At 57.0% G+C, this 46,295-nt stretch carries 42 protein-coding genes and 1 pseudogene; 22 read left to right on the top strand and 21 right to left on the bottom strand.

The genetic code is table 11. From position 1 onward, the window contains the following. A pseudogene (locus tag AB5Y97_RS15495) lies at nucleotides 1–547 on the top strand (IS3-like element ISAeme20 family transposase); the annotation flags it as partial. A 20-nt stretch (nucleotides 548–567) separates the two neighbouring features. Here the strand turns inward: AB5Y97_RS15495 and AB5Y97_RS15500 are convergent. The 5 genes from AB5Y97_RS15500 to potA all read right to left on the bottom strand — a co-directional run bounded on the left by AB5Y97_RS15500 (nucleotide 568) and on the right by potA (nucleotide 6,226). Next, nucleotides 568–1,821 (bottom strand): Vps62-related protein, encoded by a 1,254-nt coding sequence (locus tag AB5Y97_RS15500; RefSeq protein ID WP_368158383.1) that lies wholly within the window; start codon nucleotides 1,819–1,821, stop codon nucleotides 568–570. Between the two features lie 505 nt (nucleotides 1,822–2,326). Continuing rightward, a complete protein-coding gene (locus AB5Y97_RS15505) occupies nucleotides 2,327–3,400 on the bottom strand; it encodes an extracellular solute-binding protein (protein ID WP_201946531.1) in 1,074 nt (357 codons plus the stop codon). Between the two features lie 81 nt (nucleotides 3,401–3,481). After that, nucleotides 3,482–4,252 carry a spermidine/putrescine ABC transporter permease PotC gene (potC, locus tag AB5Y97_RS15510; protein ID WP_005336644.1) on the bottom strand — a complete coding sequence of 257 codons (771 nt, stop codon included), beginning with the start codon at nucleotides 4,250–4,252 and terminating at the stop codon, nucleotides 3,482–3,484. Further along, nucleotides 4,249–5,136: a spermidine/putrescine ABC transporter permease PotB gene (potB, locus tag AB5Y97_RS15515; protein ID WP_368158386.1), complete on the bottom strand. Its 888-nt coding sequence runs from the start codon at nucleotides 5,134–5,136 to the stop codon at nucleotides 4,249–4,251. Before potB ends, potC begins: the two co-directional genes overlap by 4 nt. Then, nucleotides 5,123–6,226: a spermidine/putrescine ABC transporter ATP-binding protein PotA gene (gene potA, locus AB5Y97_RS15520; RefSeq protein ID WP_005351940.1), complete on the bottom strand. Its 1,104-nt coding sequence runs from the start codon at nucleotides 6,224–6,226 to the stop codon at nucleotides 5,123–5,125. The genes potB and potA overlap by 14 nt, the downstream gene beginning before the upstream one ends. Nucleotides 6,227–6,427: 201 nt before the next feature. Between potA and AB5Y97_RS15525 the strand changes: the two genes are divergently transcribed. Both AB5Y97_RS15525 and AB5Y97_RS15530 read left to right on the top strand, forming a co-directional pair. Continuing rightward, a complete protein-coding gene (locus AB5Y97_RS15525) occupies nucleotides 6,428–7,165 on the top strand; it encodes a hypothetical protein (RefSeq protein WP_005351939.1) in 738 nt (245 codons plus the stop codon). A gap of 16 nt (nucleotides 7,166–7,181) precedes the next feature. Beyond that, nucleotides 7,182–7,868 (top strand): DUF2987 domain-containing protein, encoded by a 687-nt coding sequence (locus tag AB5Y97_RS15530; RefSeq protein WP_201946526.1) that lies wholly within the window; start codon nucleotides 7,182–7,184, stop codon nucleotides 7,866–7,868. Between the two features lie 103 nt (nucleotides 7,869–7,971). On the opposite strand, the gene ttcA is transcribed toward AB5Y97_RS15530, so the two are convergent. The 11 genes from ttcA to ccoN all read right to left on the bottom strand — a co-directional run bounded on the left by ttcA (nucleotide 7,972) and on the right by ccoN (nucleotide 18,215). Then, on the bottom strand, nucleotides 7,972–8,880 hold the full coding sequence (gene ttcA, locus AB5Y97_RS15535) for a tRNA 2-thiocytidine(32) synthetase TtcA (protein ID WP_005336634.1): 909 nt from the start codon (nucleotides 8,878–8,880) through the stop codon (nucleotides 7,972–7,974). A gap of 74 nt (nucleotides 8,881–8,954) precedes the next feature. Beyond that, a complete protein-coding gene (gene uspE / locus AB5Y97_RS15540) occupies nucleotides 8,955–9,902 on the bottom strand; it encodes a universal stress protein UspE (RefSeq protein WP_005345417.1) in 948 nt (315 codons plus the stop codon). Between the two features lie 151 nt (nucleotides 9,903–10,053). Beyond that, complete coding sequence (locus AB5Y97_RS15545) at nucleotides 10,054–10,809, bottom strand: FNR family transcription factor (protein WP_005336632.1); 756 nt, start codon at nucleotides 10,807–10,809, stop codon at nucleotides 10,054–10,056. Nucleotides 10,810–10,877: 68 nt separating this feature from the next. After that, nucleotides 10,878–11,564 carry a sulfite exporter TauE/SafE family protein gene (locus tag AB5Y97_RS15550; RefSeq protein WP_201946525.1) on the bottom strand — a complete coding sequence of 229 codons (687 nt, stop codon included), beginning with the start codon at nucleotides 11,562–11,564 and terminating at the stop codon, nucleotides 10,878–10,880. Continuing rightward, complete coding sequence (ccoS, locus tag AB5Y97_RS15555) at nucleotides 11,548–11,736, bottom strand: cbb3-type cytochrome oxidase assembly protein CcoS (protein ID WP_201946523.1); 189 nt, start codon at nucleotides 11,734–11,736, stop codon at nucleotides 11,548–11,550. Before ccoS ends, AB5Y97_RS15550 begins: the two co-directional genes overlap by 17 nt. Before the next feature lie 138 nt (nucleotides 11,737–11,874). Further along, nucleotides 11,875–14,259 carry a heavy metal translocating P-type ATPase gene (locus AB5Y97_RS15560; RefSeq protein WP_201946522.1) on the bottom strand — a complete coding sequence of 795 codons (2,385 nt, stop codon included), beginning with the start codon at nucleotides 14,257–14,259 and terminating at the stop codon, nucleotides 11,875–11,877. A gap of 86 nt (nucleotides 14,260–14,345) precedes the next feature. Continuing rightward, nucleotides 14,346–14,846, bottom strand: coding sequence for a FixH family protein (locus AB5Y97_RS15565; protein WP_043820362.1), 501 nt, complete (start codon nucleotides 14,844–14,846; stop codon nucleotides 14,346–14,348). 140 nt (nucleotides 14,847–14,986) lie between these two features. Then, nucleotides 14,987–15,970 (bottom strand): cytochrome-c oxidase, cbb3-type subunit III, encoded by a 984-nt coding sequence (gene ccoP / locus AB5Y97_RS15570; RefSeq protein WP_201946520.1) that lies wholly within the window; start codon nucleotides 15,968–15,970, stop codon nucleotides 14,987–14,989. After that, entirely contained in the window at nucleotides 15,970–16,149 is a 180-nt protein-coding gene (locus AB5Y97_RS15575) for a CcoQ/FixQ family Cbb3-type cytochrome c oxidase assembly chaperone (protein ID WP_005336620.1), read from the bottom strand. The genes ccoP and AB5Y97_RS15575 overlap by 1 nt, the downstream gene beginning before the upstream one ends. Nucleotides 16,150–16,159: 10 nt before the next feature. Further along, nucleotides 16,160–16,774, bottom strand: coding sequence for a cytochrome-c oxidase, cbb3-type subunit II (ccoO, locus tag AB5Y97_RS15580; RefSeq protein ID WP_005336618.1), 615 nt, complete (start codon nucleotides 16,772–16,774; stop codon nucleotides 16,160–16,162). Between the two features lie 16 nt (nucleotides 16,775–16,790). Then, nucleotides 16,791–18,215: a cytochrome-c oxidase, cbb3-type subunit I gene (gene ccoN, locus AB5Y97_RS15585; RefSeq protein ID WP_005336616.1), complete on the bottom strand. Its 1,425-nt coding sequence runs from the start codon at nucleotides 18,213–18,215 to the stop codon at nucleotides 16,791–16,793. 281 nt (nucleotides 18,216–18,496) lie between these two features. Between ccoN and AB5Y97_RS15590 the strand changes: the two genes are divergently transcribed. From AB5Y97_RS15590 to AB5Y97_RS15630, 9 genes are all read left to right on the top strand, one after another. Next, on the top strand, nucleotides 18,497–18,958 hold the full coding sequence (locus AB5Y97_RS15590; protein ID WP_201946592.1) for a hypothetical protein: 462 nt from the start codon (nucleotides 18,497–18,499) through the stop codon (nucleotides 18,956–18,958). 93 nt (nucleotides 18,959–19,051) lie between these two features. Continuing rightward, nucleotides 19,052–19,510 carry a GAF domain-containing protein gene (locus tag AB5Y97_RS15595; RefSeq protein ID WP_100653748.1) on the top strand — a complete coding sequence of 153 codons (459 nt, stop codon included), beginning with the start codon at nucleotides 19,052–19,054 and terminating at the stop codon, nucleotides 19,508–19,510. A gap of 102 nt (nucleotides 19,511–19,612) precedes the next feature. Further along, nucleotides 19,613–20,251 (top strand): RNA chaperone ProQ, encoded by a 639-nt coding sequence (proQ, locus tag AB5Y97_RS15600; protein ID WP_005351923.1) that lies wholly within the window; start codon nucleotides 19,613–19,615, stop codon nucleotides 20,249–20,251. An 8-nt stretch (nucleotides 20,252–20,259) separates the two neighbouring features. Continuing rightward, nucleotides 20,260–22,275: a carboxy terminal-processing peptidase gene (gene prc, locus AB5Y97_RS15605; protein WP_005336608.1), complete on the top strand. Its 2,016-nt coding sequence runs from the start codon at nucleotides 20,260–20,262 to the stop codon at nucleotides 22,273–22,275. A gap of 144 nt (nucleotides 22,276–22,419) precedes the next feature. Further along, the gene (gene pepN / locus AB5Y97_RS15610; protein ID WP_368158391.1) at nucleotides 22,420–25,044 is read left to right on the top strand and encodes an aminopeptidase N; all 2,625 of its coding nucleotides are present in this window, start codon (nucleotides 22,420–22,422) and stop codon (nucleotides 25,042–25,044) included. Between the two features lie 70 nt (nucleotides 25,045–25,114). Then, nucleotides 25,115–25,336: a DUF2835 family protein gene (locus tag AB5Y97_RS15615; protein WP_201946516.1), complete on the top strand. Its 222-nt coding sequence runs from the start codon at nucleotides 25,115–25,117 to the stop codon at nucleotides 25,334–25,336. A gap of 278 nt (nucleotides 25,337–25,614) precedes the next feature. Beyond that, a complete protein-coding gene (locus AB5Y97_RS15620) occupies nucleotides 25,615–30,453 on the top strand; it encodes an NAD-glutamate dehydrogenase (RefSeq protein WP_201946514.1) in 4,839 nt (1,612 codons plus the stop codon). Nucleotides 30,454–30,530: 77 nt separating this feature from the next. Further along, entirely contained in the window at nucleotides 30,531–31,541 is a 1,011-nt protein-coding gene (pyrD, locus tag AB5Y97_RS15625) for a quinone-dependent dihydroorotate dehydrogenase (protein WP_005336601.1), read from the top strand. Between the two features lie 90 nt (nucleotides 31,542–31,631). Beyond that, nucleotides 31,632–32,168, top strand: a complete 537-nt coding sequence (locus AB5Y97_RS15630; protein WP_005345444.1) for a cell division protein ZapC — start codon at nucleotides 31,632–31,634, stop codon at nucleotides 32,166–32,168. Here the strand turns inward: AB5Y97_RS15630 and AB5Y97_RS15635 are convergent. Continuing rightward, complete coding sequence (locus AB5Y97_RS15635) at nucleotides 32,156–32,392, bottom strand: hypothetical protein (protein ID WP_234920540.1); 237 nt, start codon at nucleotides 32,390–32,392, stop codon at nucleotides 32,156–32,158. The genes AB5Y97_RS15630 and AB5Y97_RS15635 overlap by 13 nt on opposite strands. 156 nt (nucleotides 32,393–32,548) lie before the next feature. On the opposite strand from AB5Y97_RS15635, the gene AB5Y97_RS15640 reads away from it, so the two are divergent. The 6 genes from AB5Y97_RS15640 to rmf all read left to right on the top strand — a co-directional run bounded on the left by AB5Y97_RS15640 (nucleotide 32,549) and on the right by rmf (nucleotide 37,810). Next, on the top strand, nucleotides 32,549–32,812 hold the full coding sequence (locus AB5Y97_RS15640) for a type B 50S ribosomal protein L31 (RefSeq protein ID WP_005336598.1): 264 nt from the start codon (nucleotides 32,549–32,551) through the stop codon (nucleotides 32,810–32,812). After that, on the top strand, nucleotides 32,813–32,938 hold the full coding sequence (gene ykgO, locus AB5Y97_RS15645) for a type B 50S ribosomal protein L36 (RefSeq protein ID WP_005336596.1): 126 nt from the start codon (nucleotides 32,813–32,815) through the stop codon (nucleotides 32,936–32,938). A gap of 139 nt (nucleotides 32,939–33,077) precedes the next feature. Beyond that, nucleotides 33,078–35,255, top strand: a complete 2,178-nt coding sequence (gene rlmKL, locus AB5Y97_RS15650; RefSeq protein WP_201946510.1) for a bifunctional 23S rRNA (guanine(2069)-N(7))-methyltransferase RlmK/23S rRNA (guanine(2445)-N(2))-methyltransferase RlmL — start codon at nucleotides 33,078–33,080, stop codon at nucleotides 35,253–35,255. Beyond that, on the top strand, nucleotides 35,255–35,485 hold the full coding sequence (locus AB5Y97_RS15655) for a glutaredoxin family protein (protein ID WP_047435069.1): 231 nt from the start codon (nucleotides 35,255–35,257) through the stop codon (nucleotides 35,483–35,485). Before rlmKL ends, AB5Y97_RS15655 begins: the two co-directional genes overlap by 1 nt. A 73-nt stretch (nucleotides 35,486–35,558) precedes the next feature. Next, a complete protein-coding gene (locus tag AB5Y97_RS15660; RefSeq protein ID WP_201946509.1) occupies nucleotides 35,559–37,472 on the top strand; it encodes an ABC transporter ATP-binding protein in 1,914 nt (637 codons plus the stop codon). Between the two features lie 161 nt (nucleotides 37,473–37,633). Then, the gene (rmf, locus tag AB5Y97_RS15665) at nucleotides 37,634–37,810 is read left to right on the top strand and encodes a ribosome modulation factor (protein ID WP_010674759.1); all 177 of its coding nucleotides are present in this window, start codon (nucleotides 37,634–37,636) and stop codon (nucleotides 37,808–37,810) included. An 84-nt stretch (nucleotides 37,811–37,894) separates the two neighbouring features. Here rmf and fabA read toward each other — a convergent pair whose 3' ends face one another. The 3 genes from fabA to AB5Y97_RS15680 all read right to left on the bottom strand — a co-directional run bounded on the left by fabA (nucleotide 37,895) and on the right by AB5Y97_RS15680 (nucleotide 40,951). Next, nucleotides 37,895–38,434 carry a 3-hydroxyacyl-[acyl-carrier-protein] dehydratase FabA gene (gene fabA / locus AB5Y97_RS15670; RefSeq protein ID WP_196783564.1) on the bottom strand — a complete coding sequence of 180 codons (540 nt, stop codon included), beginning with the start codon at nucleotides 38,432–38,434 and terminating at the stop codon, nucleotides 37,895–37,897. A gap of 98 nt (nucleotides 38,435–38,532) precedes the next feature. Continuing rightward, a complete protein-coding gene (locus tag AB5Y97_RS15675; RefSeq protein WP_139741226.1) occupies nucleotides 38,533–40,509 on the bottom strand; it encodes a Lon protease family protein in 1,977 nt (658 codons plus the stop codon). 79 nt (nucleotides 40,510–40,588) lie between these two features. Beyond that, nucleotides 40,589–40,951: a helix-turn-helix domain-containing protein gene (locus AB5Y97_RS15680; protein ID WP_368158395.1), complete on the bottom strand. Its 363-nt coding sequence runs from the start codon at nucleotides 40,949–40,951 to the stop codon at nucleotides 40,589–40,591. 133 nt (nucleotides 40,952–41,084) lie between these two features. Here AB5Y97_RS15680 and AB5Y97_RS15685 point away from each other — a divergent pair, with 133 nt between their 5' ends. The 4 genes from AB5Y97_RS15685 to AB5Y97_RS15700 all read left to right on the top strand — a co-directional run bounded on the left by AB5Y97_RS15685 (nucleotide 41,085) and on the right by AB5Y97_RS15700 (nucleotide 44,936). Beyond that, a complete protein-coding gene (locus tag AB5Y97_RS15685; protein ID WP_368158397.1) occupies nucleotides 41,085–41,621 on the top strand; it encodes a hypothetical protein in 537 nt (178 codons plus the stop codon). Nucleotides 41,622–41,805: 184 nt separating this feature from the next. After that, nucleotides 41,806–44,037, top strand: a complete 2,232-nt coding sequence (locus AB5Y97_RS15690; RefSeq protein WP_368158399.1) for a replication endonuclease — start codon at nucleotides 41,806–41,808, stop codon at nucleotides 44,035–44,037. Between the two features lie 46 nt (nucleotides 44,038–44,083). Beyond that, a complete protein-coding gene (locus AB5Y97_RS15695; RefSeq protein ID WP_335861422.1) occupies nucleotides 44,084–44,401 on the top strand; it encodes a hypothetical protein in 318 nt (105 codons plus the stop codon). 286 nt (nucleotides 44,402–44,687) lie between these two features. After that, nucleotides 44,688–44,936 carry a hypothetical protein gene (locus AB5Y97_RS15700; RefSeq protein WP_167567170.1) on the top strand — a complete coding sequence of 83 codons (249 nt, stop codon included), beginning with the start codon at nucleotides 44,688–44,690 and terminating at the stop codon, nucleotides 44,934–44,936. Nucleotides 44,937–44,994: 58 nt separating this feature from the next. On the opposite strand, the gene AB5Y97_RS15705 is transcribed toward AB5Y97_RS15700, so the two are convergent. After that, nucleotides 44,995–46,197, bottom strand: coding sequence for an ISL3-like element ISAeme19 family transposase (locus tag AB5Y97_RS15705; RefSeq protein WP_368157222.1), 1,203 nt, complete (start codon nucleotides 46,195–46,197; stop codon nucleotides 44,995–44,997). Nucleotides 46,198–46,295 lie beyond the last annotated feature (98 nt).

Consider the following 46,295-nt stretch of genomic DNA (forward strand, 5'->3'; position numbering starts at 1 on the left):
GCCCGTGGCGGAGAATCTCCTTGGTCAGGTCTTTGCGCCGACGAAGCCCAACGAAGTCTGGACCGGTGATATCACCTATATTGCCACCGACGAAGGCTGGCTTTATCTGGCTGGTCTCAAGGATGTGTTTACCTGTGAGATAGTGGGTTATGCGATGGGAGAGCGAATGACCACCGGGTTGGTCAGTCAGGCGCTGTTTCGGGCTGTGCAGCAGAAGAGGCCACCCGTTGGGCTTATTCATCACACAGACCGGGGCAGTCAGTACTGTGCCAAGGCTTACCGGGCTCTCCAGGTACAATTTGGCATGCAGACCTCCATGTCACGCAAGGGGAACTGCTTCGACAATGCCCCGATAGAAAGCTTCTGGGGGTCTCTTAAAAATGAACTGGTTCACCACCATAGATTCGAGACGAGAGCGGAGGCCAAGGCAGCGATTCAGGAATACATAGAGATTTTTTACAACCGCCAGCGTCGGCATTCACGACTTGGCAATGTCAGCCCGGCGGAGTTTAACAAGAGGTATTGGAGAACTGCTCAGGCTGCTTGATCCGGGACTGTCCGATCTTGTCAGGACACCTCATAACCAGTATCGATCGTTTCGAAAGACAATGGTGCTCCAACCGGAGAGCGATCCGCACGCCGTACTTGCAAACTGTTCGACTCAATCCACAGCGCTGCTGCGTGGTTTGGCGCTGCGATAAGGGTTGCCTCGTCGGTCTCCGAGCGAAACTGGGTCACAGATTGTGTTGTTGAGTATCCCAGCTCGATGCTGAGTGAAACACTTGCTTTCGTACTGAAACCACCTGCATCTATACCGCTTTCATAACCGACGGTAATACCCGTATTGATGGAGAACGTCTGGCTGCTTTCTTTTGACACACCTGTTGTGATGGATGTTGATGCGGATTGCTCGGTTTGCGTCGTGTTGTCGATAAACAGTACCAATGAGTAGTCGACGCTGCGTTCAACTGTGTAGAACGGAGAGTTCCTCACTCGCCATTCCACGTTTTTTGTGTCATCACGTACAGCTGTAAATGGCACGGTGACGATTCGATCAATTTTGGGATTGGTGTGTGTTGGCGGCTTGGTTCGACCCGTGAGTATGGGTTTATCGATGGAGTGGGTTACTACTTCGGTTGGCAATGGCAGTCGGAGATTATAAGCGACGGAAGCGCTGTCAGGCTTTTGGTGACTGTCGCGACCAACGAAACTGTTGACGGCAAAAATTCCATCTGGCGTATCCAGAAAAGACTTACTAGCGTCGATTTGCCAGACGCCAAAATCACGATCTGCCCCCGAGCCGGTGTCATCCCAGATCAAATTGCCAATTTTTCCATCGCAAACGAGCTCTTCGGCCACACACACTACTTGAAGCCCTGTAGGGGCGTTGTATCCAGTGACAAAGATATCGCCCAGTGCGACATAGCCTGCAGGCGGAACTGGCCGCCAGCACGAACCATCAGCTTTGGCACCGCTGCCACGATCTGTCCAAATTAAGTCAAACCTAATCGGCTGTGCCAAGGCGGGCTTTTGATTCGGTTTGGACACGTTTTTCACGCACAATGACGCGAACTTTCCGTTGGGATTATCGTAATTGTTCACTCCGATGCTACCCAGTGCATAAAAACCTGCTGGCGGGATCGGGTGATAAAATCCGATGTCATGGTCAGCACCACTGCCGCGATCATTCCAGCGATATTCATACTCGGTGGTAAAGGCCAGCTCTAGATCGCCGAACTGCATTACACGAGCAACCATCGTATCAGTTTTGGAAATGGCTTCAGTATTGAACGTTGTTTCAGCAATGACGTTTGTTTCCATATTCAAAGTCCTTTTGTTGGATAGTGTGCTCGAGATCTGAATTGGTCGACTCATATGAGATTGAGTACAGGTATCAATGTCAGCGAGCAACAGGAGCAAGCCAAACTGCTTCTATCTCTGGTTGTGAGAAACTGCGTATCACCACGTCTACCTGATGCTGCGTCATCAATGGCCGATATGTGCAATTTGTATGGGCGCATATCGTTCACTAGGTCTTTAAACACAGCTGTCAGAGTGTAAGTCCTGATATATATGGTCATACCTGACAGTTCTGACAGTTCTGACAGTTCTGACAGTTCTGACAGTTTTGACAGGTCGGGATAGGAAACTCTTTAAGTTCGTTGGACCTTAGTTGTGCTCGGGGATGGGGTCAGGTGAAGGTGGATCACAGATCCGTGTAGTTAAAGTCTGCTTCTTGGATGGTGAGAGTATGCGCACCAAGATGTAAAAGGGGGCGATGGCCCCCTTCATTCATTAACCCCGTCAGGGCTGATTAACCGCCGACTTAACCGGCCTTGGCCACCATGGCTTTCAGCTGCAGGAAGTACTGCTCGTAGAGGCGGGAGGCATCACCCACATCGGACTGGAATTCGCCCTTGCGCTTGATCTCGTCGCTCGGGAAGACCATGGGGTTGTTGCGAAACGCCGGGGTGAGCAGGGGAATGGCATCCTTGACCGGAGTGGGGTAGCCAATCGCCTCGGCCACCTTGGCGGCAACATCGGGGCGCATCAGGAAGTTGATCAGGGCGTGGGCCTCTTTCACATGCTTGGCCTTGGCCGGGATGGCGAGGTTATCCATCCAGAGTACCGCCCCTTCTTCGGGGTAGGTCATCTGGATAGAGGGGTATTCGCGCTGGGCGCCGTAGGCCGAGCCGTTCCACAGCATGCCGATATTGACCTCACCGGCGATAAAGGGGTCGGCCGGGTTGTCGGAGTTGAACGCCTTGACGTTGGGCATCAGCTTTTTCAGGTATTCGAACGCTTCGGCAATTTGCGCCTTGTCCTGGGTGTTGGGGCTGTAGCCCAGCTGCACCAGCGCGATATGGAACACCTCGCGGGCATCGTCCATCAGCAGCAGGCTCTCTTTCCACTCTGGCGCCCAGAGCTGTTTCCAGCTGGTAACCGGTTGCTCGATGATATCAGTGTTGGTGCCGATCCCGGTTGCGCCCCAGATATAGGGGATGGAGTAGCGGTTGTCCGGGTCGTACTCGTGGTTGAGCAGGGTAGGGTCGAGGTGCTTGAAGTTGGGCAGCTGGGCGCGATCCAGCGGCTGCAACATCCCCTCTTTGGCCATTTTCGAGATGAAGTAGGTGCTGGGCACCACCACGTCATAGCCGTCGCCATGGGTTTTCAGCTTGGCGTAGAGGGTCTCGTTGGATTCGTAGGTGGAGTAGATCACCTTGATGCCGGTCTCTTGCTGGAACTGCTCCAGCAGGCCGTCCGGCACATATTCCGACCAGTTGTAGAAGTAGACCACCTTGTCATCGGCCGCGTGAGCGCTCTGGCTCAGCAGCGGGGTGGTGAGGGTGAGGGTGAGGGCGGCTGCCAGCAGGGCGCCGGCCTTGTGTTGGATTGTCATCAACAACTCCTTGGGGTTATGGGGCCTTGCGGCCCACCGTGACAGAGTTCGCCAAAGATGGCGGGGACGAAACGGGCAGGGTCAACCCTGCCGTTTGCGCAGTAACAGTTGCGCCAGCAGCACCATCCCGAGGGAGGCGACCAGCATCAGGGTGGCCAGGGCGTTGACCTCGGGGGAGACCCCCACCTTGACCATGGAGTAGATCTTGAGCGGCAGGATCTCGTAGGCCGGGCCGGTAACAAAGGAGCTCACCACCACGTCGTCCAGCGACAGGGTAAAGGAGAGCAGCCAGCCCGCCATCACCGCCGGCAGGGCCAGCGGCAGTATGATGCGGCGCAGGATGATCCACTCGCCAGCCCCCAGATCCCGCGCGGCCTCCAGCATTCGCACATCAAAACCGCACAGCCGCGAGTAGACGGTGATCACTACGAACGGCAGGCAGAAGGTGATGTGGGCGATCAGCAGCGACCAGAAGCCCAGCGCAATACCGGTCACCACAAACAGGGTCAGCAGGGAGATGGCCATCACGATATCGGGGGACATCATCACCACGAACAGCATGCCGCTCACGTACTGTTTGCCGCGAAAGCGGTAGCGAAACAGCGCTACGGCGGTGAGGGTGCCGATCAGGGTCGCTGCGGTGGCGGTGAGGGCGGCGATGGTAAGGGAGTGCTGGGCCGCCTGCATCAGGCTGGCGCTGGCAAACAGCTTCTCATACCAGCCCAGGGTAAAGCCGCGCCAGTCGATGCCATATTTCGACAGGTTGAAGGAGTTGGCGATCAGCACCCCGATGGGTACATAGAGATAGCCAAACACCAGCAGCAGGAACAGAGCTTTCAGTGCGCGCATCATGCCAGCTCCCCCTTCTTGCTGAGCAGCTTGCCTGCCCGCCAGTAGCAGTAGACCAACAGCGCCATCAGCACCGTCAACATCACGCTGATGGCCGCGCCAAAGGGCCAGTCACGGCTGTTGAGGAACTGGGTCTTGATCAGGTTGCCGATAAGCAGATTTTTGGCTCCCCCCAGCAGATCGGAGACATAGAACATCCCCATGGCGGGCAGGAACACCAGCAGACAACCGGCGATGATGCCGGGCAGGGTGAGGGGCAGGATGAGCCGCACCAGCCGCTGCCAGCCGTTGGCGCCGAGATCTCGCGCCGCCTCCAGCAAACGGCCATCCAGCTTCTCGATGCTGGAGTAGAGCGGCAGCACCATAAAGGGGAGCAGCACGTAGACCAGCCCGATGATGACGGCCACCTCGGTATACATCATCTGCAGCGGTCGCTCGATAAGCCCCAGATCCAGCAGCCAGCCGTTGATCAGCCCCCGAGTGCCGAGCAGCACTTTCAGCGCATAGGTGCGGATCAGGGAGTTGGTCCAGAACGGCACCACCACCAGAAACAGCAGCAGCGGGCGGATACGCGCTGGCAGATGGGCCAGCAGCCAGGCAAAGGGGTAACCCACCAGCAAGCAGATGCTTGTAGCGAGCAGCGCCAGCCAGAGGGAGTGGAGCAGCACCTCGAAATAGAGCGGGTCTAGCAGGCGGCCATAGTTGCTCAGGGTAAAGAGCGGCGCGATAAGCTCGGACTCATCACGGGTCAGGAAGCTGACGCCGATGATCATCAGGTTGGGCAGGAAGACAAACAGCGTCAGCCAGCCGAGGATCAGCGCGATGGCCGTGTTGCGAAAGCCGTTGTGGGCAAAGCTGTGCGCTACCCGCAGATTAGTGAGGCTCATAGGGCAGCACCACCTCCCAGCTGTCGACCCAGTGGATCGCCACCTCCTGACCGAGACGGTAGTCAAAGTCGGGGTCATCCTCGTCGAAGAACTCGGAGATAAGCAGCTGTTTGCCACTTTCGAGCTCGATCACCGAATCCAGCGTCGCCCCCTTGTAGTTGCGCTCGCGGATATTGCCCCTCAGCGCGCCGCTCTGATCGTCATCCTGATCGAGAATGCGCAGATCTTCCGGGCGCAGCAGCACCAGTACCTTGTCGTCTGGCTGGAATGGCAGTGTGGTATGAAGCAGGCATTCGCGCCCCTCTACCTCGGCCTGCCAGATACCGGGTTCGCGCTGGCTGATCAGCTTGCCATCCATCACGTTGATCTCGCCGATAAAGCGGGCCACGAACAGGTTGGCTGGCGACTCGTAGATATCGCGCGGGGTGCCGCGTTGGATGATCTTGCCGCCCTCCATTACCAGGATGCGATCAGACATGGTGAGTGCCTCTTCCTGATCATGGGTAACGAAGACAAAGGTGATGCCAAGGCGACGCTGCAGCGCCTTGAGCTCGCTCTGCATCTGTTTGCGCAGCTTGTAGTCGAGCGCCGAGAGGGATTCGTCGAGCAGCAGCAGGCGGGGCTTGTTGACCACGGCGCGGGCGATAGCGACCCGTTGTTGCTGGCCGCCGGAGAGTTGATCCGGGCGGCGGTTGGCCAGCTCGGTGAGCTGCACCATGGCGAGGGTCTCCTCGACCCGCTGGCGGATCTCGCTGGCCGGTACTTTCTGCATCTCGAGGCCAAAGGCGACGTTTTCAAACACCGTCATATGAGGGAAGAGCGCATAGCTCTGGAACACGGTGTTGATGTGCCTGTGTTCGGCGGGGATATGGGTGATCTCGTCACCGGCCAGATGGATGGTGCCACCATCGACCGATTCGAGCCCGGCCAGCAGGCGCAGCAGGGTGGTCTTGCCACAGCCGGAGGGGCCCAGCAGGGTAAGAAATTCACCGTCATAGATTTCAAGGTCAAGGTCACTCAGGATCACCTTGCCATCGTATTTTTTGCTGATCTTGTTCAGCGCGACAATTACCTGTGGATTGTTCATCATCCGCCAGTCTCACCCCAGCCAGTGGCCATCGTGTTGAAAGAGGGCCGCATTCTATGCAGCCGACACATGAAATTAAAGGCTTTTTGGCCCGAATTAGCCGCAAGTGCGCAGGAAAAACGGCTACGAATAGCAGACCAAATCGCTATAATGTGCCACCTGATTTGGTCGTTTTCGATATTGGATAGTCAATTGAGTAATAAAATGCGTATTGGCGGCTCCCTTGAGCAGTCTCTGAACCAGGGCTACCGCCTTGATCTGAAAGGGGTCATCCAGGAGGGATGGCAACAGACCCGCCGTACCGGATTTGGCCTGCTGCTGGCGATTGTCGGGGTGACGGCGATTTGGATCCTGCTTAGCAATGTGCTGCTGTTGCCCTATCTGGGGGATGACAGCCAGATGAATGTGGCCATGGTGCTGAGCTTGCTGATGACGGTGGTGATGGCCCCCATGACCAGCTCCCTCGATATGCTGGGGTTGCAGCAGTCGGTCGGGGTGCGCGCCCGCGCCAACCAGGTGTTCGACTTCTTCCGCCACTTTGTGCGCCTCGGCATGCTGAGCCTGCTTGGCAGTCTGCTCACCAGCCTGTTTGGCCCGCTATTCGATCTGCTGGGATTGCCCGCCGTACTCTCTTTCATCCCCTCGGCCCTGATCGGCATGGGGCTGCTCTTTACCGTACCTCTGGTGCTGGAGCGCGGCCTGACGCCGCCCCAGGCCATTCTGGTCTCTCTCAAGCTCTTTGCGCGCGGTTGGCCCAGCATTGTGTTGTTCCACGGCGTGATGACCGCGCTCTTCTTCCTGGCTCTGATCCCCATGGGGTTGGGGCTTATCTGGGTGGCACCGCTCTATTTCAACTGCAAGGGGATCCTCTATCGGGATCTCTGCGGGGTGGGGGTAGAGGTTAACGAGGTGACAGAAGGCCCCAACCATTTCAATGCATGATGCAAAAGGATGTTGAATGACCCGTCGATATGGAGTGACCAAGGCTGTGCGCCAGAGCCTGCTGGCCACGCTCTTGCTGCCAGGGCTGGCGCTGGCTGAGCCGATGCTGGATCTGCAATACAGCACCTTCTACAGCCAGATGAAGACCTTTGCCAAAGGGGAGTTTGGTCACGCCAGACTGGGGTTTTATCTGACCGATCCGCAAAATGGCCAGCGCTGTGGCCTCACCTTTGCCCGGGTTGCAACCGACAGTAAGGAGGTCGTGGGCGAGGTAACGGTCGATAGCGAACTGCGCCTGCCTTTTGATGAGGATCTCAACCTCGACAAGGGGATCGTGACCGTTGGCCTGAAAGAAGAGCACGCCACTTGCGATATGACGGTACAGGTGATGGCCGATGCGCCGAACGTGCCCGAGCTGCCCTTGGCCGAGCTGGCGGCCCGTCAGCAGCAGATGCAGTCGTTGCTCGACAAGATGGCGGGCATGGTCGGCAAGCACTTCCTGCCGAAGATGGAAGGGGTACGCATTACCCTGGTGCAGCAGAGCGGCACCGCTTATCTGATTGATGGTGCCCGTCAGGAGGCGCTGCCCTGGCAGGAAGGCCACCTGCTGCTGAGCAATGAGCAACTGGCCGCGTTCGCCACCGGGCAACTGCGCCTGCAGGGTGATGTGCTGCGACTGACCCCTTGGCTGCATAAAGGGTGAGATCGGTCGCGCTGTCACCGCAGTGACAGGCCAATCCAGAAAGCAAAAAGGAGCGATGATCGCTCCTTTTTTATTGATTGGCGTTTACTACTGTGAGCGCGGCTTAGCGCACTTCAATCACATCCAGCATGTCCATCTCATCGATATCCAGCAGCGGCGCCTTTGGCATCTCGGGCGGATCAAACGCCTTGTCGCCGCCATCAATGATGCCGGAGTCGCGGTTGATGCTCTTGAAGTCAAACAGCTTGTGGTCGAGCAGGTGGCTCGGGATCACGTCCTGAATGGCGGTGAACATGGTCTCGATACGACCGGGGAAGCGGCGATCCCAATCCTGCATCATCTGCTTGATGGCCTGACGCTGCAGGTTCTCCTGCGAGCCGCACAGGTTGCACGGAATGATGGGGAAGGCTTTGACATCTGCGTAGCGGATCAGATCCTTCTCTTTGCAGTAGGCCAGCGGGCGGATCACCACGTTCTTGCCATCGTCGCTCACCAGCTTGGGCGGCATGGACTTGAGCTTGCCACCGTAGAACATGTTGAGGAACAGGGTCTCGAGGATGTCATCGCGGTGGTGGCCAAGGGCAATCTTGGTGCAACCCAGCTCCTGGGCGGTGCGGTAGAGAATACCGCGACGCAGCCGTGAGCAGAGGGAGCAGGTGGTTTTGCCTTCCGGTACCTTCTCCTTGACGATGGAGTAGGTATCTTCCTCGACGATCTTGTACTCGATACCGAGGGAGTCCAGATACTCGGGCAGCACATGCTCGGGGAAGCCGGGCTGCTTCTGATCCAGGTTGACGGCAACCAGATCGAAATGGATGGGGGCGCTGGCTTTGAGGCTCATCAGTATGTCGAGCATACCGAAGCTGTCCTTGCCGCCGGAGAGGCAGACCATGACCTTGTCGCCCTCTTCAATCATGTTGAAGTCGGCAATGGCCTGACCCACGTTGCGCCGCAGGCGCTTCTGCAGTTTGTTAAAACTGTATTTTTCTTTGGCGTTCAGCTCTTCTAGCATGCTCGTAAAACCCGGGACACAAATAAGCGCGTTATTATAGCCATGTCCCGGGGGAGGGCAAGGTGCCAGGCACCTTATGATTGATTGCGACGACTGTCGACCGGGCAGCTGTAGTCCGCCGGTTTGAGGATCAGGATGTCGCAGGAGAGGCGGTCAATCACATGTTCGGCAGTATTGCCGAGCAGAGCAGCAGAAAGCCCGGTACGGCCGACGCAGCCCATGATCATCAGGGTCGCCTTGAGCTCTTCGGCCATATCCGGCAACACCTCTTCCGGTAGCCCCTCTGCTACCCGGGTCCAGAGATGACCGATCCCGAATTTGTCGGCATGGCTGAGCAGCAGGCTTTCGTGGTGTTTGCGGATCGCTTCGTTGTAGGCGTTGGGGTCAAACTCCGGCAGCTCGATGGCCACGTTGACCGGGGTGCCCGGGTAGGTGTTGACCAGATAGAGGTTGGAGCCCAGCAGCTCGGCGATGTCGCTCCCCTCCTGGGTGATCCGTTCGTTGAGCAGTTTCTGATCCGGATCGTCGCTTGAGCAGTTGATGGCGGCGATGATGTTGCCGCCCCGTTGCCAGTGACCCTCCTTGACCAGCAGCACCGGACAGGGGCATTTGCGCAGCAGGTGCCAGTCGGTGGGGGTAAAGATGAAGGTTTGCAGGAAGCTGTGATGGTGTGTGGCTTTGACCACCAGATCGTGGCGCTGCTCCAGCACCTCCTGAATGACGCACTCGAAGGGACGATTGTGCCAGACCACCTTCACTTCGCACTCTATCCCCTGTGCCCGATAGGGGGTCAGGATCTCGTCCAGCCACTCACGTCGCTGTGAAATGACGCCATCACGCATCTCTTGCCGCTCGTCCACCGAGAGCATGGCAGTCATTTCATACGAGAAGTCATAGATGGTGAGCAGCAGGGTCAGATGGGCGTTTTCGTCCAGCTCGGCGACTTTGACTGCCCGTTCGAGGGCGATTTGACGCTCCTCTTCTGGATTGATAACCACCAGAATATTCTGATATTTGACCATCTTCTCCTCCTTGGAAAAGTCCAATGACAGCAGAATCTTAGCCATTACAGCTTAGCGCAGGAGGAGGGTATGGGGAACGTACCGGATCACATTCCAGAGGAAAGGATCCGGCAGGGAAAGCAGGAGAAAAGCGGGAGGGTAAGCGGAAAAATCAGCCGCAGGGCGGGCGAGTTGCACCGGCCATCATGCCAAGGGCGACTTGATCCAGCACGGTAATGTATTTGCCTTTGACGCTGATGAGACCGGACTTCTGGAAGCGGCCAAGCAGACGACTGATGGTCTCGACGGTCAGTCCCAGATAGTTGCCAATGTCACCACGGGTCATGGAGAGACGGAACTCCTTGGCGGAGAAACCGCGCTCGGAGAAGCGTACCGACAGATTGTGCAGGAAGGCGGCGAGGCGCTCTTCGGCATTCTTCTTGGAGAGCAGCAGGATCATCTCCTGATCGCCCATGATTTCGTTGCTCATCAGACGCATGATCTGCTGGCGCAGCTTGGGCATCTTGCCGGAGAGATCATCCAGCACTTCAAAGGGGATCTCGCACACCATGGCGGTTTCCAGCGCCTGGGCGAAGGAGGGGTGTGCTTGTTTGTGGATGGCATCAAAACCGACCAGATCGCCAGCGAGGTGGAACGCGGTGATCTGCTCATCCCCTTGCTCGGTGATGGTGTAAGACTTGATGGTCCCGGAACGGATGGCATAGAGCGATTTGAACTCATCGCCAGCCTTGAACAGCTCTTCACCCTTCTGGATCGGCTTCTTGCGCTCGATGATGCTGTCCAGCTGATCAAGCTCGTTGTCGTTCAGAGTGAAGGGAATACAGAGCTGACTGATGCTGCAATCCTGGCAATGAATTGCACAGCCACCGCTCTGGATACGTCTGCCAGGTTTCTTTTCCGGGATCATAGGCTCATACGAATAATTGATTTATATCAAACAAGTTTACCATCAACTCATCCGTTTTGGATAGGGTTTCAAAAGGAAGCAATGCCAATCCAGAAGGTATGCACCCCGAACAAAATGAGCAGCAGGGCACCGCCAAGGCGCAAACTGCGCAGGGTGAGCCAGTATCTCAGGCGATCGGCAAGCCCGCCCAACGCGAACAGGGTGGGCAGGGTGCCGAGACCAAAAAAGAGCATGATCAGCGCCCCGCCACTGGCCGAACCGGCCGCCGCGCTCCAGGTCAGCATGGAGTAGACCAGCCCGCAGGGCAGCCAGCCCCACACCATGCCAAAGGGCAATGCCTGCAGCGGTGAGGTGAAGGGGATAAATTTGCCCGCCAGCGGTTTGATACGGGGCCAAAGTCTGGCGCCGAGCCGCTCCAGCAGCAAGATCCCTTGCCACCAGCCCGCCAGATAAAGGCCAAGCGCAATCATCAATAACGCCGCCACTAGGCGTAAGCTGGCAATAGCGTGTTTGCCTGCGCCCAGCTCGCTGGTGGTGGCGAGCAGGCCGCCCACCAGTGCACCTGCAATGACATAGCTCAGGATCCGGCCGAGGTTGTAGTTGAGCAGATAACCGAGCCGCCCCCAGAAGTGCTGCTTGTTGGCGGGGATTGCCATTGAGAGCGCGGCGGAGACGCCACCGCACATGCCGATGCAGTGGGCAGAGCCTGCCAGTCCGACCAGCAGGGCGCCGGCCAGATCAAGATTGTGGGTCATGGTCAGCAGGCTTTGCGGGTTTGTGGGTGGGTTGCTCTTCGTCAAACAGGATGTTGGAACCCTGCCGGTCGAGATCTTCAAACTGCTCGGAGCGAATGGCCCAGAAGAAGACGACCCCGGCGATGATCACAAACAGGATGGCGATGGGGATCAGGACAAAAATTATATTCATGATAGGTACCTTGGCGTTCTTCCTTGGCAAGCGTCCCCTATGGTAACCCTGTTCGGGCAGGGGGCCAGCCGCTATCAATTAGAAATGTGGCCTGCATCGGAGGCAGGCCACATTTTCAGCTATTTTCCGCCACCAGCCTCATCGGTTGAGGCGCATGGAGTTGGTTACCACGATGAGCGAGCTGAGCGACATGCCCGCCGCCGCCAGATAGGGGGGCAGCCAGCCGCAGGCCGCCAGCGGCAGCACCAGCAGGTTGTAACCGATGGACCAGGCGAAGTTCTCGATGATGATCTTGCGGGTACGCATTGCCAGCACTCTGGCCTCGAGCAGTCGGCTCAGGTCATCTGCCAGCAGGATGGCATCGGCGCTGTTTTTCGCCAGATCGGTGCCACCGGCCATGGCGAACGAGGCGTGCGCTCCGGCCAGTACCGGCGCGTCGTTGATGCCATCGCCCACCATGATGCTGATATCCCCCCGGGCTTCCCGGGCCTTGAGGTAGGCCAGCTTGCCATCGGGCGAGACCCCCTTGACCAGCTCATCCACGCCCAGCTCGCGGGCAATCTCGTCTGCTTGCAGAGAGCTGTCGCCAGTCAGCACGGTAGTTTGCAGACCTGCCGCCTTGAATGCCGCGATCAGCGCCTTGGCATCGGGGCGCAGGGTATCTTCCAGATTGAAGCGGGCCAAGACCTGCTGCTCGTCGGCCAGATAGATAGCCAGACCGCGGCCATGCTCTTGCGCCGGATCCAGCCCAAGCCAGCGGGCACTGCCGATGCGGTAGCGTACGCCATCCACCAGCGCCGTGATGCCGTGACCGATGACCGGGGTGAACTCGCGAACGGATGGCAACACGGCGATGCTGTCGGCGGGCAGTCGGAAGGCGCGTGCAATGGGGTGTTCGGATTGCGCCTCCATGGCCCGGGCGATGGCGAGGCAGCGCGCCTCATCAAGGTCGGCCAACGCCTGAGTCTGCGTCAGACTGATCTCCCCTGTGGTCAGGGTGCCAGTCTTGTCCATCACGATCCGGTTGGCCTTGGTCAGCACGTCCAGCACATGACCACGGCGCAGCAGAATGCCGTTGCGGGTCAGATTGGCGGTGGCCGAGGTCAGCGCCGTCGGGGTGGCCAGCGACAGGGCACAGGGGCAGGTGGCAACCAGCACGGCGAGAGTGACCCAGAACGCCTGATCTGGTTGATGGAAGTGCCAGAAGGTCCAGACGGCGGCGGCAATGACCAGCAGCACCAGAATAAAGTGGCGCGACAGCTGATCCGCCATCTGGGCGATGGCCGGTTTATCATCGAGGGCGTGATCCTGCAGCCGCATGATCTGGGCGATCCGCGACTCTTCAATACGGTGGCTGACCCGGATCTGCAGCGGGGCATCCGTGTTGATGGTGCCGGCATAGACCTGATCGCCGGGCTGTTTGAGCAGGGGCAGCTGTTCACCGGTCAGCATGGATTCGTTGAGGCTGGCTTGTCCTTCGACAATGATGCCGTCCGCCGGCAAGGTGGCGCCAGCCAGCACCCGTACCCGATCGCCGACCTGCAAGGTCTTGGCCGCTACCTCATGTTCCCCTTCCTCATCGATGCGGGTCGCCATGATGGGCACCAGTCGCGCCAGATTGGAGCTCGATTCAGACGCCTTGCGCCGGGCCCGCAACTCGAGAAAGCGCCCCAGCAGCAGGAAGAAGACGAACATGGTGATGGAGTCGTAATAGACCTCACCGGTATTGAAGACAGTGGCCCACATGGAGGCGATAAAAGCCCCGATCAGCGCTAGCGACACCGACACATCCATCGACAGGTGACCCTGTTTCAGGCTGCGCCAGGCACCCACATAAAAGGGCTGGGCCGAGTAGATCATGATGGGGGTGGAGAGCAGCAGGCTTATCCACTTGAAGTAGACCATGAACTCATCTTCAACGCTGATGAAGAGATCCATGTAGAGGGCCACGGCGCACATCATCACCTGCATCGAGCCCAGCCCTGCCAGTGCCAGCCGGAACATATAGCTGCGCACCTCTTTGGCGTAGAGCGCCTCCTGTTGATGGGTCTGGAACGGGTAGGCGCGATAGCCGATCTGGGCAAATCCCTTGAGAATGTCACTCAGGGAGAGCTGGTCTGGATCCCACTTGATACGGGCCCGGTGGGTGGTGGTGTTGACGTTGATGTAGCGCAGGCCGCCAAGGGTCATCAGGTGACGTTCGATAAGCCAGGCACAGGCGGCACAGGTGAGCCCTTCAACTGTCAGTTGGATTTCGCGAAGGGTACCGCTGTCGGTGACAAAATCCTGTTGCACTTCTGCCAGATCGTAGTGGGTGAGGGCGGCCAGCTCCTCGGGCACCAGATCGCCCTTGGTGCCGGGAGCGGTGCGGTGATCGTAGTAACTGGCGAGGCCGCACTCCATGATGGTTTCTGCCACAGCCTGACAACCGGGGCAGCACATGGGGCGAACAATCCCCTTTATCTCGAGGGAATAGCCACTATTGGCGGGTACCGGCTCGCCACAGTGAAAACAGGGAGTCATGCGTTATGCCCCCCTGAATGCAGAATGCAAGCAGCAGGGGCGCTGGCGAGCACCGGCTCGCCACAGTGAGAACAGCCGGTCATGGCTTAGCGTCCTTTCGGGTCGAGTTCGACAGGGGCCAGTGTGGGCAGCTGGACGGTCTCTTGCAATCGCCACTCGTGATCAAAGGCATCGACCCGAATGTGCCACTTGCCGACCAGCGGCTTGTCGAAATGGAGGCGATAGGTGCCGCTCGCATCGGCGGTGATCATGTGTTCGCTGTCCTGACCGGCCAAGGTCGGGTGAAACAATGAGAGATAGAGAGCTTGCCCGGCAGGAATGTCACCGCTGATGGGTTTGAGAGTCAGCTCGTTGCCGTCAACCTCCAGCCCAAAGCGGATATTGAGCGCTTCGGAGCGGTCAAACTTGCTCAAGTCCTGATTGATCTCTTTCCCTTGTTTGTAATAGTCCTCGGCCACCAGATTGACCCCATCCTTGCTGGCGATGATGGCGGTGGCGATACTGCCGACAACGGCGGCAGTGGGGAGGGCGATGATAAACCAGGGCCAGAATTGGCGATACCACGGTTTGGATAGAGGTTGGGTCATGATTGCTACTGCCATGAAACGAATGATTAACGTGGAAGATGGTTTTTACGCAACACAAGATAACAAAAAGCCTCGAGGAGTCGAGGCTTTTTGCTGTGTAATCACGTGTTTATCACATGTTACAACGTTACGGGCGAACCTTATTTGGCAGACTGTTGATGAGACAGGCTGTAAACGTAGGAGGCCAGCAGGTGAACCTTGTCCTCACCCAGAATGTCTTTCCAGGCTGGCATCACGCCGTGACGACCGTGGGTGATGGTTTGCACCACCACTTCGCGGGAGCCACCGTAGAGCCAGGTGTTGTTGGTCAGATCTGGCGCGCCGACGGCAATACCGCCCTTCGCATCGGCCCCGTGGCAGGCAGCGCAGATGGCAAAGCGTGCTTCACCTTTCTTCACTTCCACCAGGTCGACCTTGCGACCGGAGAGGCTCAGCACATAGGAGGCCACTTCCTGAACGCCATCTTTGCCGAGGATTTCACCCCAGGCAGCCATGATCCCCTGACGACCGCCCATGATGGTGGTCTTGATTTGATCAGGCTGGCCGCCCCATTGCCATTCGCTGTCGGTCAGGTTCGGGAAGCCGCGGCCACCACGGGCATCGGATCCGTGGCACTGGGAGCAGTTCTGCAGGAACAGACGCTGACCCACTTTCAGGGCTTCCGGATCCTTGGCGATCTCGGTGATGGCACGATAGGTTTTGCCATCCGCTTCGTAGGTGAGTTCACGGAACTTGGCGCCGTAGATCTCGTCAGCCTTGGCGACCTCGCGGTCATACTCCACTGCGCGACCTTCGGCCTTGGCCGATTCGGTTGCAGCCTTGGACTCGGCCAGCGAGCGCACGTCCTGGTTGGAACTTTGCCAGCCCAGCAGGCCTTTGAAGTTGCCAAGCCCCGGGAAGGCGACCAGATAGACCAGACCGGTGACGATGAAGAAGAGGAACATGTAAGTCCACCACTTCGGCAGCGGGTTGTTGATCTCCTCGATGCCATCGAAGGAGTGACCCATCGATTTGCCTTCTTCAACACCCATCTTGTCCTTGCGGCACCACATCAGCAGCAAGAAGCAGCCGAGGATGGTTCCCAGACTGATGACAGTCACAAAAATGCTAAACAGAGTGCTCATTATTGTTTCGCTCCTGCGTTCTTTTTATCAGCACCGGGTTGCTCATCATCGGCAAAAACCAGATTGGCAGCCTCGTCGAAAGAGGTCTTGCGGCGTTTGCTGTAGGCCCAGACGATGATGCCAATCATGATGGCCATCAACAGCAGGGTATACAGACCGCGAAATGTGCCGTAGTCCATTTTCGCCTCCTTATTTCAGGGCATGACCCAGTGATTGCAGATAGGCCACCAGCGCATCCAGCTCGGTTTTGCCCTTGACGGCTTCGCCAGCACCCTGAATATCGGCGTCGGTATAGGGCACACCGAAGTGATCGCGGAACAGCGCCAGCTTCTTGGCGGTCATCTCACCGGTCAGCACATTGGTATCAAGCCAGGGGTAGGCGGGCATGTTGGATTCCGGTACCACATCACGCGGGTTGATCAGGTGAACCTTGTGCCACTCGTCGGAGTAGCGGCCACCAACACGGGCCAGATCCGGACCAGTACGCTTGGAGCCCCACAGGAAGGGGTGCTCCCAGACGCTCTCACCGGCGACCGAGTAGTGACCGTAACGCTCGGTTTCGGCACGGAACGGACGGATCATCTGGCTGTGGCAGTTGGTGCAGCCTTCGCGAATGAAGATGTCGCGTCCTTCCATCTGCAGAGCGGTGTAGGGCTTGAGGCCCTCCACAGGCTCGGTGGTTTGCTTCTGGAAGAACAGCGGAGTGATTTCAACCAGGCCCCCCAGACTGATGGCGAAGATGATGCCGACCACCAGCATGGGAACGCTTTTTTCAAATATTTCGTGACGGTTATTGTTGCTCATGGGTTGACCTCTTCAATCATGCTGGCTGGGCGACAGGTTCCAGAGAACCTTTTGGCGCAGTGATGGTGCGATAGGCGTTGTAAGCCATCAGCAACATGCCGGTGACGAAGAAGCAGCCTCCCAGGAAGCGCACGAAATAGAAGGGATAGGATGCCTGCAGCGCTTCAACGAAGCTGTAGGTCAGGGTGCCGTCTTCGTTGACTGCACGCCACATCAGGCCCTGCATCACGCCGGAAATCCACATGGCGACGATGTAGAGCACGGTGCCCACGGTCGCCAGCCAGAAGTGAACGTTGATCAGTTTGACGCTGTACATCCGGCCCTGACCGAACAGGTTCGGGATCAGGTGATAGACGGCACCGATGGAGACCATGGCAACCCAGCCCAGCGCACCGGAGTGAACATGACCGACGGTCCAGTCGGTGTAGTGGGAGAGGGCGTTGACGGTTTTGATCGCCATCATAGGGCCTTCGAAGGTCGACATGCCGTAGAAAGAGAGGGAGACGATCAGGAAGCGCAGGATGGGGTCATAACGCAGTTTGTGCCAGGCACCGGAGAGGGTCATGATGCCGTTGATCATGCCGCCCCAGGAGGGGACGAACAGGATCAGGGACATCACCATGCCCAGCGACTGAGCCCAGTCAGGCAGTGCGGTGTAGTGCAGGTGGTGCGGACCGGCCCAGATATAGAGGGAGATCAGCGCCCAGAAGTGCACGATGGAGAGGCGATAGGAGTAAACCGGACGACCGGCCTGCTTGGGCACGAAGTAGTACATCATCCCCAGGAAACCGGCGGTCAGCAGGAAGCCTACCGCGTTGTGGCCATACCACCACTGCACCATGGCGTCCATGGCGCCGGAGTACATGGAGTAGGACTTCATGCCGGAGAGCGGCACTTCCATGTTGTTGACAATGTGCAGCACCGCAACGGTGATGATGAAGGCGCCGAAGAACCAGTTCGCCACATAGATGTGGGAGGTGGTGCGCTTCATCAGGGTGCCGAAGAAGACGATCGCATAGGCGACCCATACCACAGTGATGGCGATATCAATCGGCCACTCCAGCTCGGCATACTCTTTGGCGGAGGTGTAACCGAGCGGCAGAGAGATGGCGGCAGAGAGGATGATTGCTTGCCAGCCCCAGAAGACGAAGGTTGCCAGCGGGCCACCAAACAGTCTGGTTTGGCAGGTGCGCTGCACCACGTAAAACGAGGTGGCCATCAGTGCACTGACGCCGAAGGCGAAGATCACTGCGTTGGTATGGAGGGGCCGCAGACGACTGTAAGTCAGCCACGGGGTCTCGAAGTTGAGGGCAGGCCAGATCAACTGGGCTGCGATCAGTACGCCAACCGACATGCCGACAATTCCCCAGACAATCGTCATGACGGTAAACTGGCGAACAACGGTGTAGTTGTACTCAGGATGGTTAGTTGTATGGCTCATCGTTATATTCCGCTTCCGATGCTGCTGTTGTTTGGTTTTGTATCCGGAGGACCGGACTGGCTTCATCAGCCACCGCTGACCAGTTGTTAACATCTGTTAACGAAAGGAAAAGCAAAAGATGGCTAAATGAAAACTGCATGGGAATGATACTGAAGTGACAGGTAAAATAACAGTATAAACAGTGATATATTTGGCTCCGTCCGGTCTCGATATGGCAGTTTTTTACCTTGTTCGAGATCACAAAAAACTATTTTAATTGCATCTTAATCGGGCTGTTTTTGATGAAAGAGAGACTTACCGCACGTAAAGTTTTGCACCTCGTACTGGTATTGGCGCTGTTATTGGCGCTGATGGCCTATCGCACCTGGTTTTCGGCCGATAACAGCGTCTCTGCTGACCAGAAAAAAGATCAGATTTGTGATCTTTCCCACACCCCTTGCAGCGCGCTTATTGGTGACAAGCCGCTGACAGTCGCCATCAAGGAATTACCGCTGCGCGCCGAACATGACTTTGCCATCGCTATTAGCGGCGGCGATCCGGCCATCAAACCGGTGAAAGCGACACTCGAAGGCAAAGATATGTTTATGGGCACCATTCCGGTGAACTTTGAAGAAATAGACGGACTGTGGCAGGGGGTGACCCAGGTGGGGAGTTGTACATCACCCGTCATGATCTGGTTGTTAAATATCGAGTGGAGTAATGGTCAACGCCAGCAATTGGCGCTTTCCGTTGCCCGGGAATAACGGCGCAAGGAGCGGGGAGTGGAAAAAATATTTGAAATTTCCCGGCCAGGCGTTACCTTCCCCAAACCATCAGGGAGTGAAGTTCATTTAATCATGATTGAAAAACAACCGTTTTATCGCACCCTCAACCAGCAGGCCAAGGCGCTGCTGGAGGGGGAAACCGATCTGATTGCCAATCTGGCCAACCTCTCCGCACTGCTGAATCAAGAGCTGGCGGAGATCAACTGGGTCGGTTTTTATCTGTTGCAGGGCGAGACCCTGGTATTGGGGCCATTTCAGGGCAAACCGGCCTGCGTGCGGATCCCGGTCGGCCGTGGGGTGTGTGGTACGGCAGTGGCAGAGGGGAGAACCCAGCTCATTGACGATGTCCACCAGTTCGACGGTCACATCGCTTGCGATGGCGCGAGCAACTCGGAAATCGTGATCCCGGTTCGCCGTGGTGGCGAGATCATCGGGGTGCTCGATATCGACAGTCCGATTTTTAACCGTTTCGACCAGGAAGACCGGATTGGCCTCGAAGAAACGGTGCAAATTTTGGAAAGCATGCTCTAAGTCATTGCTAGATGGTTCGCAAAAGGCCCCAAGCTCTCTATAATGGGGCCTTTGTTGTGCTCGGGACGTGCCCGTGCGTTTATATGAAAGCCAAGGTTATACATGGAAAACACTGAGAAGCTGAAGAACAGTAAAGAGATCGTTGCCTACCTGGTCGAGAAATTCCCGGCCTGCTTCGTTGCTGAAGGAGAGGCCAAGCCGCTCAAGATTGGCATCTTCCAGGATTTGGCCGAGCGTCTTGCTGACGATGCCAGAGTCTCCAAGACCATGCTGCGTTCCGCACTGCGTCAATACACCTCCAGCTGGCGCTACCTGCACGGTCTCAAAGCTGGCCAGGCTCGCGTTGATCTGGATGGCAACCCGGGCGAGCTGCTGACCGAAGAGCACATCGAGCACGCCAAGCAAGCTCTGAAAGAGAGCAAAGAGCGCGTATTCGCCAGCCGTCGTACCAATACCAAAGAGAAGGATGAGAAGGCCAAGAAGCCCCGTCGTCCTGCTGTGCGCAAAACCGAGAAAGCTGATGTAGCTGCCAAGCCGAAAGCTGCCGCCAAGGCACCGGTCGCTGACGCTCCGCTGGTTAAAGTGGATGCCGCTACGCTGAAAGTGGGTCAGGATGTGCGCGTCGTTATGGGTAAATTCCCGGTTCCGGCAACCATCAAGGAAGTAACCAAGGACGATGTACAGGTCCAACTGCAGACCGGCATGATGGTGCGGGTCAAATCAGAGCACTTGGTTCTCTAAGGAGACAAATGTTGAAGCATGGCGTAATTCGTTTTTCCCTCGTTGCCTGTAGCCTGGCGCTTGCCGGGCTTGCACAGGCCATCGAGCCGGTGCTCAAGGAGAGTGATTTGCCTGTGTTGGCTCAAGAGAGCCAACATGCTACGGCCAGCAAGCGAATTACCAATCTGTTTACCCGCTCGCACTACAAACAGTTCAAGCTCGACGATGCCTTTTCCTCCGTGATTTTCGATAAATATCTGGAGAATTTGGACTACAGCCGCAACCTGTTTTTGGCCTCTGATATCAGCCGTTTTGAAAAGTACCGTAACGGTTTTGACACCGACCTCGAAAGAGGCCGTCTGGCTCCCGCCTACGAGATGTTCAACCTGAGTCAGCAGCGGCGTTATGAGCGGTTCGAATACGCCCTCAAACTGCTTGATACTCCTTTCGATTTTACCCAGACCGACAACTATGTGTTTGATCGGGAAGGGGCGGCTTGGCCCAAAGATGAAGCAGAGCTCAACGAGCTGTGGCGTCAGCGGGTCAAGTTCGATGCCCTGAGCCTCAAGCTCAGCGGCAAGGAGTGGCCCGAGATCAAGGAGCTGCTTGGCAAGCGTTACAACAACGCCATCAAGCGGATGTCCCAGACCGAGAGTGAGGATGTCTTCCAGCTCTTCATGAACTCCTTCGCTCGCGCCATCGAACCGCACACCAGTTACCTCTCACCGCGCAGTGCCGATCGTTTCAACACCGAGATGAACCTCTCGCTGGAGGGGATTGGTGCCGTGTTGCAGGCGGAAGATGACTTTACCGTCATCCGTTCTCTGGTGCCTGGTGGCCCGGCTGCCAAATCCAACCACCTCAAACCCGATGACAAGATCACCGGGGTGGGGCAGGAAGATGGCAAGATTGTCGATGTGATCGGCTGGCGTCTTGATGACGTAGTCGAGCTCATCAAGGGGCCCAAAGGGAGCAAGGTCAAGCTGGAGATCCAGCGCGGCAAGGGCGCAACTGCCAAGACCGAGCAGATCGAGCTGACCCGCGACAAGGTGCGCCTTGAAGATCGGGCTGCCAAGTCCAAGGTGATTAACGCCGAAGGCAAGAAGATTGGTGTCATCGAAATCCCGAGTTTTTACGTCAATCTGCACGATGACGTGATCAAGGAGCTCTCGAGCCTCAACAAGAAGAAGATCGATGGCTTGATCATTGATCTGCGCGGTAACGGCGGCGGCGCTCTGACTGAAGCTTCCGCTCTCAGCGGTCTCTTCTTTGCCAGCGGTCCCGTGGTGCAAATTCGTGATCACATGGGCCGTATCACGGTCAATGGCGATGACGATGGCAACGTCTACTACGGCGGCCCGATGTCGGTGATGATCGACCGCTACAGTGCCTCGGCCTCCGAGATCTTCGCTGCCGCCATGCAGGATTATGGCCGAGCGTTGATTCTGGGTGAAAACTCGTTCGGCAAGGGGACGGTGCAGCAGCATCGCAGTCTCGCCAAGGTCTATGACTTCTACGAGCAGCCGCTGGGTCACGTTCAGTACACCATCGCCAAGTTCTACCGGATCGACGGTGGCAGCACCCAGAACAAGGGCGTTGCGCCGGATATCAGCTTCCCGACACCGGTTGCTCCGGAAGAGACGGGCGAAAGCCGTGAGTTCAATGCGTTGCCGTGGGACAAGATTGCCTCCGCCAACTACGAGAAACTCGGCAACTTCGCCAGCCTGCTGCCCAAGTTGCAGGCGGCGCACGATGCCCGGATCGCCAAGGATCCCGAGTTTGCCTATGTGATGCAGGACATCGCCGACTACAAGGAGGAGAAAGACAAGAAGTCGGTCTCCCTCAACGAGGCGGAGCGTGTTGCAGAGCAGGCGAAACAGGATGAGAAAGCGCTCAAACGTACCAACGAGCGTCTGGCACGTCTTGGCAAGCCGGCGGTGAAGAGTCTGGATGAACTGCCCGCTGATTTTGAAGCGCCCGATGAGTATCTCATCGAAGCGGCCAATATCACAGCGGATCTGGTCAAGGTCAGCAAACGCAGCTGACAAGGCGACCTCCAATGCACAAGGGCGACTGCTGTCGCCCTTTCTTTTTGTCTGGCATATCTGACGTAATGCAAATTGTTTGACCCCGCCAGTTGGTTGTGACAGCCTCTTTCTCGCCTTTAACAAGCGTGGAAGCAGACAATAATGACCGATCACTCCCAGGCCATGACGGCCAAATATCGCCAGGATTATCAGGCGCCGCTCTACTGGATCGACACCATCGACCTCGATTTCCAACTGCAGGAGTCGCTGACCCAGGTCACCGCCATCACTCGCATTCGTCGCAACGGCGAGCACAATGCGCCGCTCGTCCTCGATGGTGAGCAGCTGACCCTCAAAAGCGTTGCCATTGATGGCATTCCCTGTGACCACTACGAGCAAGGCGAGAGCAGTCTGACCCTGTTCAACCTGCCGGCCGAATGTGTGCTGACCATTGTCACCCTGTTGGATCCGGCCGCCAACACCGCGCTGGAAGGGCTTTACAAGTCAGGCGATGCCTACTGCACCCAGTGTGAAGCGGAAGGCTTTCGCCGCATAACCTATTATCTGGACCGCCCCGACATTCTGGCGCGTTACAGCACCCGCATTACCGCCGACAAAGCTCAGTTCCCCTTCCTGCTCTCCAACGGCAACAAGGTCGATAGCGGTGATCTGGATGGCGGCCGTCATTTCGTACAGTGGCAGGATCCTTTCCCCAAACCCAGCTACCTGTTTGCGCTGGTGGCCGGTGATTTCGATGTGGAGCGCAGCCACTACACCACCAAGAGCGGCCGCAAGGTGGCCCTCGAGATCTTCGTCGACAAGGGCAACCTCGATCGCGCCGGTTTTGCCATGGAGAGCCTCATCAACTCCATGCGTTGGGACGAGCAGCGTTTTGGCCTCGAGTATGATCTCGACATTTACATGATCGTCGCGGTGGACTTCTTCAACATGGGCGCCATGGAGAACAAGGGGCTCAACATCTTCAACTCCAAGTTCGTGCTGGCCAATCCGGCCACCGCCACCGACAGCGACTACCACGGTATCGAGCGGGTGATCGGTCATGAGTATTTCCACAACTGGACCGGCAACCGCGTCACCTGTCGAGACTGGTTCCAGCTCAGCCTGAAAGAGGGGCTGACAGTGTTCCGGGATCAGGAGTTCTCCTCCGATCTGGGCTCCCGTGGCGTCAACCGCATCAACAACGTGCGTACCGTGCGTGGCCCGCAGTTTGCCGAAGATGCCGGCCCCATGGCACACCCGATCCGCCCGGATGTGGTGATCGAGATGAACAACTTCTACACCCTGACCGTCTACGAGAAGGGGTCGGAAGTGATCCGCATGATGCATACTCTGCTGGGGGAAGATGCCTTTCAGGCCGGTATGCGCCTCTACTTCGAGCGTCACGACGGCTCGGCCGCTACTTGTGATGATTTCGTGCAGGCGATGGAGGATGCTTCCGGTGTCGATCTCGGTCGTTTCCGTCGCTGGTACAGCCAGTCCGGCACCCCCGAGCTGACCGTGACCGACGAGTATGATGCCGCGAGCGGTATCTATCGCCTCCATGTCAGCCAGCATACCCCGCCGACTCAGGATCAACCGCAGAAGCTGCCGCTGCATATCCCCCTCGATATCGAGCTCTATGACGAGCAGGGTGCCGTCATTCCTCTGCAGTATCAGGGCAAGGCCATCGGCAACGTGCTCGATGTGCTGGAAGCGGAGCAGACCTTCGAATTCGATCAAGTGCCCGTCAAACCGGTTCCTTCTCTGCTTCGGGACTTCTCTGCGCCGGTCAAGCTACACTATGACTACAGCGACGAAGCGCTCGCCTTCCTGATGCGCTTTGCCCGCAACGAGTTTGCCCGCTGGGATGCGGCCCAGATGCTGATCAACAAAGCGGTCATCGATGGGGTGGCGCGGGTCCAGCACGGGCAGGGGGTTGAGCTCTCCCAGACCCTGCTGGCCGCCTTCGTCGCCATTCTGGACGACTGTGAACTGGATTTGGCCCTCAAGGCGGAGATCCTGGCGCTGCCCGGTGAAGCGACCCTGGCCGAGCTGTTCGAGGTGGCCGATATCGATGCCATCCATCAGGTGCGCGACGCGATCCACACCCGTCTTGCCGAGGCCTTTGGCGCGCGTTTGGCGGCGACCTATCAGAGTTTGCGTCTGAACGGTTATCAGGTGGTGCATGCCGATATGGCCAAGCGAGCCCTCAAACGGGTCGTGCTCGGCTATCTGGCTGCGTTGGATGCGGAGCATGCTGATGCGCTGGTGCGCGAGCAGTATGCAACTGCCGACAACATGACCGACACCCTGGCGGCACTGCAGGTAGCCAACGGCTATCTGTTGCCATGCCGTGCCGCGCTGCTGGCCGATTTTGAAGGCAAGTGGGCCAAGGATGGACTGGTGCTGGACAACTGGCTGCGGCTGATTGGCAGCAAACCGGCTGCCGATGTGCTTAGCGAAGTGAAACAGGCGATGAATCACCCCACTTTCAGCATTCGCAACCCGAACCGACTGCGGGCGCTGATCGGCAGTTTCGCCATGAGTAATCAGGTGCAGTTCCATGCGGTGGATGGCAGCGGTTACCGCTTCCTGACCGATCTGCTGATCGAGCTCAACGAGGTCAATCCGCAGGTGGCCTCCCGCCTCATCACTCCGCTTATCCAGTTCAAGCGACTGGATGAGGCGCGCAAGGCCCTGATCCGCGCCGAGCTGACCCGTCTTGCCAACCTTGAGGGGCTGGCACGGGATCTGTTCGAGAAGGTCAGCAAGGCGCTGCAGCAGTAAGTATCGACGGGGCAGGGGCGTGAATGCGCCTGCCCCTATTGTGTGATTTGTCGTGTGATCAGGAGCAAGCGTGAAGCAGTTTACTTTTCGGCTCTCATTGAGCAGTGACGAGGTGATGCTGATGTATCAGGGCCATGCCAGACGGCTGGTGGTGCGCAGCGAACAGGGATTGACCCTGGAACTTGGCATAGAAAAAATACGCCCCTTTGTCGCCATCAATGGTGTGCATGGCTATTTTCGGCTCAAAACCCAGGACGATTACCGCTTTATCAACCTCGAACGCATAAATTAACAAAAATCGAACAGATTACCGACTGTTTATCTGCTTTATGTCACTATCTATCCGGTAAACTGGCACAAAGGTAGTGGGAATTTCTGTATTTTTGGTTTTTTACAAAATTTCTCACAGTTTAAGCCGTGATCTGCACCTTGTTTTTAACATCTCGTTAGCACCTTTCCTCGCCTTCCCTTAGCCAAGCCATTACACTTCGCAACAACTCTGCACCAGCGGGTAACCAGGGTGGTTGCCTCTGCGTCGGTGGTTAATGTCGTCCGATAAGGAATATAAAAATGGCATTGAAAGACGCCCCTACCTCAGTTCTGCTCGAAAACGTTCTCAGCCTGATCCATCAGAAGTTGCCCAAAAAAAGTGCCTCTCTGGTCGAGCGCTTCGTTGCCAAGTTCTACGGCAACATGGCGAGCTCCGACCTGCACGATCGCAATGACAGCGATCTCTATGGCGCGGCCCTGAGCCTGTGGAATGCCCTCAATCAGCGCAGCGGTACCGATCCCTACATCCGGGTCTACAATCCCGAGCTGACCCGTCACGGCTGGCAATCGCCCCATACCATCGTCGAGGTTATCCTGCAGGACTCCCCCTTCCTGGTGGACTCCATCCGGATGGCGCTTAAACGGCTCAATATCACCGCCCACATGATGCTGCACCAACCGCTGCACCTCATTCGTGGAGCGGATGGCAAGATTGACGCCATTCTGGAGCTCGACAACACCGACGGACAGACCTCGGTTGAAACGGCATTCCTTATCGAGATCGATCACCTCACCAGCGAGGAGCAGATGGCCGCGCTGGCTGCCGAGCTCAACTCGGTGGCCGGTGAAGTGGCACTGGCAGTCGGCGACTGGCAACCGATGCTGGCCAAGCTCAATGAGATCATCGACGAACTGCCCAAGCGCAAGCACCCGGTCAGCAAGGAGGAGGTGGCCTCCTGCGTTGCTTTCCTCAAATGGGTAGCTGCCCACAACTTTACCCTGATGGGCTATCGTCGTTACGATGTCAAGGCGGTGGAGGGGGATCACGAGATCCTGCCGCAGGCGAGCTCCAGTCTGGGGCTGATGAAGAACTCCATCAAGGAGGTGGGCCAGCGCCTTGGCAACATGCCTGCCAGCGCCCGTCATGCCGCTCTGAGTTCTGACCTGCTGATCCTCACCAAATCCAACAGCAAGTCCCGGGTGCACCGTCCGGCTTATGTGGATTACATCGGCATCAAGCGCTTTGACGAGCATGGCAAGGTGATCGGGGAAGATCGCTTCATCGGCCTCTACGCCTCTTCCATCTACAACACCAGCGCGACCCAGATCCCGCTCATCAGCCATCGTCTCGAGCGCATCATGGCCGCCTCCGGTCACGAGAAGGGCTCCCACGCCTACAAGGCGCTGCTCAACGTGTTGGAAACCTATCCCCGTGACGAACTGATCCAGGCCCGTGAAGAGGAGCTGCTGGCCACCGGTCTTGGGGTGCTGGAGATGCAGGAGCGGGACATGCTGCGGCTGTTCGTGCGCCGGGATGTCTATGGTCGTTTCTTCTCCTGCATGGTCTATGTCACCAAGGAGCGCTACAACACGGCGCTGCGGATCAAAACCCAGCAAATTTTGCAGAAGTATTTCGGCAGCAACGAAGAGGTGGAATTCAACGTCTACTTCACCGAAGGCGTGCTGGCGCGGACCCACTACATAGTGCGGGTCAACAACAACAACGTGGATGTGGATGTGAACGAAGTACAGAACAACCTGATTGAAGCGGCTCGCAGCTGGGACGACAGACTCGACTCCGTGCTGCTCTCCCATTATGGCGAGGCCCGTGGCAACGAGCTGCGCCGCCGTTTCAGTACCGCCTTCCCCCGTGCTTACAAGGAAGATGTGCTGCCTGGCTCTGCCGTGGCCGACATCATGGCGCTCGATAACCTGAGCGAAGCCGAGCCGCTGGGTATGCTGTTCTACCGCGCGCAGGAGGAGGAGAACGATCGTCGGGTACGGCTCAAGCTGTTCCATCGCACCGAACCCATTCACCTCTCCGATGTGTTGCCGATGCTGGAGAACATGGGACTGCGGGTGATCGGCGAGACCCCGTATCAGGTTCGCACTCCGGGGGGCGATCTGTTCTGGATCCTCGACTTCTCCATGTTGCTGCATGGCGAGCAGCCCTTTGATCTGGCCCAGAGCCAGCAGCGCTTCCAGCAGGCGTTTGCCGCTATCTGGAACAAGCAGCTGGAAGATGACGGCTTCAACCGGCTGGTATTGGGGGCGGGTCTCACTGGCCGTCAGGTCTCTGTGCTGCGCGCTTACGCCAAATACATGCGCCAGACTGGCGTCTCCTTCAGCCAGTCCTATATCGAAGAGACTCTGACCCGTTATCCCGATATCGCCCAACTGCTGTTTACCCTGTTTGAGCAGCGCCTCGACCCGGCTGGCAAGCAGCATGCCAAGGCAGAAGCCAAGTTGCATGAGGAGCTTGCCACCAAGCTGGATCAGGTAGCCAACCTGGACGACGATCGCATCATTCGCCGCTATGTGGAGATGATCGACGCTACCTTGCGCACCAACTACTACCAGCTGGACAAGGCGGGCAACATCAAGCCCTACATCTCCTTCAAACTGGCCCCCTCCAGTATCACCGACATGCCGCTGCCGCTGCCGAAATTCGAGATCTTCGTCTACTCGCCGCGAGTGGAAGGGGTACATCTGCGCTGGGGCAAAGTAGCTCGTGGCGGTCTGCGCTGGTCCGATCGCAAAGAGGACTTCCGCACCGAAGTGCTGGGTCTGGTGAAAGCCCAGCAGGTGAAGAACACCGTCATTGTGCCGGTGGGGGCCAAGGGCGGTTTCTACTGCAAACAGATGCCGGTGGGGGCGCCCCGTGCCGTCATCCAGGAGGAGGGTAAGGCCTGTTATCGCCTGTTTATTCGTGGCCTGCTCGATGTGACCGACAACATCATCGGCGGCGAGGTGATCCCGCCCAAATCCGTGGTACGCCACGATGAGGATGACTACTACCTGGTGGTTGCTGCCGACAAGGGGACTGCCACCTTCTCAGATATTGCCAACGAGATCAGCCTCGAATACGGCCACTGGCTCGGCGATGCATTCGCTTCCGGCGGCTCGGTCGGTTACGACCACAAGAAGATGGGCATCACCGCCCGCGGTGCCTGGGAGTCGGTCAAGCGCCACTTCCGTGAAATTGGCGTCAACTGCCAGACCACCGACTTCACTTGCGTGGGGATTGGGGACATGGCCGGCGACGTGTTCGGCAACGGCATGCTGCTCTCCGAGCACACCCGGCTGGTGGGCGCGTTCAACCACATGCACATCTTCGTTGACCCCACTCCGGATGCGGCCAAGAGTTTTGTCGAGCGCCAGCGCCTGTTCGATCTGCCGGGCTCCAGCTGGGATGACTACAACCGCGAGCTGATATCACAAGGGGGCGGCATCTTCCTGCGCTCGGCCAAGTCCATCAAGCTGAGCCCCGAGATGCAGACCCTGCTCGGCACCGACAAGGCCAGCATGGCGCCGAACGAGCTGATCAAGGCACTGCTTTGCCTCAATGTCGACCTGCTGTGGAACGGCGGCATCGGCACCTATGTGAAGAGCGCTCGCGAGAGCGATGGGGAAGTGGGCGATCGCAGCAATGACGCATTGCGGGTCAATGGTCGCGATTTGCGGGCACGTATCGTGGGTGAAGGGGGCAACCTGGGCTTTACCCAGCTTGGTCGGGTGGAGTACGCCAGTCAGGGCGGTCGCATCAATACCGATTTTACCGACAACGTGGGGGGGGTGGATTGCTCCGACAATGAGGTGAACATCAAGATCCTGCTGAACCAATTGGTGGCGGCAGGTGATCTGACCCTCAAGCAACGTAACCAGATGCTCTACGAGATGACCGACGATGTGGCGCAGATCGTGATCACCAACGCCTATCGCCAGTCTCAGTCCATCTCGGTCACCAGCTTCCGCGGCTCTGAACAACTCAAAGAGCAGCAGCGCTTTATTCAGGGACTGGAGCGGGAAGGCAAGCTCGATCGTGCGCTGGAGTCCCTCCCCTCTGACGAGGAGCTCTCCGAACGGATGGCGGCAGGGCAGGGACTGACCCGCCCCGAACTGGCGGTGCTGGTGGCCTACGGCAAGATGGTGCTGAAAGAGCAGCTCAACTGCCCGGAAGTGACCGACGAGCCCTTCCTCGCCAACATGCTGGTCACCAGCTTCCCGGCCAAGGTGCAGCAGCAGTTTGGTGCCCAGCTGGCCGATCACCCGCTACGCGGCGAGATCATCGCTACCCGGGTGGCCAACATGCTGGTTAACGACATGGGGCTCAACTTCGCCAGCCGGATGAAGGACGAGACCGGTGCCTCGGTCGCCGAAGTGGCCTGCTGCTTTGCCATGGCCCGCGAAGTGTTTGGCATGAACCAGCTGTGGCGCGATATCGAAGGGTGCGACAACCTGGTTGATGCCCAGACTCAGCTCGAGCTGATGTTCTACAGCCGCCGCATTGTGCGTCGAGCCACCCGCTGGTTCCTGCGTGCCCGCAATCGCAGCTGGAGTATCAGCGAGAACATCGCCTTCTTCCGTCCGGCGTTCGAGACCTTAGGGAAGCACCTCTACGAGGTGATGGATGAGAGCGAAGTGGCCGAGCATCGTCAGGCTGTTGCCAAGTGGATGGAGAAACAGGTGCCGGAGGCCATTGCCCGTCAGGTCGCCCATATGAGCAGCCTCTTCTCCAGCCTGGATCTGGCGCAGATTGCCGCGGAGCACAAGACCGATATCCTGCGCGCCGCCAATGTTTACTATCGCCTCGGTGCCAAATTGGATCTGCACTGGTTCCTCGACCAGATCAACCATCAGCCGGTCGGCAACCACTGGCAGGCGATGGCGCGAGCCTCCTTCCGCGAAGATCTTGACTGGCAGCAACGCAGTCTCACTTCTGTTGTACTGGAAGGGTGCAAAGATCAGGGAGAATGCGCTACCATACTGGCCGACTGGATTTCGGAGCATGAGCAACTCTTGTCCCGTTGGACCCACATGTTGGCCGACTTCAAGACCACCAGTACTCACGAGTTCGCCAAGTTCTCGGTGGCCTTGCGAGAGTTGAACCTGCTCCAGTTGAATTGTCGGGCACTTTAATTGCCAGATTAAGGCATGACACCGACATTACACCCAAAGCCCCGGCCAGTTGCCGGGGCTTTCTTTAAGGAGCAAAGATGTTGTACCCCATCGCCAGGCATTTCCTGTTCAAACTCAATCCGGAACAGGCTCACGATCTCTCCATGAAATATTTGCCCCGCCTTCTCGGTACGCCACTCGATTGTTTCTTCCGCCAGAATTTGCCGAAACGCCCCGTCACTGTCATGGGGCTTTCTTTTGCCAATCCGGTGGGGTTGGCGGCCGGTCTGGATAAAGATGGTGAGTGCATTGACGCGCTGGGCGCCATGGGATTTGGCTTTATCGAGGTCGGTACCGTCACCCCCAGACCCCAAAGCGGCAATGACAAGCCCCGTTTGTTCCGGGTTATTCCGGCAGAGGGGATCATCAACCGGATGGGATTCAACAACAAAGGGGTTGATCATCTGGTGGCCAAGGTAAAAGAGGCCAAATATCAGGGGGTCATCGGCATTAATATCGGCAAGAACAAAGACACTCCCATCGAACAGGGAAAGGATGATTACCTGATCTGCATGGACAAGGTTTATGATCATGCCGGTTATATTGCCGTCAATATCTCTTCCCCCAACACCCCGGGTTTGCGTTCGCTGCAATATGGCGAGGCGCTGGATGAATTGCTGGCCGCCCTCAAGGTGCGTCAGCAAGAGCTGGCCGCCCAATATAAAAAGTATGTGCCGCTGGCGGTTAAAATTGCCCCGGATTTAAGCCTTGAAGAAATAGATCAGGTGGCCGCTTCGTTGGTACGGAATGGTATTGATGGGGTTATTGCCACCAATACCACCCTCGAGCGCGAGATGATTTATGACATGCCCCACGCCGGTGAAGCGGGTGGCCTGAGTGGTCGTCCGCTGCAGCATAAGAGTACCGAGGTGATCCGTCATCTGGCCAAGGCGCTCAATGGTGCTCTGCCAATTATCGGGGTGGGTGGTATTGATAGTGCCATGGCCGCCCGTGAAAAATTGGCCGCCGGTGCCAGTCTGGTACAAATTTATAGCGGCTTTATTTATAAAGGGCCGGGGCTGGTCAAAGAGATTGTGACCAATATTTAAGAAATAGATGGCGGAGCCCTTTATTTGACGTTGCTGATTTCCTGCATATGGAATAAAGTCAACTGGTAATTATCAAGTAAGGGCTCCAACATGTTTATCCAACCGACCGATAGCTGGCAATGGCACTATGATGCCCAGAGTGACCGTCTGATGTTGGACCTGTCTGATAACATGTTATTTGCGACCGAGTATAAAGGGCGACAATTGGTGCCCAGCTCGTTTGCAACCCAGCCTTTTTGCGTCGATGATGCCGCCCTCTATTACCAGTTGATGGATAAAGCAGCCGAACTTGAGTGGAGTATTCCTCATCAGGTTCAGTTGGTGCTTAATGCCATCGCGGTCAGTCGCTTTTATAAACCACTGATGCCGCAAAGCTGGTTTTTTAGTGAACAGCATCCGCAAGTGATCCCGCAAAATGGTGATCTGGTCCTGATGAATACACCCCATGGTAACGGCGAATTTATGGTCATTGAGGCAGGGGATCAGGCTAGCGTCTGTTTGAACCTCACTGCCGATCTGGTATTGACCACCAGTAAAACCTTGCCGCGTTTCGGGGTGATCAAGGTGATGAATAACCGGATGAAACCGCGTATTACCGTGACCGAGCAATATCGTCAGGTCAGTTGATATCTTTTCATCAATTGTTTTATCTCTGTGATTACACCGCTGCTTGTTTTTACTGTTGTCACCTCAATCGCGCTTCGTTTCTGATACTTCATTGATCCGCTAACATCTTGCCCATTCTCATTGATCTTCATGGTTGTGGCTCGGCCTCTCTTGAGGCTTGTTACATCCACTTGCACCTTGTGTTCTGACCCACGCAGTATCTTGGTATTCCGTGCTGCAAGCATGGTGTCTCCCTCTTGTTTCGTTCTGCTTGCGTAGTGCCTCCACCTCGCTATCAACACATCACTCACTGCTGCGATTTTCTTCATACGACATTTTATGCTTGAAACGAGAGCTATTCTCACTTACATTGTGTTATAACATAACAAAATGGAGTTGCCATGAAGCCTCATATTCATCCTGATTATCGTTTGGTGCTGTTCCATGACACTGCGGCAGATGCCTTTTTCCTGGTCGGTTCAACCATCAAGAGCGATCGCCGCTACACGTGGCAAGACGGGAAGGAGTATCCCTATGTATCGCTCGATGTTTCCAGTCAGTCGCACTCGTTCTATACCGGCAAGCAGAAGCAGGTTTCTAGTGAGGGGAGTGTGGCCCGTTTCAACAAGCGCTTTGGCGCATTTTCAAGCAAGAAGGAGTCCTGAATGCAGGTCGTCTGTTCACTCAAATCCGCACGGGCGCGCCATCCCGATTGTCAGTTGGTGCGCCGCCGCGGCAAATTGTTCGTGATTTGCAAAAGCAATCCCCGTTTCAAGGCTCGTATGAAGTGATCCGCTAAATGATGTCTGGCCCCATGATCTCGCCATCGGGTAGTCATGGGGCCTTTTACCTTTTCGCCGCCTATCAATCTGTTTCCATCCTCCTGTTTGCGCCGACTTTTGCATGCTCCAGCCCGCCTGATGAGGTATAATGCGGCACTATTTTTATGGGTTCCCCGTGAGCGTGATGAAAGAATTTTTTGCAACCTGCCCCAAGGGGCTGGAAAACCTGTTGGCCGACGAGCTGACCACCCTGGGCGCAGAGCAGGTCCGTGAGACCGTGGCTGGCGTCCACTTCAAAGGCGAACTGGCGATTGGCTACAAGGCCTGCCTGTGGAGCCGTTTTGCCTCCCGCATCGTGCTGGTGCTGTCTGAATTCCAGATGAACGACGATCTGGATCTCTATCTGGGCGCCCACACAATCCCCTGGGAAGAGCACTTCTCCGGTACCTCTACCATCGCGGTGGACTTTACCGGTACCAACCCTGCCATTCGCAATACCCAATATGGCGCGCTGAAGATCAAGGATGCCATCGTCGACCGCTTCACCAAGCGCGGTCACGTGCGTCCGGACGTAGACAAGAAGTCGCCGGATATTCGCATCATGGCGCACTTGGGCAAAGGCAAGGCCAATATCACGCTGGACTTGTCAGGCCCGGCGTTGCATCAGCGTTTCTATCGTCAGGGCACCGGTGAAGCTCCGCTCAAAGAGAACCTGGCCTGCGCCATGATTGCCCGTAGCGGTTGGGCCGGTGAGCCCATGATGGACCCGATGTGCGGTTCCGGTACACTGCTGATTGAAGCGGCCTTTATCGCTGCCGACATGGCTCCGGCCCTGCGCCGCGAGCGCTTCGGTTTTGATCGCTGGCTGCAGCATGATAGCGAGCTGTGGCAAAGCCTGATGATGGAAGCACAAGTACGTGCCAAACGTGGCATGCAGCGCTGCGAGGTGAAACTGTTTGGTTGTGACGCCGATTCGCGCGTGCTGCTCAAAGCCCGTGACAACGCCAAAGCAGCGGGTGTCGCTCACCTCATCACCTTCAAGCAGGCCGATGTCACCAAGCTGGAAAATCCGCTGCCGATGCCAGCTGTGGAAGGGGATGCCCGTCAGGTCGGTATGCTGATCTCCAACCCGCCCTACGGCGAACGTCTCGGCGAATTTCCGGCCCTGCTGGAAGTGCATCAAGCCCTCGGCGATGCCCTGCGTCGCAGCTTCCAGGGGTGGAGAGTCTCCATTCTGTCCGCATCACCCGAGCTGCTCAGCTGTCTGCGCCTGCGCGCCGACAAGCAATATCGCCTGTTCAACGGTGCCCTTGAGTGTCAGCTGCGTAACTACCAGATCGCGCTCGATGCCGTCGCCTCGCAAAAAGAGGTGGCGCAGGACTTTGCCAACCGTCTGCGCAAGAATCTGAAAACCCTCGAGAAGTGGGCCAACAAAGAGGGCATCGATTGCTATCGCCTCTATGATGCCGATTTGCCGGAATACAACGCCGCCATCGACCGCTATCAGGACTATCTGGTGGTGCAAGAGTATGCCGCGCCCAAGGACATCCCCGCCCAGAAGACCCGTCAGCGTCTGCTCGACATGGTTCAGGCCGCCATCAAGGTGACCGGCATGGACGGCGAGAAGGTGATCCTGAAGGTGCGCGAGCGTCAGGAAGGCAAACAGCAGTATCAGAAGCTCTCCGAAGAGCAGCACCGGATGGAAGTGCAGGAGTACGGTGCCAGGCTGTGGGTCAACCTCTACGACTATCTGGATACCGGCCTGTTCCTCGACCATCGTCAGACTCGCCGCATGCTGGGTCAGATGGCCAAGGGCAAGCGCTTCCTGAACCTGTTTGCCTATACCGGCAGTGCCACCGTGCACGCAGGTCTTGGCGGTGCCAGCGAGACCACCACAGTGGACATGTCCCACACCTACCTGAACTGGGCGCAGGACAACATGCGTCTCAACTCGCTGGTGGGCCGTCAGCACAAGTTTGTCCAGGCAGATTGCCTGAAGTGGTTGTCTGAAGCCGATGAGCAGTACGACCTCATCTTCATCGATCCGCCCACCTTCTCCAACTCCAAGCGGATGGACGAGAGCTTCGACGTACAGCGCGATCACCTGTTGCTGATGCAGCACCTGAAGCGCCTGCTGGCGGCGGACGGCACTCTGGTGTTCTCCAACAACAAGCGTCACTTCAAGATGGATCTGGCCGGTCTCGAGGCCACTGGTCTCAAGGCCCAGAACATCACCCAGAAGACGCGACCGAAGGATTTCGAGCGCAACCAGCATATCCATAACTGCTGGATCATCACCCATGCGCCGGAGCAAGGCGAGGCGTGATGCTGACCCTGTTTCATACCGACGGTTGCCACCTGTGCGAGCAGGCCTGGGCGCTGGTGGAGGAGGCCGGCCTTGCCGCCGCCACCCGCCAGTGCGACATCATGGACGATGAGCAGTGGTTGGCAGCCTATCGGGTGCGCATTCCGGTGCTGCGTGACGAAGCAGGCCGCGAGCTCGGCTGGCCCTTCACACTGGTCGAGCTCAAAAGCTGGGCCGCCCGTCAGGGGTGAGAGTGATTTGACGATAAAACGGGGGCAGACCCAGTCTGCTGCCCGTTTTTTTCATATGAAATAAGGAACACACATGGCTCTTTTAACATTGCACGGCGCATGTCTGTCGTTCAGTGATTTCCCGCTGCTCGACAATGCCGAATTGACCATCGAGCGGGGCGAGCGCCTCTGTCTGGTTGGCCGCAACGGGGCGGGCAAGTCCACCCTGATGAAGGTTATTGCCAGTGAATTGCCGCTGGACGACGGCCGCCTAGTGCTGCAACAAGATTTGAAAGTAACCCGCCTTGAGCAGGATCCACCGGCCTCCAGCGAGCTGACGGTGTTTGACTATGCCGCCGAAGGACTGGCGGGGGTAGGGGAGCTGCTCAAGCAGTACCACCATATCTCCATGGAGCTGGCGAGCGATCCGTCAGATGCCAACATTCGCAAGATGAGCGAGTTGCAAGAGCAGCTCGACTATCAGAACGGTTGGCAGTTCGAGACCCGCATCAGTCAGGTGTTGACCCTGCTGGGGCTGGATCCTGACGTGACCCTCGACAGCCTCTCCGGCGGCTGGCTGCGCAAAGTGGCGCTGGCCCGTGCGCTGGCTTGCGATCCCGACTTGCTGCTGCTCGATGAGCCGACCAACCACCTGGATATCGAAGCCATCAACTGGCTGGAAGATTTCCTCAAGGATTTTCGCGGCGCCATCGTCTTTATCTCTCACGATCGGGAGTTCATCCACAAGCTGGCGACCCGGATCATCGATCTGGATCGCGGCGCCATCACCTCCTGGCCTGGCAACTATGACGAGTACCTGCAGGGGAAAGAGGAGTGGCTGCGGGTCGAAGAGCTGAAAAATGCCGAGTTCGACCGCAAGTTGGCCCAGGAAGAGGTATGGGTTCGTCAGGGTATCAAGGCTCGCCGTACCCGTAACGAAGGCCGGGTGCGCGCCCTTGAGGCGATGCGGATGGAGCGCTCCCAGCGTCGCGAGTTGCAGGGCAAGGCCAAGCTGCAACTGGACGAGGTAAATCGCTCCGGCAAGCTGGTGTTCGAGACCGAAGGGCTTGGGCTGGACTTTGGCGATCGCACCCTGTTCAAGGGGCTCGATCTGCAAGTGCTGCGCGGTGACAAGATTGCGCTGGTCGGCCCCAATGGTTGCGGTAAATCGACCCTGATCAAGCTGTTGCTGGGTCAGCTTGAGCCAACCCGTGGCACCGTCAAGGGGGGCACCAATCTGGAGGTGGCCTACTTCGATCAGTACCGCGAGCAGCTCGACCCCGAGCAGACAGTGGTGGACAACGTCGGGGAGGGCAAGCAGGAGGTGATGGTGCGTGGCCGCTCCCGTCATATCCTCGGTTACCTGCAGGACTTCCTGTTCGAGCCCAAGCGGGCCCGTACGCCGGTCAAGGCGCTCTCCGGTGGCGAGAAGAACCGGCTGCTGCTGGCCAAGCTGTTCCTCAAGCCCAGCAACCTGCTGATCCTCGATGAACCGACCAACGATCTGGATGTGGAAACCCTGGAGCTGCTGGAAGAGCTGCTTTCCGACTACCCCGGCACCCTGCTGCTGGTCAGTCACGATCGTCGCTTCATCGATAACACAGTGACCGGCTGCTGGCTGTTTGAAGGGGATGGCCGCATCAGCGATTACGTGGGTGGTTACGCCGATATGATGGCGACCCGCGAACAGCAGAATGCCCAGCAACAGGCCAGGAGTGCACCGGTCAAGACGCCCGAGCCGGTCGTTGCCACCGCGCAAGAAGCGCCGAAGAAAAGCAAGAAGCTCTCCTACAAGCTGCAGCTTGAACTGGAAGGGTTGCCCGCTCGTCTCGAACAGCTGGAAGCCGAGTTGGATGAGCTGCAAAGCGAAATCAACCAGCCCGGTTTCTTCTCGTTGCCGGCAGATAAAACCCAGCCGAAACTCGATGCGCTCAATGCCGCTGAAGCCGCGCTGGAGCAGGCATTTGCTCGCTGGGAAGAGCTGGAAGGACTCAAAAATCAGGAGTAAGTTCCCTGTAATGAAAACTTAATCCAGTTCAGTGCCTTGTGTCACATAGCCCGGTTAGGGTGGAAGTTTTTGTTTGACCCAGTGCGCTCGCAGGAGTAAAGATGAAAGCGACCGATGCAGAATTGGTCGCTTTTTTTGTTCCACGAAGAGGGTCGTAGATGATGAAGAGACAGAAGCGGGACCGTCTGGAAAGAGCTCGTGCTCGTGGTTATCAGGCTGGCGTGGTCGGCAAACAGAAAGAAGCGTGTCCGTATCAATGCCTGGATGCCAGAGGGCATTGGCTTGGTGGTTGGCGTGACGCCATGGAAGGGCGGGGCTCAGGCCTCTTCATGAAGTAGCAGGTACTTCATCACTCATTACAAAAGGAAAGGGGCCGTTGTGGCCCCTTTGCGTTAATGCTGTTTTACCACCAATCAGAGAGATCAGAATGCGGTGGTATCTTTGAACAGGCCCACTTTCAGGTCGGTGGCGCTGTAGATCGGACGGCCGTCAACTTCGACCACACCATCAGCAATCCCCATCACCAGCTTGCGGTTGATGACGCGCTTGAAGGTGATCTTGTAGGTCACTTTCTTGGCAGTCGGCAGGATCTGACCGGTGAATTTCACTTCACCTACGCCCAGAGCACGACCCTTGCCGGGGCCACCTTTCCAGCCAAGGAAGAAGCCAACCAGCTGCCACATGGCGTCCAGACCGAGACAGCCAGGCATCACAGGATCACCCGGGAAGTGGCAATCGAAGAACCAGAGATCCGGAGTAATGTCGAGCTCAGCCAGGATCTCGCCCTTGCCGTGTTCGCCGCCGTTGTCATTGATCTTGACGATGCGGTCCATCATCAACATGTTGGGGGCAGGCAGCTGACTGTTACCCTCACCAAACAGTTCGCCACGGCTGCAAGCCAGCAGCTCTTCACGGGTAAAAGAGTTCTTGCCCTGTTCACACAGGGAAAGGCGGGCTTCCATGGTGGTATTGTCTACGGTCACGCGGTATTTCCTTCAAATGGGTCAAAGCCGGGCCAATTTAGCTTACAGTTGTTCGCTAAACAACTCCGATCACTTCATCAGCGGCCAAACAGGCGCCCCAGTAGGGATTGCAGCAGTCCGACTTTGGCAGTGGAGCCGTTCAACTCGTCCAACCGCTCCTGAATACGGCCAAACAGGGTATCGGGCATATCAGGCTCACCGGCGACACAGCCAGTGAGCAACTCGATGGCCTCTTCCACATGATCCACCGGGTGGATGTGGAACTGGCCCGCGTCAACCGCCGCAATCACCTCGTCAGAGAGGTTCAGCTGCTGGATGTTGGTGCCCGGCAAAATGATCCCTTGCTTGCCGGTGATGCCGTGGATTTTGCACACCCGGAAGAAGCCTTCAATCTTCTCGTTCACGCCGCCAACGGCCTGCACATTGCCAAACTGATCGACCGCACCGGTCACGGCGAAGTGCTGATAGATAGGCTGGCGGGCGAGGGCAGAGAGCAGGGCACACAGGCCGGTCAGGGAGGCGCTGTCACCGTCAATTTCGTGGTAAGACTGCTCAAACACCAGATTCGCCGACAGGGGGGAGGGGTTCTCTGCACCAAATTTGTTGGAGAGATAGCCGTGGATAATCATCATCGCCTTGGCGTGGATATGACCGGCCAGCTCCGCTTTGCGCTCGATATCCGCCACATCGCCATCACCAAGGTGTACGGTCGCGGTGAGGCGCACCGGCTCGCCGAAGTCATAAGGGTGACCGGAGACCTGAATGACAGACAGGCCGTTGATCTGGCCAATCTCTTCGCCATCGGTTTGCAGCAGGATCTGGCCGTCTATAACCCCCTGATCGGACTGCTCAACCAGATAGTTGAGGCGGTAATCCTGCTCCTCCAGTGCGCCGCGGATATGCTCGTCGGTGACCACATCAGATTCCAGCTCCCGGGCCACACTGTCAGCCATCCGCATGATGGCGGAGAGTTGCACTTCGGAGAGCGACAACCACTCCTGATGGTCACAGAGGCGGCTGGCATGACGACAAAGGGCGGCGAGGGCGGCTGGCGTGAAGTCCAGCAGGCTCCAGCGCTGGCGCAGCCAGGCCAGGTACTGCAGAAATTCCTGCAGATCCTCTTCAATATTCACCTCTGATACCAGATCAGCGCGCAGGAAGATGCGCTCGGACATATCCCGATCCAGCATCTGGAACTCGGCCACATCGAGTCGGTCACCCACCAGGATCAGCTTGAGCTTGATGGGGGTCGCTTCAGGCGCGAAGAAGGGGGTCAGAGTTTTCCCTTCCTGATAGGCGTTCCAGTCCAGCTCGCCTTTTTGCATGGCATTTTTCAGTTTGAACCAGAGGTGCGGCTGATCCAGCAGCTCGTCCAGTTGCAAAATGAGGTAGCCGCCGTTGGCTTCGCGTAGCAAGCCAGGCTCCAACAGGTGCTGGTTGGCATAGACAGAGCCTTGCTCTGTCTGGTAATTGATGGAGCCAAACAGGGTATCCCAGTTGAGATCACGGCCATAAATCACCGGCGCTTCCTGCGCTTCGTGGTGGATCAGCAGGTTGATCAGAATGGGGTGCTGGAACTCCAGACCCAATGCCACGTGAGCCGCCAGATCGGAGAGGAAATCATCGATTTTCGGATCATTGTTCTGCTTGCGCATGATGCGGGTCACGATGCGTTCGGCATCGAGATGGTGGCTCAACAGCTTGAGCAGCTCGCCAACCATTTCGCAAAACTCGACGCCGGTGCCCGGTTGCAGGCGCAGCCAGATAGGCTTGTAGGGGTTGTTCAGATTCTCGGTGTAGCAGAGATCAAACAGGTCACCATCCTTGCCATGGGAGTCGGCAATCAACGTTTGGCAAACGCCTTCGTAATCTGCGCCGGGGAATCCGTTGAGCAGCATAACTGGACAGTCACCATCAAAACTGGCCAGGCGTTTGATGCCGGAAATGGCTCTGGGTTGCAGCGCAGCAAAGGGGATAGGTTCAAGCTCGCTGAGCTTGGGGAACTGTTCAATCGCAAAAGCGGGTTTTAATTGTTCTGATGTTAATTCAGCCACTTAAGACATCCGGTCGAAGATAGGATCAATTGTTGCCATTATACACAGTTCAATTAGTGGTGACAGGAAACAAGATATCTTATTTAACATAATATACATTATGCGCAGTGTTCACAGGCTCTAAATTAGCGCTTCCCACCATTACGCAAGCCACGGCCAGCGCGGCCCCCGTGCTTGCCAAGTATTTTTTTAGGGCATCGTACCAAGCCGCTTTTACGTTCGGATCCTTCGCTCTTACCGCTGTCAGTGAAATCATAACTTCCGCTGGGTCTATTCCTATTTCGTTCGCCATCCTAATTGCAGTCTCATCAGTGAATTGCGACTTCCCAAGCTTAATTTCAGATATGTATTGGTTGGTGAAACCAAGCTCTGCGGCGGCTTCTTTAAACTGAGTCATGTTTTTGTGCCTCATGTAGGCTTCCAACAGCGTTTTAGAGTCCATTTTGTTGTTCCTCGTCTGTTTAGATTCGCACCAAATATAACCTGTAAAGCATTCAGATTCCCGCTTGCTTTGCCATCGCAACCGTATTTAACTCGCACCAATCAAGCAAGCATTTGACTGAGTGAGGGACGAAATGGAAGCGCAGACCCTACAGCAACAAACCCCGATTTACCACGTTTGCCAGCATTGCGGCGGCGAAGGTTGCTCCGCTTGTTCTGACCTGCTGATTCTGGAAGGTGACATTCAACTTGACCCCGAATGGTCTGACGAGCTGCCCGCCGTTGCGCCGATAAATGGGGTTATCGGCACCACCGCTGATGACTATTCATCCATTGAGTCCCGTCTTGCCCATGTGAACAAGCTTGCTGCCCGTTTCCCGTACAGCGCCAAAAATGCCGGAATTAACCGTGACGTGCTTTGTGACGGTGCCGATTCTGCTCCCAAGGCTGACCCTGTTTGTCCCAAGTGTGGCAAATCCCGTTTCGATTCGGCTTATGGCTGCCTTGCTCCACAGGTCTATTCCCCTGCGGCTGGTGATTGGGTATGCGGCAAAAAGACCGCTGCCCCCTCCCCCAAGCCTGCCCCCAAATACGACATCGGTTTTGATGACCGGAATATGTATCAGCGCCGTGAGGATGAACTTCGCCTCGCTGGTGAGTGGGAGGTCTAACCATGTCTCTCGAAACTATTGCTCAACGTGTTGCCCGTTATAACTCCGGTCGCAATCGTCTACTTGCTCTCCGTATGCAACGTGCCAGCAACTTGAATCCGGCTCTTTATTGCCCGCGTTGCTTTCTGAGTAATCCATCCGGTGAGCTTACTTGCTCTCGTGCAACTTGTCGGAGTGCTTCCAAATGATTGGCTATACCGTTCGCCGTCTGCTCGATTTTCCTGACAAAGTGAAGGCACCTTTCACCCTGCTTTCGTCCCCTGCCCTGCTGGCAGATGACGCCGAGCAGGCAACCCCTGCCGAGTACCTTGACCACTTGCAGACTCTCGGCCTGCCCTTTGATGATGATGTCTCGATACTGCATCGGGCTTACTCCGACCAGTACAACGCCATTCACACCAAGCCCCGTTTCGCTGATCAGCCTCGCCATTTTGTTCGCGTTGGCTCCTTTGCCTATCTGGATGATAAAGCCCTGCTCAAGTATGGCGACATCAACGCCCCCGAGCATTGCCAGCACCGCCATGATATGACCGTGCGCAATCACTACCTCCTTCCGTGGTTCCGTTCTGCCTACTCCCAAGCCCTTGAGTACGCTGGTTTGCTCGAAGCGAATCAGCGCATCAAAGGGCTTTTCGACCTGATGAACATTTCCGGCGATTGCGGAATCCTCAATCTCACCTCTGACGATGAGGGATTCGAGGCATTCGCCGAGCGCCTGGCTAAACATGTGTTGACCCTGCGTAAGGATTATTTTGATGGAGACGAAGAGGAATATGCCGCTTTCTGTCAAGCCAGAGCGCTTCTCGAAAGTTATGACCTTCGTGATCCCGAATTTGATTACCAATTTGAAGAGCCCGAAGTTGCTCGCCCTAATCATTGGCTCAATCGTTGGTCTGAACCTGCTTATCTGGTTAGGGCTATTCGTCGCGCCTCAGCTCGTCGACTCTTCGACGCTTCCCGCGTTGCTGGAGTTGTTAACAAACACTCACAGCCCTATTCACCTGATTACCTTGTTTCTCGCCGGATTCATCGTAGTCGCAAGAATCGACTCACTCTTTCAGGTCTTGCTGCTGTCAGTGCTGCTGATCCTATGGATGGTATCAAGCTTATAGATGCCATAGACGCTTCGGTCTCTAATCCAGAGGTACAACGCGCCGAGCTGATGACCCGCCTCAAAGGTTTCGAGACCATCGCCAAGCAGGAGCGCCACGCCGCCTTGTTCCTCACCATCACCTGCCCTTCCCGCTTCCATCCGACCAGCGGCGGCAAGACTAACCCCAACTGGATTTCAGCGGGCCGCCCTACTGTCAAAGACGGTCAGGACTACCTCAACGGCGTATGGCGCAACATTGGTCGCCGCTGTGCTGACAAGGGCACCGAAAAGGCCCCCCGTGAGCCCATTTCTGTATACGGATTTCGATTTGCCGAGCCCCATGCAGACGGTACGCCTCACTGGCATTGCATCATCTTCGTGCCCTACAAACGCGCCAATGAGTACCGCTCTATCTGCCGGAAAGAGTGCTTCAAGGACTCCCCCAATGAGGCGGGCGCCAGCAAACACCGCTTTACCTGCAAGCCGTTATCTCTCAAGCGCGGCTCTGCTGTGGGCTACTGCTCCAAATACATCGCAAAAAACGTTGATGGTTTCGCCGTTGGCGAAGACTTCGAGACCGGAACCTCTGCCCTTACCACTGTCCAGCGCGTCCTTGCATGGAAGAGCGCCAACAACATCCGCCAGTTCCAACAGATCGGCGGCCCAACAGTAACCGCCTGGCGCGAACTGCGCCGGATGGCTAATCAGGATTACGACATGCCCGGATTTGAAACCCTCACTCAAGGCGATTGGCTGCTGTTGGACTCTTGCCGCCGTGCTGCTGACGAAGGCAACTGGGACGCTTTCTGTGTCGCGATGGGCGGCATCTTCTGCTCCCGTGACAAGCAGGCCCTGCGGCCTTCTTACTCCACCCCTAAGGCTTTTATCCGCCTCAATGCTGGAAGAATGGATCGCCCGTACCACGAGAACGCCACTGATTTCGAGCTGCGCGTTAGTCCTGAAGGCCGCCTGACTCAATACGGCGACCCTGCAAAGACCACCGTTGACGGCTTGATCTTCAATCAGATTCACATCGCCACCCGCCCCAAGCGTTACCAAATCAAGTCGCTGGAAGCGTGGGAAACCCAGAAGAAAAAACTCATTGAGCAGGTGCGTGACTACTTCATCACCGCCACCGAGACAGGCGAATACCTGCACATGGCTGACGAACTGTATGAGCAGGGACGCGAGAAGCTTCTCGAAGACCTCGACAACAACCACCTTATCGCTCTGGACTGGGCCGACTGGCAGGAGTGGGCAGCGCGCAGCGCTGGCGACTCCTGTCCAGTCTGGCCGTCAGTTCCCTTGGACCCGTGTCAATAACTGCCCTAAGCACCAAGCAACCACCAACTCACAGAAGGCTTAAAAAATGAAAATCATCGCTCAGATACTCTCAGGCACCGATATCACCACCGCCACAAAAGACCGTGACGGGCGCAAGGTCACTACTGGCACCGTGAAGTTGCTCACCACTGACCCTAGCCAGATCATTGATGTGGCCATTACCGAAGAGCAGGTTACAGCCGGCTATCACGGCATGTTGAAAACCATCGCTGGCAAAGGCCCGACCGAATTTATGGTCGAATACCGGAACGGCTCGTTCGGTGACGACAATGGCCGCCACCGCCAGTTTAACGGGTTCCGTCTGGTAGACCTGCCCGCAAGCGTCCAGAACGCTAAGGCGTAATCCATGGACGCCCTACCTGACTACTCCCAACTGATCGTTGCTGCCGCCTACATGCTGCTCTACGCCATTGGGTTCATGGGAGGGAATCAACGGTGATAGAGCCAGGTATTGAAATGTTTATTGCTGGCGGGTTCCTTGTTTGGCTCGTTGGCTATGGCTCTGGCACGGTGTTCCGACACACCCGCCAGATATTTGAGAAGGCCTCTCGGGGCAATTGAAAACCGTAAACGCAATTCAAGGTTGAGCTGTATTGAAAAGCGTAAACATTAATCAAAAGGAAATGATCATGAAAATTCGTAATATGGTTCGTAAGTACGCCGCTCCGGTTCTGGTTGCTGGCTCTGTTGTTGCTTCCTCCGCTGCCTCTGCTGCTGGCGCTCTGGATGCTGCCACTGTCACCACCGTCAAAGAAAGCGTCCTCGCTGACGCTGGCACCGCCTCTGGTGCAGGCTTCGCGGTCATGGCCGTAGTGCTTTCCCTGTCCATCGGCTTTGGCCTCTTGCAGACTTTCGTCCGCAAAGGTGCTCAGGGTTAATCACTGGCGGGGCTCTGCCCCTGTACTATCGGGGGGCTCTGCCCCCCTTTTTTCAGGTTCATCGCGGCTTTCCGGGGAAGGCCGCCTTGATTTTCAGAAAAAAGTATTCTGAGTCCCTAAATCCATATGCCATGCGCTTTATCACTTTGATCTTGTTGTTCACCCCTTCCAGCACACTCGTGTGCATCGGGTAGTTTGCACTCGCCAGGATCCCCCGCATATATTTCGATAAATTTCGACCAAATCGTTGCAGCGGCGCTAGCCCGCTTTCCTTCACCTGCCGCATCCAGCTCCGCCATCGTCGCCATCCTTCCCACACGCTCGGCGCATACCAGATGCCCTTCAACCCCTCTTTCAGCACGTACACCATCGCCAGCGGTTGATTCGCCGCCAACAGCTCCTGCAACTTCACATCCTGTTTTTCACTCAACTTCGCCCGATTACGTAGCAGCAACCAACGCGCACTTTTGACCACTTTTCGCGCCGGTTTATCGCTTTTCAGTGCATTCGCCTGCTCCACTCGCACCCGGTCCACCACCTCTCGGCCATAGCGAGCCACCACGTGGAACAGGTCGTAGACCACCTCCGCCTGCGGGCAGTGTTGCTTCACCTCCAGGTCGAACGCCGTGTTCATGTCCATCGCCACCGCTTCAATCTGCTGGCATCGCTCGCCGAGCTGCTCGAAGAAGGGACGGATAGCGGCCCGGCTGTTGCCGTGCCCCACCCACAGGACGCGGATTCGCTCGGCATCCATGATCACGGTGGCATAGCGGTGTCCCTTGTGCAGGGCAAACTCATCCATCACCAGCCGCCGCACCTCCCCAAGTTCGATGGTGCCCACACTGGTCTGCAAACGGCGCTTGTCGATCTCCTTGATGGTGTGCCAACCGACCCCGGTGAGCTGGCTGACATGGCGGATGGGGAGGTACTGAACGAGCGCTTCAATCCAGCACTGCATGCGCCGGGTGAGGCGGGAGCCAGAGGGGAGCCAGTCGATATGTTCACTGACGCGACCACAGCGCAGACAGTCGACGCGGCGAACAGGCAGTTGTAACCAGACTTGTCGGTCAAATAGGTCTCGCTCACGCACCCGGCGGATACGTTGGTCGTGGATCAATGGCGTGGGTTGCAGGCATCGGCGACAACGGGGCAACAGGTCGGCGCGAGGCTCAAGGGTAAACAGGGTGTGATGGTTGGCAGAAAGCGCTTGGGCGATGACGGTATAACCTGGCCAGAAGGAGGCAATATCAATATGATGCACGGCGACAGCAGGGTGATGGTGGTGGTGTGTTTGGAGACAGCCAGTTTACCAGCACCCTGTCTGTCAACTTCCACTTCCCCAAGATCCCGCGAAGAACC

Source organism: Aeromonas sp. R10-2, from assembly GCF_040908445.1.
GTDB lineage: Bacteria > Pseudomonadota > Gammaproteobacteria > Enterobacterales > Aeromonadaceae > Aeromonas > Aeromonas veronii.

Excerpts from the sequence above, each read along its gene's own strand:
- AB5Y97_RS15500 (WP_368158383.1), bottom strand. The coding sequence starts at position 1,821 with ATGGAAACAAACGTCATTGCTGAAACAACGTTCAATACTGAAGCCATT.
- AB5Y97_RS15505 (WP_201946531.1), bottom strand. The coding sequence starts at position 3,400 with ATGACAATCCAACACAAGGCCGGCGCCCTGCTGGCAGCCGCCCTCACC.
- potC (WP_005336644.1), bottom strand. The coding sequence starts at position 4,252 with ATGATGCGCGCACTGAAAGCTCTGTTCCTGCTGCTGGTGTTTGGCTAT.
- potB (WP_368158386.1), bottom strand. The coding sequence starts at position 5,136 with ATGAGCCTCACTAATCTGCGGGTAGCGCACAGCTTTGCCCACAACGGC.
- potA (WP_005351940.1), bottom strand. The coding sequence starts at position 6,226 with ATGATGAACAATCCACAGGTAATTGTCGCGCTGAACAAGATCAGCAAA.
- AB5Y97_RS15525 (WP_005351939.1), top strand. The coding sequence starts at position 6,428 with ATGCGTATTGGCGGCTCCCTTGAGCAGTCTCTGAACCAGGGCTACCGC.
- AB5Y97_RS15530 (WP_201946526.1), top strand. The coding sequence starts at position 7,182 with ATGACCCGTCGATATGGAGTGACCAAGGCTGTGCGCCAGAGCCTGCTG.
- ttcA (WP_005336634.1), bottom strand. The coding sequence starts at position 8,880 with ATGCTAGAAGAGCTGAACGCCAAAGAAAAATACAGTTTTAACAAACTG.
- uspE (WP_005345417.1), bottom strand. The coding sequence starts at position 9,902 with ATGGTCAAATATCAGAATATTCTGGTGGTTATCAATCCAGAAGAGGAG.
- AB5Y97_RS15545 (WP_005336632.1), bottom strand. The coding sequence starts at position 10,809 with ATGATCCCGGAAAAGAAACCTGGCAGACGTATCCAGAGCGGTGGCTGT.
- AB5Y97_RS15550 (WP_201946525.1), bottom strand. The coding sequence starts at position 11,564 with ATGACCCACAATCTTGATCTGGCCGGCGCCCTGCTGGTCGGACTGGCA.
- ccoS (WP_201946523.1), bottom strand. The coding sequence starts at position 11,736 with ATGAATATAATTTTTGTCCTGATCCCCATCGCCATCCTGTTTGTGATC.
- AB5Y97_RS15560 (WP_201946522.1), bottom strand. The coding sequence starts at position 14,259 with ATGACTCCCTGTTTTCACTGTGGCGAGCCGGTACCCGCCAATAGTGGC.
- AB5Y97_RS15565 (WP_043820362.1), bottom strand. The coding sequence starts at position 14,846 with ATGACCCAACCTCTATCCAAACCGTGGTATCGCCAATTCTGGCCCTGG.
- ccoP (WP_201946520.1), bottom strand. The coding sequence starts at position 15,970 with ATGAGCACTCTGTTTAGCATTTTTGTGACTGTCATCAGTCTGGGAACC.
- AB5Y97_RS15575 (WP_005336620.1), bottom strand. The coding sequence starts at position 16,149 with ATGGACTACGGCACATTTCGCGGTCTGTATACCCTGCTGTTGATGGCC.
- ccoO (WP_005336618.1), bottom strand. The coding sequence starts at position 16,774 with ATGAGCAACAATAACCGTCACGAAATATTTGAAAAAAGCGTTCCCATG.
- ccoN (WP_005336616.1), bottom strand. The coding sequence starts at position 18,215 with ATGAGCCATACAACTAACCATCCTGAGTACAACTACACCGTTGTTCGC.
- AB5Y97_RS15590 (WP_201946592.1), top strand. The coding sequence starts at position 18,497 with ATGAAAGAGAGACTTACCGCACGTAAAGTTTTGCACCTCGTACTGGTA.
- AB5Y97_RS15595 (WP_100653748.1), top strand. The coding sequence starts at position 19,052 with ATGATTGAAAAACAACCGTTTTATCGCACCCTCAACCAGCAGGCCAAG.
- proQ (WP_005351923.1), top strand. The coding sequence starts at position 19,613 with ATGGAAAACACTGAGAAGCTGAAGAACAGTAAAGAGATCGTTGCCTAC.
- prc (WP_005336608.1), top strand. The coding sequence starts at position 20,260 with ATGTTGAAGCATGGCGTAATTCGTTTTTCCCTCGTTGCCTGTAGCCTG.
- pepN (WP_368158391.1), top strand. The coding sequence starts at position 22,420 with ATGACCGATCACTCCCAGGCCATGACGGCCAAATATCGCCAGGATTAT.
- AB5Y97_RS15620 (WP_201946514.1), top strand. The coding sequence starts at position 25,615 with ATGGCATTGAAAGACGCCCCTACCTCAGTTCTGCTCGAAAACGTTCTC.
- pyrD (WP_005336601.1), top strand. The coding sequence starts at position 30,531 with ATGTTGTACCCCATCGCCAGGCATTTCCTGTTCAAACTCAATCCGGAA.
- AB5Y97_RS15630 (WP_005345444.1), top strand. The coding sequence starts at position 31,632 with ATGTTTATCCAACCGACCGATAGCTGGCAATGGCACTATGATGCCCAG.
- AB5Y97_RS15635 (WP_234920540.1), bottom strand. The coding sequence starts at position 32,392 with ATGCTTGCAGCACGGAATACCAAGATACTGCGTGGGTCAGAACACAAG.
- AB5Y97_RS15640 (WP_005336598.1), top strand. The coding sequence starts at position 32,549 with ATGAAGCCTCATATTCATCCTGATTATCGTTTGGTGCTGTTCCATGAC.
- ykgO (WP_005336596.1), top strand. The coding sequence starts at position 32,813 with ATGCAGGTCGTCTGTTCACTCAAATCCGCACGGGCGCGCCATCCCGAT.
- rlmKL (WP_201946510.1), top strand. The coding sequence starts at position 33,078 with ATGCGGCACTATTTTTATGGGTTCCCCGTGAGCGTGATGAAAGAATTT.
- AB5Y97_RS15655 (WP_047435069.1), top strand. The coding sequence starts at position 35,255 with ATGCTGACCCTGTTTCATACCGACGGTTGCCACCTGTGCGAGCAGGCC.
- AB5Y97_RS15660 (WP_201946509.1), top strand. The coding sequence starts at position 35,559 with ATGGCTCTTTTAACATTGCACGGCGCATGTCTGTCGTTCAGTGATTTC.
- rmf (WP_010674759.1), top strand. The coding sequence starts at position 37,634 with ATGAAGAGACAGAAGCGGGACCGTCTGGAAAGAGCTCGTGCTCGTGGT.
- fabA (WP_196783564.1), bottom strand. The coding sequence starts at position 38,434 with ATGGAAGCCCGCCTTTCCCTGTGTGAACAGGGCAAGAACTCTTTTACC.
- AB5Y97_RS15680 (WP_368158395.1), bottom strand. The coding sequence starts at position 40,951 with ATGGACTCTAAAACGCTGTTGGAAGCCTACATGAGGCACAAAAACATG.
- AB5Y97_RS15685 (WP_368158397.1), top strand. The coding sequence starts at position 41,085 with ATGGAAGCGCAGACCCTACAGCAACAAACCCCGATTTACCACGTTTGC.
- AB5Y97_RS15690 (WP_368158399.1), top strand. The coding sequence starts at position 41,806 with ATGATTGGCTATACCGTTCGCCGTCTGCTCGATTTTCCTGACAAAGTG.
- AB5Y97_RS15695 (WP_335861422.1), top strand. The coding sequence starts at position 44,084 with ATGAAAATCATCGCTCAGATACTCTCAGGCACCGATATCACCACCGCC.
- AB5Y97_RS15700 (WP_167567170.1), top strand. The coding sequence starts at position 44,688 with ATGAAAATTCGTAATATGGTTCGTAAGTACGCCGCTCCGGTTCTGGTT.